49 protein-coding genes and 1 pseudogene (2 of these 50 running past the window's edge) are annotated in these 56,232 nt (G+C 71.7%); 24 read left to right on the forward strand and 26 right to left on the reverse strand.

The features are described from left to right. Positions 1-627, forward strand: the 3' portion of a protein-coding gene (locus ABZZ38_RS02885) for a cobalt-precorrin-5B (C(1))-methyltransferase (RefSeq protein WP_356735020.1). The gene continues 495 nt to the left of window position 1, outside the view; the window shows 627 of its 1,122 coding nt (coding positions 496-1,122); its start codon lies off the left edge, out of view; its stop codon occupies positions 625-627. A 113-nt stretch (positions 628-740) separates the two neighbouring features. Here the strand turns inward: ABZZ38_RS02885 and cobM are convergent, their stop codons facing one another. The 3 genes from cobM to ABZZ38_RS02900 form a co-directional block, all read right to left on the reverse strand. After that, positions 741-1,490 carry a precorrin-4 C(11)-methyltransferase gene (gene cobM / locus ABZZ38_RS02890; protein ID WP_356735022.1) on the reverse strand — a complete coding sequence of 250 codons (750 nt, stop codon included), beginning with the start codon at positions 1,488-1,490 and terminating at the stop codon, positions 741-743. A gap of 1 nt (position 1,491) precedes the next feature. After that, positions 1,492-2,733 (reverse strand): precorrin-6y C5,15-methyltransferase (decarboxylating) subunit CbiE, encoded by a 1,242-nt coding sequence (gene cbiE / locus ABZZ38_RS02895; protein ID WP_356735024.1) that lies wholly within the window; start codon positions 2,731-2,733, stop codon positions 1,492-1,494. A gap of 145 nt (positions 2,734-2,878) precedes the next feature. Next, the gene (locus ABZZ38_RS02900) at positions 2,879-3,292 is read right to left on the reverse strand and encodes a hypothetical protein (protein WP_356735026.1); all 414 of its coding nucleotides are present in this window, start codon (positions 3,290-3,292) and stop codon (positions 2,879-2,881) included. A 448-nt stretch (positions 3,293-3,740) separates the two neighbouring features. Between ABZZ38_RS02900 and ABZZ38_RS02905 the strand changes: the two genes are divergently transcribed. The 4 genes from ABZZ38_RS02905 to ABZZ38_RS02920 all read left to right on the forward strand — a co-directional run bounded on the left by ABZZ38_RS02905 (position 3,741) and on the right by ABZZ38_RS02920 (position 8,615). Continuing rightward, positions 3,741-3,968 (forward strand): DUF2630 family protein, encoded by a 228-nt coding sequence (locus ABZZ38_RS02905; protein ID WP_356735028.1) that lies wholly within the window; start codon positions 3,741-3,743, stop codon positions 3,966-3,968. Positions 3,969-4,075: 107 nt separating this feature from the next. Continuing rightward, a complete protein-coding gene (locus tag ABZZ38_RS02910; RefSeq protein WP_356735279.1) occupies positions 4,076-6,001 on the forward strand; it encodes an FUSC family protein in 1,926 nt (641 codons plus the stop codon). A gap of 143 nt (positions 6,002-6,144) precedes the next feature. Continuing rightward, positions 6,145-7,623, forward strand: coding sequence for an APC family permease (locus ABZZ38_RS02915; protein WP_356735030.1), 1,479 nt, complete (start codon positions 6,145-6,147; stop codon positions 7,621-7,623). Continuing rightward, positions 7,623-8,615 (forward strand): hypothetical protein, encoded by a 993-nt coding sequence (locus ABZZ38_RS02920; protein WP_356735032.1) that lies wholly within the window; start codon positions 7,623-7,625, stop codon positions 8,613-8,615. The genes ABZZ38_RS02915 and ABZZ38_RS02920 overlap by 1 nt, the downstream gene beginning before the upstream one ends. A gap of 55 nt (positions 8,616-8,670) precedes the next feature. Here the strand turns inward: ABZZ38_RS02920 and ABZZ38_RS02925 are convergent, their stop codons facing one another. Beyond that, positions 8,671-10,731 (reverse strand): PhoX family phosphatase, encoded by a 2,061-nt coding sequence (locus ABZZ38_RS02925; RefSeq protein ID WP_356735034.1) that lies wholly within the window; start codon positions 10,729-10,731, stop codon positions 8,671-8,673. A gap of 235 nt (positions 10,732-10,966) precedes the next feature. On the opposite strand from ABZZ38_RS02925, the gene ABZZ38_RS02930 reads away from it, so the two are divergent. After that, the gene (locus ABZZ38_RS02930; protein WP_356735036.1) at positions 10,967-12,811 is read left to right on the forward strand and encodes a VWA domain-containing protein; all 1,845 of its coding nucleotides are present in this window, start codon (positions 10,967-10,969) and stop codon (positions 12,809-12,811) included. A 136-nt stretch (positions 12,812-12,947) separates the two neighbouring features. Next, positions 12,948-14,564, forward strand: a complete 1,617-nt coding sequence (metG, locus tag ABZZ38_RS02935) for a methionine--tRNA ligase (RefSeq protein WP_356735038.1) — start codon at positions 12,948-12,950, stop codon at positions 14,562-14,564. A 138-nt stretch (positions 14,565-14,702) separates the two neighbouring features. Here the strand turns inward: metG and ABZZ38_RS02940 are convergent, their stop codons facing one another. Further along, the gene (locus tag ABZZ38_RS02940) at positions 14,703-15,590 is read right to left on the reverse strand and encodes a DUF2268 domain-containing putative Zn-dependent protease (protein WP_356735040.1); all 888 of its coding nucleotides are present in this window, start codon (positions 15,588-15,590) and stop codon (positions 14,703-14,705) included. Between the two features lie 35 nt (positions 15,591-15,625). Beyond that, positions 15,626-16,615 (reverse strand): ScbA/BarX family gamma-butyrolactone biosynthesis protein, encoded by a 990-nt coding sequence (locus tag ABZZ38_RS02945; RefSeq protein WP_356735042.1) that lies wholly within the window; start codon positions 16,613-16,615, stop codon positions 15,626-15,628. A 506-nt stretch (positions 16,616-17,121) separates the two neighbouring features. Between ABZZ38_RS02945 and ABZZ38_RS02950 the strand changes: the two genes are divergently transcribed. Continuing rightward, entirely contained in the window at positions 17,122-17,805 is a 684-nt protein-coding gene (locus tag ABZZ38_RS02950) for a response regulator transcription factor (RefSeq protein ID WP_356735281.1), read from the forward strand. A gap of 82 nt (positions 17,806-17,887) precedes the next feature. Then, positions 17,888-18,604, forward strand: a complete 717-nt coding sequence (locus tag ABZZ38_RS02955; protein ID WP_356735044.1) for a ScbR family autoregulator-binding transcription factor — start codon at positions 17,888-17,890, stop codon at positions 18,602-18,604. A 59-nt stretch (positions 18,605-18,663) separates the two neighbouring features. Here the strand turns inward: ABZZ38_RS02955 and ABZZ38_RS02960 are convergent, their stop codons facing one another. Beyond that, complete coding sequence (locus tag ABZZ38_RS02960; protein WP_356735046.1) at positions 18,664-19,038, reverse strand: metalloregulator ArsR/SmtB family transcription factor; 375 nt, start codon at positions 19,036-19,038, stop codon at positions 18,664-18,666. A gap of 204 nt (positions 19,039-19,242) precedes the next feature. Between ABZZ38_RS02960 and ABZZ38_RS02965 the strand changes: the two genes are divergently transcribed. The 3 genes from ABZZ38_RS02965 (at position 19,243) to ABZZ38_RS02975 (ending at position 26,178) form a co-directional block, all read left to right on the forward strand. Further along, complete coding sequence (locus ABZZ38_RS02965) at positions 19,243-20,451, forward strand: MFS transporter (protein WP_356735048.1); 1,209 nt, start codon at positions 19,243-19,245, stop codon at positions 20,449-20,451. Positions 20,452-20,879: 428 nt separating this feature from the next. Further along, positions 20,880-24,602 carry an ACP S-malonyltransferase gene (locus ABZZ38_RS02970; protein ID WP_356735050.1) on the forward strand — a complete coding sequence of 1,241 codons (3,723 nt, stop codon included), beginning with the start codon at positions 20,880-20,882 and terminating at the stop codon, positions 24,600-24,602. Positions 24,603-24,684: 82 nt separating this feature from the next. Next, positions 24,685-26,178: a hypothetical protein gene (locus ABZZ38_RS02975; RefSeq protein ID WP_356735052.1), complete on the forward strand. Its 1,494-nt coding sequence runs from the start codon at positions 24,685-24,687 to the stop codon at positions 26,176-26,178. A gap of 141 nt (positions 26,179-26,319) precedes the next feature. On the opposite strand, the gene aspS is transcribed toward ABZZ38_RS02975, so the two are convergent. Further along, entirely contained in the window at positions 26,320-28,086 is a 1,767-nt protein-coding gene (aspS, locus tag ABZZ38_RS02980; RefSeq protein WP_356735054.1) for an aspartate--tRNA ligase, read from the reverse strand. Positions 28,087-28,210: 124 nt separating this feature from the next. On the opposite strand from aspS, the gene ABZZ38_RS02985 reads away from it, so the two are divergent. Next, complete coding sequence (locus ABZZ38_RS02985; protein WP_356735056.1) at positions 28,211-30,355, forward strand: SpoIIE family protein phosphatase; 2,145 nt, start codon at positions 28,211-28,213, stop codon at positions 30,353-30,355. Here ABZZ38_RS02985 and ABZZ38_RS02990 read toward each other — a convergent pair. From ABZZ38_RS02990 to ABZZ38_RS03005, 4 genes are all read right to left on the reverse strand, one after another. Further along, positions 30,295-31,374, reverse strand: coding sequence for an AI-2E family transporter (locus ABZZ38_RS02990; protein WP_356735058.1), 1,080 nt, complete (start codon positions 31,372-31,374; stop codon positions 30,295-30,297). The genes ABZZ38_RS02985 and ABZZ38_RS02990 overlap by 61 nt on opposite strands. Before the next feature lie 289 nt (positions 31,375-31,663). Next, positions 31,664-32,644, reverse strand: coding sequence for a pirin family protein (locus ABZZ38_RS02995; RefSeq protein ID WP_356735060.1), 981 nt, complete (start codon positions 32,642-32,644; stop codon positions 31,664-31,666). A gap of 242 nt (positions 32,645-32,886) precedes the next feature. Then, positions 32,887-33,375, reverse strand: coding sequence for a GNAT family N-acetyltransferase (locus ABZZ38_RS03000; RefSeq protein ID WP_356735062.1), 489 nt, complete (start codon positions 33,373-33,375; stop codon positions 32,887-32,889). Between the two features lie 57 nt (positions 33,376-33,432). Then, positions 33,433-33,882: an SseB family protein gene (locus ABZZ38_RS03005; RefSeq protein WP_356735064.1), complete on the reverse strand. Its 450-nt coding sequence runs from the start codon at positions 33,880-33,882 to the stop codon at positions 33,433-33,435. A gap of 170 nt (positions 33,883-34,052) precedes the next feature. Here ABZZ38_RS03005 and ABZZ38_RS03010 point away from each other — a divergent pair, with 170 nt between their 5' ends. Next, positions 34,053-34,577, forward strand: coding sequence for a hypothetical protein (locus ABZZ38_RS03010; protein ID WP_356735066.1), 525 nt, complete (start codon positions 34,053-34,055; stop codon positions 34,575-34,577). A gap of 234 nt (positions 34,578-34,811) precedes the next feature. Here the strand turns inward: ABZZ38_RS03010 and ABZZ38_RS03015 are convergent, their stop codons facing one another. Next, positions 34,812-35,105, reverse strand: a complete 294-nt coding sequence (locus ABZZ38_RS03015) for a DUF397 domain-containing protein (RefSeq protein WP_356735068.1) — start codon at positions 35,103-35,105, stop codon at positions 34,812-34,814. Then, positions 35,056-35,937 carry a helix-turn-helix transcriptional regulator gene (locus ABZZ38_RS03020; RefSeq protein WP_356735283.1) on the reverse strand — a complete coding sequence of 294 codons (882 nt, stop codon included), beginning with the start codon at positions 35,935-35,937 and terminating at the stop codon, positions 35,056-35,058. Before ABZZ38_RS03020 ends, ABZZ38_RS03015 begins: the two co-directional genes overlap by 50 nt. Positions 35,938-36,051: 114 nt before the next feature. Between ABZZ38_RS03020 and ABZZ38_RS03025 the strand changes: the two genes are divergently transcribed. From ABZZ38_RS03025 to ABZZ38_RS03035, 3 genes are all read left to right on the forward strand, one after another. Continuing rightward, complete coding sequence (locus ABZZ38_RS03025; RefSeq protein WP_356735070.1) at positions 36,052-36,243, forward strand: hypothetical protein; 192 nt, start codon at positions 36,052-36,054, stop codon at positions 36,241-36,243. Beyond that, positions 36,240-36,707, forward strand: coding sequence for an ATP-binding protein (locus ABZZ38_RS03030; protein WP_356735072.1), 468 nt, complete (start codon positions 36,240-36,242; stop codon positions 36,705-36,707). Before ABZZ38_RS03025 ends, ABZZ38_RS03030 begins: the two co-directional genes overlap by 4 nt. 277 nt (positions 36,708-36,984) lie before the next feature. Continuing rightward, positions 36,985-38,811, forward strand: a complete 1,827-nt coding sequence (locus ABZZ38_RS03035; protein ID WP_356735074.1) for an acyl-CoA dehydrogenase — start codon at positions 36,985-36,987, stop codon at positions 38,809-38,811. A gap of 100 nt (positions 38,812-38,911) precedes the next feature. On the opposite strand, the gene ABZZ38_RS03040 is transcribed toward ABZZ38_RS03035, so the two are convergent. Further along, on the reverse strand, positions 38,912-39,475 hold the full coding sequence (locus ABZZ38_RS03040) for a DUF6083 domain-containing protein (RefSeq protein WP_356735285.1): 564 nt from the start codon (positions 39,473-39,475) through the stop codon (positions 38,912-38,914). Between the two features lie 112 nt (positions 39,476-39,587). Here ABZZ38_RS03040 and ABZZ38_RS03045 point away from each other — a divergent pair, with 112 nt between their 5' ends. Together ABZZ38_RS03045 and ABZZ38_RS03050 are read left to right on the forward strand one after the other, a co-directional pair. Continuing rightward, entirely contained in the window at positions 39,588-40,883 is a 1,296-nt protein-coding gene (locus tag ABZZ38_RS03045; protein WP_356735076.1) for a M18 family aminopeptidase, read from the forward strand. A 75-nt stretch (positions 40,884-40,958) separates the two neighbouring features. Next, a complete protein-coding gene (locus tag ABZZ38_RS03050) occupies positions 40,959-41,186 on the forward strand; it encodes a DUF6458 family protein (RefSeq protein ID WP_356735078.1) in 228 nt (75 codons plus the stop codon). 12 nt (positions 41,187-41,198) lie between these two features. On the opposite strand, the gene ABZZ38_RS03055 is transcribed toward ABZZ38_RS03050, so the two are convergent. The 4 genes and pseudogenes from ABZZ38_RS03055 to ABZZ38_RS03070 all read right to left on the reverse strand — a co-directional run. Beyond that, positions 41,199-43,034 carry an NHL domain-containing thioredoxin family protein gene (locus ABZZ38_RS03055; protein WP_356735080.1) on the reverse strand — a complete coding sequence of 612 codons (1,836 nt, stop codon included), beginning with the start codon at positions 43,032-43,034 and terminating at the stop codon, positions 41,199-41,201. A gap of 66 nt (positions 43,035-43,100) precedes the next feature. After that, positions 43,101-43,907: a zinc ribbon domain-containing protein gene (locus ABZZ38_RS03060; protein WP_356735287.1), complete on the reverse strand. Its 807-nt coding sequence runs from the start codon at positions 43,905-43,907 to the stop codon at positions 43,101-43,103. 41 nt (positions 43,908-43,948) lie between these two features. Beyond that, positions 43,949-44,323 (reverse strand): recombinase family protein, encoded by a 375-nt coding sequence (locus tag ABZZ38_RS03065; RefSeq protein WP_356735289.1) that lies wholly within the window; start codon positions 44,321-44,323, stop codon positions 43,949-43,951. Positions 44,324-44,342: 19 nt separating this feature from the next. After that, positions 44,343-44,723 (reverse strand): annotated as a pseudogene (locus ABZZ38_RS03070) (recombinase family protein); the annotation flags it as partial. Positions 44,724-44,901: 178 nt separating this feature from the next. Between ABZZ38_RS03070 and ABZZ38_RS03075 the strand changes: the two are divergent. Further along, on the forward strand, positions 44,902-45,390 hold the full coding sequence (locus ABZZ38_RS03075) for an LURP-one-related family protein (RefSeq protein ID WP_356735082.1): 489 nt from the start codon (positions 44,902-44,904) through the stop codon (positions 45,388-45,390). Between the two features lie 96 nt (positions 45,391-45,486). Here ABZZ38_RS03075 and ABZZ38_RS03080 read toward each other — a convergent pair whose 3' ends face one another. Beyond that, positions 45,487-46,278, reverse strand: coding sequence for a carbon-nitrogen family hydrolase (locus tag ABZZ38_RS03080; RefSeq protein WP_356735084.1), 792 nt, complete (start codon positions 46,276-46,278; stop codon positions 45,487-45,489). A 137-nt stretch (positions 46,279-46,415) separates the two neighbouring features. Between ABZZ38_RS03080 and ABZZ38_RS03085 the strand changes: the two genes are divergently transcribed. Beyond that, positions 46,416-47,240: a maleylpyruvate isomerase family mycothiol-dependent enzyme gene (locus ABZZ38_RS03085; RefSeq protein ID WP_356735086.1), complete on the forward strand. Its 825-nt coding sequence runs from the start codon at positions 46,416-46,418 to the stop codon at positions 47,238-47,240. A gap of 130 nt (positions 47,241-47,370) precedes the next feature. Here ABZZ38_RS03085 and ABZZ38_RS03090 read toward each other — a convergent pair whose 3' ends face one another. The 5 genes from ABZZ38_RS03090 to pdhA all read right to left on the reverse strand — a co-directional run bounded on the left by ABZZ38_RS03090 (position 47,371) and on the right by pdhA (position 53,044). Next, positions 47,371-48,672 (reverse strand): MFS transporter, encoded by a 1,302-nt coding sequence (locus ABZZ38_RS03090; RefSeq protein WP_356735088.1) that lies wholly within the window; start codon positions 48,670-48,672, stop codon positions 47,371-47,373. Further along, the gene (locus tag ABZZ38_RS03095; RefSeq protein ID WP_356735090.1) at positions 48,669-49,310 is read right to left on the reverse strand and encodes a GntR family transcriptional regulator; all 642 of its coding nucleotides are present in this window, start codon (positions 49,308-49,310) and stop codon (positions 48,669-48,671) included. The genes ABZZ38_RS03090 and ABZZ38_RS03095 overlap by 4 nt, the downstream gene beginning before the upstream one ends. Positions 49,311-49,387: 77 nt before the next feature. Next, a complete protein-coding gene (locus ABZZ38_RS03100) occupies positions 49,388-50,884 on the reverse strand; it encodes a dihydrolipoamide acetyltransferase family protein (protein WP_356735091.1) in 1,497 nt (498 codons plus the stop codon). 13 nt (positions 50,885-50,897) lie between these two features. Further along, positions 50,898-51,878: an alpha-ketoacid dehydrogenase subunit beta gene (locus tag ABZZ38_RS03105; protein WP_356735093.1), complete on the reverse strand. Its 981-nt coding sequence runs from the start codon at positions 51,876-51,878 to the stop codon at positions 50,898-50,900. A 2-nt stretch (positions 51,879-51,880) separates the two neighbouring features. After that, a complete protein-coding gene (gene pdhA, locus ABZZ38_RS03110) occupies positions 51,881-53,044 on the reverse strand; it encodes a pyruvate dehydrogenase (acetyl-transferring) E1 component subunit alpha (RefSeq protein WP_356735095.1) in 1,164 nt (387 codons plus the stop codon). Between the two features lie 353 nt (positions 53,045-53,397). Between pdhA and ABZZ38_RS03115 the strand changes: the two genes are divergently transcribed. The 3 genes from ABZZ38_RS03115 (at position 53,398) to ABZZ38_RS03125 (ending at position 55,686) form a co-directional block, all read left to right on the forward strand. Beyond that, positions 53,398-54,057 carry a response regulator transcription factor gene (locus ABZZ38_RS03115; RefSeq protein WP_356735097.1) on the forward strand — a complete coding sequence of 220 codons (660 nt, stop codon included), beginning with the start codon at positions 53,398-53,400 and terminating at the stop codon, positions 54,055-54,057. A 198-nt stretch (positions 54,058-54,255) separates the two neighbouring features. Continuing rightward, positions 54,256-54,657, forward strand: a complete 402-nt coding sequence (locus tag ABZZ38_RS03120) for a pyridoxamine 5'-phosphate oxidase family protein (protein ID WP_356735099.1) — start codon at positions 54,256-54,258, stop codon at positions 54,655-54,657. Between the two features lie 15 nt (positions 54,658-54,672). Continuing rightward, a complete protein-coding gene (locus ABZZ38_RS03125) occupies positions 54,673-55,686 on the forward strand; it encodes a phosphotransferase (RefSeq protein WP_356735101.1) in 1,014 nt (337 codons plus the stop codon). Between the two features lie 35 nt (positions 55,687-55,721). On the opposite strand, the gene ABZZ38_RS03130 is transcribed toward ABZZ38_RS03125, so the two are convergent. Continuing rightward, a protein-coding gene (locus ABZZ38_RS03130) for a protein kinase (RefSeq protein ID WP_356735103.1) crosses the window boundary here: on the reverse strand, positions 55,722-56,232 show its 3' end. Its footprint extends 1,268 nt past the window's final position; only the last 511 of its 1,779 coding nucleotides appear in the window; its start codon lies beyond the right edge, outside the window; its stop codon occupies positions 55,722-55,724.

A 56,232-nucleotide genomic window follows, 5' to 3' on the forward strand; every position in this document is an offset into this window, starting at 1 on the left:
CTGGCCCGCTCCACGTGGAACCCGCGCCTGGGGATCCTCGGCGGGCTGTCGATCCTCGGGACGACCGGCATCGTCGTGCCGTACTCGTGCTCCGCCTGGATCGACTCCATCCGGCGCGGGGTCGACGTGGCGCGGGCGGCGGGGCGCACCCATGTCGCGGGGTGCACCGGCTCGACGTCCGAGAAGACGGTCGTCTCGCTGTACGGGCTGCCCGAGGACGCCCTGCTCGACATGGGCGACTTCGCGGGCGCGGTGCTCAAGTACGTCCGCAGGCATCCGGTCGAGCGGCTCACGATCTGCGGCGGCTTCGCCAAGCTGTCGAAGCTGGCCGCCGGGCACCTGGACCTGCACTCGGCGCGCTCCCAGGTCGACAAGGGCTTCCTGGCCGGGCTCGCCCGTGCGGGCGGCGCGGACGAGGCGCTGGCGGCGGAGGTGGCCGGCGCCAACACGGGCCTCGCGGCGCTGCAGTTGTGCGCCGCGCGCGGTGTGCCGCTGGGTGACGTGGTCGCCCGGGCGGCCCGCGATCAGGCCCTCGCCGTGCTGCGCGGCGCGCCGGTGGCCGTCGACGTGGTCTGCGTGGACCGGGCGGGGACGGTCGTGGGGCGCAGCGGCGTGGAAGGACCCTGACGGCCCTGGCATCGGCCTTCCGACCGAGGACGCGATGGCCGTACGGCCCTGACGGCGGTTACGGCGCTTCGTAGGCCGGTCAGGGCCGCCGAGGTCTGCGCGGCCGACCGCGGTCAGCAGGTGTGGCGGTCGCGCTCCGGCGAGTACAGGTGGCTGTCCCTGAACTGCGTCGCGCCCAGCGTGCGGCCCACCAGGATCACCGCCGTGCGTGTGATGCCCGCCTCCTTGGTCGCCGCGGCGATGTCGGCGAGGGTGCCGCGCAGGATGACCTCGTCGGGGCGGCTGGCCATGGCGACCACGGCGGCCGGGCAGTCCGCGCCGTAATGCGGGGTGAGCTCCGCGACGACGCGGTCGACGTACCGGGCCGCCAGGTGCAGCACCAGCAGGGCGCCGCTGCGGCCCAGGGTCTTGAGGTCCTCACCTTCCGGCATGGGCGTGGCCTGCTCGGCGATCCTGGTCAGGATGACCGTCTGGCCCACGGTCGGCACGGTGAGCTCCCGCTTGAGGGCGGCGGCGGCGGCGGCGAACGCCGGGACGCCCGGCACGACCTCGTACGGGATGCCGGCCGCGTCCAGCCGCCGCATCTGCTCGGCGACGGCGCTGAAGACCGACGGGTCACCCGAGTGGAGGCGGGCGACGTCGTGGCCCTCCTCGTGGGCGCGGACCACCTCCGCCGTGATGGCGTCGAGGTCGAGGCGGGCGGTGTCGACGAGCCTGGCCCCGGGCGGGCACTCGGCGAGCAGTTCGCGCGGGACGAGCGACCCCGCGTACAGGCACACCCGGCAGGAGGCGAGGGTGCGCGCGCCCCGCACGGTGATCAGGTCGGCGGCGCCGGGGCCCGCACCGATGAAGTAGACGGTCATCTCAGCCTGCCTGGGGTTTCGTTACGGACCATTGGGTGACCGGCATGGCCTGGCGCCAGCCGGTGAAACCGCCCACCGGGACGGCGTGCGCGACCGCGAGCCGGACGAGCTCGCCGCCGTACCGCCGGTAGCGGTCGGCGAGCAGCGCCTCCGATTCGAGGGTCACGGTGTTGGCGACCAGCCGCCCACCGGGCCGCAGGGCGTCCCAGCACGCGTCGAGCAGCCCCGGCGCGGTCAGCCCGCCGCCGATGAACACCGCGTCGGGCGTGTCCAGTCCGGTGAGCCCGGCGGGGGCGGCGCCGGTCACCACGCGCAGGCCGGGGACGCCGAGCGCGGCGGCGTTGCGGGTGATCCGGGCGGCGCGCTCGGCGGAGCGCTCCACCGCGATCGCCCGGCACGAGCGGTGCGTACGCATCCACTCGATGCCGATCGACCCCGACCCGCCGCCGACGTCCCACAGCAGTTCGCCCGGCGCGGGCGCGAGCGCGGCGAGCGTCGCGGCGCGCACATGCCGCTTGGTCAGCTGGCCGTCGTTCTCGTACGCCTCGTCCGGCAGCCCGGGTACGGCGCCGAGCCGCGGCGCGTCCGGCTCACGTACGCACCGGACCGCCACGACGTTGAGCGGGTCGCCGGGCGGGTGCGGCCAGTCGTCGGCGGTACCGGTCAGCACCCGCTCGCGCTCACCGGACCCGAGCTGCTCCAGGACGTGCAGCCGGCTCGGCCCGAAGCCGCGGTCCCGCAGCAGGCCCGCGACCTCGCCGGGCGTCGCCGCGCCCGCGCTGAGCACCAGCAGCCGCCGCCCGTCGTGCAGCGCGGCGGTCAGGGACGCGAGGGGCCGCCCGACGAGCGTGACGGTCTCGGTGTCCTCCTGCGGCCAGCCGAGGCGGGCGCAGGCGTACGAGACGGAGGACGGGTGCGGCAGGACGCGCAGCCCTTCGGGACCGACCGTCTCGGCGAGGGCGCGGCCGATGCCGTAGAACATGGGGTCCCCGCTGGCCAGTACGGCGATGCGGCGCCCCGCGTGGGCGGAGAGCAGCACGGGGACGGCGGGGCGCAGGGGTGAGGGCCAGGCGACGCGTTCGGCGCCGCACTCCCCCGCCGGGAGGAGGGCGAGCTGACGGTCACCGCCGATGACGACCTCGGCGGCCCGCAGGGCGTCGCGGGCCTCCTCGGCGAGCCCGGCCCACCCGTCCGCGCCGATGCCGACGACGGCCACGGGACCTGGGGGTATGCGGCTGCTCACGGCCCCGAACCCTACCGGGTGGGGTGCCGGCGGCTCCTCCCGGGCGGTTGTTCCCCCGACCCCGCCCCTTCCCGCAACCGGGGGCTACGCCCCCGGCCGCGCCCGGGGGGCGGCACGAACCGCGCCCGCCCCGCCCCGCCCCGCGTCACTCGTGGGTGTAGAAGACGTAGAACGCCACCGCCCCCACGCCCGCCCCCACCGCCAGGGACACCGCCGTCGCGGTCAGGACGCTGGTGCCGCTCAGGCTGTACAGCCAGCCGATCGCGACGCCGGCCAGCGCTCCGTAGGCCGCCGCCCGCAGTTCGCGGGGCAGGGCGTGCTGGACACGGCCCAGTGCGTAGCAGAGGGCGCCGAACACCACGCCGCTGACGACGCCGAGCAGCGCCTGACCGGCCGTGATCGTGGCGCCGTCGCGTTCGATGTTCTGGGCGTAGAAGCCGAAGAGGACGGCCAGCACGGCGGGCAGCGCCCACGCCGTGCGGCTCCGTCCGCGAGTGCGTCCGGGAGCGCGCCGCGCCGTGCGACGGTGCCGACCGGGCAGTGTGGCGTGAGCGGACATGAGGTGCTCCCTTCCCCTCGCCTCCTCCCAGGGCACACCCGCCGCCCCGCCCCGGCAACCGGAGCGGGGGCGGGAAGCCACAGGGGGCCGGGGCGAAAGGCACGGGAGGCCGGGAGGCGCGGGCCGCGAAGGCGCGGACAGCCGCGTGCCGCGTGCCGGAATCCCGGGGCGCCCCGCCGCCGCGCCGGTACCGCCGCCGCGCCGGTACCGCCACTGCGCCTGGGCCGCCGGGCGTTGCTCGGCGCGCCGCAGGACCACGCCCCCTTCCGCGCCGCTCGACGCCGGCGTTCCGCACGACGGCGCCCCACGACGGCGCTCCGCACGACGGCGCCCGGCTCGCGGGGTAGGCCCGCGGTCCCAGGCCCCTGCCGCGCACCGACCACCGACCACCGGGTGCCGGACCGAAGTCGACCTGCACACCTGGCCGTAATCCGGGAAGGTGACGAGCATGGACAACGAGCAGATCCTGGACCACATCGGCGCGCTCGTCCGCGAGGAGCGCGCGTTGCGTGACCGCAGCGGCGGGCTCACCGGTGACGAGCAGGGGCGGTTGCGGTCCCTGGAGGCCCAGCTCGACCAGTGCTGGGACCTGCTGCGGCAGCGGCGGGCGAAGGAGGAGTTCGGCGAGAACCCGGATACGGCGACGGTCCGCCCGCCCGGTGACGAGGCGTACTGAACCGCCCGGCGCGTCCGATCCGCCCCGCTTTGAACAGCCCCAGCCCCGCCCCCGGCCCGGGCCCCGCCGCCCGCAGGACCGTACGGCTCGCGCCACCCGAGTGGCTGATGCGCGGCCTGCGTCCGCAGTCCGCGCCCATCCCCCGGGCCGCCGTCGCCCGCGCCGGTGTCGCGCTCGCCGCGCCCCTGGCGGTCGGCCTCGCCGTCGATCAGCCGCTGTACGGCGCGCTGGTGTCCATGGGCGCCCTGTCCGGGGTCATCGGCGACACCGCCGACGCGTACCGGATGCGAATCCTCAACATCGCGGTCCCGCAGCTCTTCGGCGCCCTCGGCGTCGCCCTCGGCACGCTCGTGTACGGCGAGGGCTGGGTGGCCGTCGCCGCGCTCACGCTGATCGCGCTGGTGTCGGGCATGATCTCGTCGATCGGCGCGGTCGCCTCCGTCTCCGGTCTGCTGCTGCTCCTCAACGCAGTCGTCGGCGCCGGCCTGCCGATGCCCGGCCCGTGGTGGAAGGCACCGCTGCTGCTGACCCTCGGCGGCGCCGTCGTCCTCGCCCTCACCCTGCTCGGCTGGCCGCTGCGCGGCGGCCTGCCCGAACGGGCGGCGGTGGCGGCCACGTACCGGGCGGTCGCCGAGCTGCTCGCGGCGGCGGGCACGGCGGAGTACGACGACAAGCGCGCGGCGGTCACCCGGTCGCTGAACACCGCCTACGACCTGGTGCTCGCCCGCCGCGCCCGCGACCACGGCCGCAAGCCCACGCTCGTGCGGCAGCTCGCGCAGCTCAACGCCCTCATCCCCGTCCTGGAGGCTGCACCGGCCGCCCATCTGCGCGGCCGGCCGCTGCCCGCGGCGATCCCGGCGGCGGTCCGGTCCCTCGCGGCGGCGATCGAGACGGCCCGCCCCGCCCCCGTGGAGGACGGCGACGGCCTTCCCCCGCCCGCCACCCCCTCCGAACGGGCCGTCGACCACGCCCTGCGCCACGCCGCCACCGTCGTCCACGCCGCCACCGTCGTCCACGGCGCCGAACCCGACCCGGGCGACGTCGACGACCGGCTCGGCCGCCCCGCCGCCCTGCGCGTCCGCGCCCGCCACGCCGTCCGTGGCGCGCTGCTGTCCGAGGCGTCCTGGCGCTACGGGCTGCGTCTGGCGCTGTGCATCGGCATCGCCCAGTCCCTCGTGTCGCTGATCGCGGTGCCCCGCTCGTACTGGGTCGCCCTCACCGTCACCTTCGTCCTCAAGCCCGACTTCGGGTCGGTCTTCTCGCGCGCCGTGCTGCGCGCGCTCGGCACCGCGGGCGGGCTGCTCGTCGCGGCGGTCGTGCTGGCGGAGGTGGAGCGCGGCTGGTGGGACGTGCCGGTGATGGTGGTCCTCGCCGCGCTGATCCCCGCCTTCTCCGCGAAGGGCTACGCGTACCAGACCGCGGCCATCACCCCGGTGATCCTGCTCCTGTCGGACTGGCTGAACCAGCAGGGCTTCGGCCTGGTCCTGCCGCGCCTGTACGACTCACTCATCGGCTGCGCGATCACGCTGGTCGCGGGCTATCTGCTGTGGCCGGAGAGCTGGCACACCCGGATCGGCGCCCGGCTCGCGGACACGGTCGCCGACACCGCCCGCTACGTGGCGATCGCCTTCGGCCCGGACGTGGAGCGGGACGACCGGACCGCGCGCGTACGGGCCAGGCGGCGGCTGTACCGGGACCTGTCGGCGCTGCGCACCGAATTCCAGCGGGCCCTCACCGAGCCGCCGCCCACCGGGTCGCGGGCGGCGGCCTGGTGGCCGCTGGTGGTCGCCGTCGAGCGGATCGTGGACGCGACGACGGCGGCCCGGGTGCGGGTCGACCACGGGGCCCCGCCGCCCGCGCCCTCCGAGGTGGCCGACGTCGAGCGTCAACTGCGGGAGCTGGCAGCCGGGTTGCGTACGAGTCACGTCCTGGTGGCGGTCCGGGCCGAGTTGGAGGGCGACGAGCGGGGCGTCCTCGCACCGCTGCGCCAGGAGGTGCGGGCGGCCCGCGCCATCGCCTCCCCGCAGCCCTGACCTGAGCGCCTCGCGGGGGCGGAGCCCATCCTTCCGGGTGCCGTCCCCCACCGGCCCCGCCCCTACTACGATGCGCACGATCCACGCGTGCAGAACCGCTCCTGATCTACCGCCATATGCCGTGCCATCCAAGGACATTCGCCATGCGCACCAGCACTCCCAAGGGGCTCCAGCCCAATGTCCTCGGTACGTTCGACACGGTCGTGATGGCCGTCGCCGGCAGCGCTCCCGCGTACTCGCTGGCCGCCACCACCGCCTTCCTCACCGGCGCCGTCGGTTTCGCCGCGCCCGCCGCGCTGCTCTACTGCGCGATCCCCATGCTCGGCATCGTCCTGGCGTTCAGCCGCCTGGGCCGGATCGACGTCAACGCGGGCGCCGGGTACTCGTGGGTGGGCCGCACCCTCCATCCCTTCCTCGGGTTCCTGTCCGGCTGGGCGCTGGTGGTCGCGGCAACGATCTTCATGGTGGCCGGCTCGCTGCCGGCCGGTCAGCTGACGCTGTCGCTGATCGCCCCTTCGCTCGCCGACGAGACCGGGCCGGCCACCGCCGTCGGCGCCGGCTGGTTCCTCGTGATGCTGCTGGTGGTGCTGGGCGGCGCCCGGCTCACCGTACGGGCCCAACTGATCATGACGGGCGTCGAGTTGCTCATCCTGCTGCTGTTCGTGCTCGGCGCGCTGATGCACCGGGGCTCGGCCGCCGCCTTCGACTGGTCGTGGTTCGGCTTCGGGCACTTCGACGGGGTGTCAGGCTTCGCGTCCGGCGCGCTGATCGCCGCCTTCTGCTACTGGGGCTGGGACGTCACCAGCAACCTCAGCGAGGAGACCCGGGACAGCCGCCGCACCGCCGGGCTCGCGGCGCTCATCGGCGTCGGGGTCGTCTTCCTCCTCTTCGAGGCGTTCACCGTCTCCGTCAACGTCATCCTCTCCAGCGGTGCGATCACGGCGGGCGGCGCACACGTCCTGGCGCTGCTCGGGGACACGATCTGGCCCGGCGCGGGCGGCCGGCTGATGGTCCTGGCGGTGGTGCTGTCGACCGTCGCGACGCTGGAGACCACGCTGATCCAGGTGACGCGTTCGCTGTTCGCGATGGGCCGGGACCGTACGATGCCGGCCGCCCTGGGCACGGTGCACCGCCGCTGGAACACCCCCTGGGTGGCGATCGCGGTCGTCGGGGCGGTGGCGCTGGCGCTGTTCGTCGCGGCGACGACGCTCGGCTCGGTGGGCGACATCCTGGGCAAGGCGGTCCACGCGATGGGCCTGCAGATCGCGTTCTACTACGGACTGGCGGGCGTCGCGGCCGTCGTGGCGTACCGGCGCACGCTGCTCGCCTCCGTGCGGGACTTCCTCCTGGGCGGGGTGTGGCCGCTGTTCGGCGCGGCCTTCATGTTCTGGGTGTTCGTCGAGGCGCTGGGCGAGCTGAGCGACACCTCGGTCGCCATCGGGCTCGGCGGGCTGGCCGCCGGCGTCGTACCGATGCTCTGGTACTGGCGCCGGGGCAGCGCCTACTACCGCCCGGCACGGCTGGACGCGGCACAGGCCCTGGCGGCGGCGGAACCGTACGCCGTCCCGAGGCAGCGGCGGGGTGGCGCCGGCTCCGGCGAGCCGCTGGCGACGGACTTCTGATGGCACCGGGCCACCGCCGCCCCCGGCGCGGGCGCTCCTCCCGCTCCGGGCCGGTCTTCGATCCGGACCACGGCGACCGCGCACTCACCGAGGCGCGGCACGACCTCGTCATCGGCCGCTGGCAGGGCGTACGCGACCTGCTCGCCGCGACGGGCGACCACTGGCCGCGCCGCACGCACCGGCTGCGGCTGCTGGCCCACGCGGCGGCCGACAGCTCGATCGTCGAGGCGTGGCGGGCGGCCGAGCCCGACCACCCGGACGCGGCCGTGCTGCGTGCCGCCACCGAGGTCGTCCGGGTCTTCGACGCGGCCATCGCGGCCGGGCGCGGCGCGGTGGTGGACCGGGCGCGGCTCGACGGCACCGTCCTGGCCTGCCTGACCGCGGCGGACGCCCGGCCCGCCGACCCCATGCCGTGGGTGTCGCTGCTGACGGTGGCCCGGCTGTACGAGGGCGGTGTGGGGCGCCGGGAACTGCGCGGCTGGTGGGACGAGCTGCGACGGCGTGACCCGCACAACCTGGAGGGCCATGTGCAGCTGCTGCGGTACTGGTCGGCGCGGTGGCACGGCACGCACGGCGCGATGTACGACGTCGCGCGGGACGTGGCGGGGGCGGCGCCGCCGGGGTCGCCGCTGCCGGTGCTGGTGCAGATCGCGCGGGTGGAGGAGTACCGGCACATCGCGGAGGGTGCGCGCGGGCAGGGGCCGGTGCGCGGCTTCGACCAGCACTGGAAGCACGAGCTGGCGGTGACGGAGGTGCGGCGCACCCGGGAGCGGTGGATCGGCGGGCGCACCCCCGGCCGGCCCGTCGACCCGGAGGAGGTCGAGCCGCTCAACTACCTGACGCACGCGGCCTGTCACGCGGGCCTGCCGGAGGTCTACGGGGAGTTGTTCGAACTGCTCGGGGGCAGGGCGTCCTGGGTGCCGTGGTCGTACACGGGCGATCCGCCGGAGCAGTTCACGAGGTGGCGCGGAACGCCCCGCGCCACCTCATGACCTCATGGCCTCATGGCCTGCTGGCCTCATGGCCTGGTGACCTGATGGCGCGGTGCTAGGCGCCGATGTGGCGGCCGTCCTCGCGGTAGACGGCGACGACGGACGGGCGGACGATCCGGCCGGGTCCGTCGGGCCAGCTGGACGCGGGCTTCTCGACGGACGCCCCGTCGACCTCGCCCGGGTGCTGTACGGCGACGAGGACGCGGCGGTCCTGGATGATCGGACCGCACGTCTCGGCGCCGGTCGGCACGGTCAGGAACTGCTTGAGCTCACCGCGCCGCTCGCCCTGCGTGGCCACGGCGAACAGGCCGTCGTGGGAGCCGAGCTGGTTGCCGTCGGTGGAGATCCACAGATTGCCGTACGGGTCGAAGGCGACGTTGTCGGGGCAGGAGATGGGGCTGACCTTCTCCTTGGGGTAGCCCGCGAAGTACGTGGCCGGGTCCTCCGGGTCACCCGCGACGAGGAACAGCCGCCACGCGAAGCCGTCGGAGGCAGGGTCGTCCCAGTGCTCGGCGAGCTCCAGGACGTGGCCGTGCTTGTTGGCGTTGCGCGGGTTGGCCTCGTCGGCGCCGGCCTTGCCGGCGGCGCCGCGATCCTTGTTGTTGGTCAGCGCGACGTACACGCGGCCGGTGCGCGGCGACGGCTCGACGTCCTCGGGGCGGTCCATCTTCGTCGCGCCGACCTTGTCACCGGCGAGCCGGGTGAAGACGTACACCTCCTCGGCGGTCATGCCGGGCACGTGGGAGGTGTTCCCGGTGGCGAGCGGGATCCAGTGGCCACTGCCGTCGAACTCCCCGTCGTTCGGCAGCTTGCCGGTGCCGTCGATGTCCTGAGGGCTGTCGCCCGTGAGCTTGGCGACGTACAGCGTGCCCTCGTCGAGGAGCGTCAGGTTGTGCTCGCGGGCGCGCCGCGAGGTCCCCTTCATCATCCGCTTGCTCGACACGAACTTGTAGAAGTAGTCGAACCGCTCGTCGTCGCCCATGTAGACGACGGGCCGGCCGTCGGCGGTCAGCCGCGGCTGTGCGGCCTCGTGCTTGAAGCGACCGAGCGCGGTGCGCTTGCGGGGAGTGGAGTCCGGGTCGTACGGGTCGAGCTCGACGACCCAGCCGAAGCGGTGCGACTCGTTGGGCTCCTGCCTGACGTCGAAGCGCTTGTCGAACCGCTCCCACTTGCGCTCGGTGGCGCCGGTGCCGATGCCGTACCGCTTGTCGGTGGCGGACGAGCCGTTGGCGAAGTACTGGTTGAAGTTCTCCTCGCCGTGCAGGGTGGTGCCCCACGGGGTGGTGCCGCCGGCGCAGTTGTTGAGGGTGCCGTGGACCTTGCGGCCGGTCGGGTCGGCGCTGGTGCGCAGCAGCGCGCCGCCCGCCGCCGGGCCGGTGAGCTCGAACTCGCTGGTGGCGGTGAGGCGCCGGTTGAGCGGGTGCCGTGTGACGGGCGTCAACCGGCCGGAGCGGTGCTCCTCCTGGACGACGACCACGGACAGGCCGTGGGCGGCCCAGGCGATCTCGACCTGCTCGCGGGTGGGGTTCTCGGGGTCGTACCCCTTGAACATCAGGATCTCGTCGGTGTACTCGTGGTTCGCGACCAGCACCTGACGCCCGCGTTCGCCCTTGAGCGGCAGCAGGGACAGGAAGTCGTTGTTGTACCCGAACTGCCCGGCCTGCGCCGCCGCGGTCTGCTTGTCCGCGTCGAAGGCGGGCGCACCGCGCAGAATCGGTTCGCCCCAGCGGATGACGATGCTCTGGGCGTACCCGTCGGGGACCGTGACCTTGTCGTCCGTGTTGGGCGCGACGGGGCTGAAGCGAAGCCCCCGGGCGCCGCCGGCCGTGGCACCGGTGTGCGGGGTGGTGCCGGTGCGCGGGGTGGCGGCGACGGCCGTTCCGTCGCTTCCCCCGACGACGACTCCGCCCGCCGTCGCGGCGACGGTCACGGCAGCGGCGGCGCGCATCATGGAGCGGCGCGACAGCGCACCGGCGATGACATCGCCGACGTACTCGTTCTCGCTGGTGTTCGGCACCTCGTGGAAGCAGGCGTCGCCGCAGCGGTAGCGGCAGGTGAGGGCGGACCGGCCGCCCCCGTGCGAGTTGGTGCTCAGCAGCGGCAGCAGTCTGCGCACTTGGTCCTCCTGTTGCGATGTTCGTCCGGCGGTGACGTTAGGTGCGCATATGACCGGGGTGGCGGCGAGAAGGTGAACGATGCATGAATCCGGGAGGTCCGGGACGACGTTGACGCGATTGCCCCTTACCTTTTGGCGCCACACGGGGCGGCTAACCTTACGTGTCCAGCCTGGCCAGGGATGATTCCCGCAGTACGGACATACACGGCACCCCAACATGCGAAAGGCCTCGCCCATGGGCATTCGGAGCTTGCTGCGCAAGGTGTTTGGACGCGACCGTGCGGAGCGGAACGAGTCGGCGGCAGCCCCCTCCGTCCCGCCCCAGACGGAACGCTCGGTGCCCCCGGCGACGGTTCCGTCCCCGGCAGCGCCGTCCGCCGCGGAACAGGCGTCGGCCGCGGAACACTCGTCCCCCGCGGAGGCGTCCGTCACGGAGTCGACCTCCGCGAAGTCGTCCCCCTCGAAGTCCTCCTCCGCGAAGTCCTCCTCCGCGGAACAGGCGGCCGCGGAGCTGGTGGCCGCCGCGTTCGACACCCCCCGCCCCCGCCGCACCACGGTCCCGGCGGCCCGCGACGCCTCCCCGCCGACGGGCTCGGACCCCGTCGTGAAGGCGGCGGAGCCCGCGGAGGCGGCAGAGGCCGCCGAGGCCGCCGCCCCCGCCGCCGAGTCGGCCGCCGCCCCCCAGGTGGAGGACCCCACCGAGGCGTCCCCGTCGGACCCCAAGCCCGACCCGGAGCCGGAGCCGGAGCCCGCCACCGCCGAGGCGACGGAGCCGACCGCCCCCGCCGACGCGCAGGAGCCGCAGCCCGAAGCCGCCGCCGAGTCGGCCACCCTCGCCGATGCCGAGGAGCCGCAGGCCGAGCCCGCCACCGCCGAGGCGACGGAGCCGACCGCCCCCGCCGACGCCGAGGAGCCGGAGCCGGAGCCCGCCACCGCCGAGGCGACGGAGCCGACCGCCCCCGCCGACGCGCAGGAGCCGCAGCCCGAAGCCGCAGCCGAGTCCGCCACCCTCGCCGATGCCGAGGAGCCGCAGGCCGAGCCCGCCACCGAATCGGGCACCCCCGCCGAGTCGGCCACCCCCGCCCACGCCGAGGAACCGCAGGCCGGAGAGGCTCCGTCCGAGGAGCCGCAGGCCGAAGCCGCCGTGGCGACCACCGCACAGGCGGAGGACGAGCCGGCTGACAAGCCGCACGCCGAGGAACCGCAGCCCAAGGAGCCGGCAGCCGCCGCCCCGAAGCCGGAGGAGCCCCGAACCGAGGAGCCCCGGTCCGAGGAGCCCCAGACCGAGGAGCCCCGGTCCGGGGAACCCCAGACCGAGGAGCCCCAGACCGAGGAGCCGGCAGCCGCCGCCCCGAAGCCGGAGGAGACCGGGGCGGCCCCCGCCTCCGCGACCCCCGGGGACGGCAAGCCCGCCGTCCCGCTCGCCCGGGTCAAGGCGCGGGCGCCCGAGGGCGGGGTGGTCGTCGAGGCGTACAAGGCGGCCGGGGCCGCGCTCAAGAAGCGCGGGCTCACCGGTGCGCGGGCGACCGTGTACCTGGTGCTCGACCGGTCCGGGTCGATGCGTCCGTACTACAAGGACGGCAGCGCCCAGCACCTCGCGGAGCAGGCCCTCGCGCTGGCCGCGCACCTGGATGAGGACGCCACCGTGCCCGTCGTCTTCTTCTCCACCGAGATCGACGGCACCGGCGAGGTGACTCTCGACGACGTGGACGGCAGGATCGAGGCTCTGCACAGCGCCCTCGGCCGCATGGGCCGGACCAACTACGACCGGGCCGTCAGCGAGGTGCTGGACCGGCACGAGAAGTCCGGCGCGGCCGACCGGCCCGCGCTCGTGCTGTTCCAGACGGACGGCGCGCCCGAGTCGAAGACGGCCGCCACCCAGGCGCTGGCCGACGCCGCCGCGCGCCACGGCGCCATCCGCTGGCAGTTCGTGGCGTTCGGCGACGAGGAGTCCAAGGCGTTCGACTACCTCCGCAAGCTGGACGCGCCGAACGCCGGTTTCTTCCACGCCGGCCCCACGCCGCGCGACGTCCCGCACGCCACCTTCTACCGCGAGGTCCTCGCGGACTGGTCGGTCTGACCGCCCCGGGGTCACCACCCGGGATCACCCGGGGGCACTCAGGGCCGTCCCTCGACCGCCGGGGGGCGGCCCCGCGCCGTCTCCCCACCTGAAACGAAGGTGAGGACCGCTTCCGGGGGCGGATAGGATTTCGACCATGGCGGCCACTGGATCCGAGAAGCAGGGGGACGAAGGCGTGAAGGCTTTCTACGTATCGACCCCCATTTACTACGTCAACGACGCTCCTCACCTGGGCCACGCCTACACGACCGTCGCAGGCGACGTGCTCACCCGCTGGCACCGTCAGCGCGGCGAGAAGGTGTGGTACCTCACCGGCACGGACGAGCACGGTCAGAAGATCATGCGCACTGCCGACGCGAACGGGGTCACCCCGCAGGAGTGGTGCGACAAGCTCGTCGAGGAGGCGTGGAAGCCCCTCTGGGAGCACCTGAACATCGCGAACGACGACTTCATCCGCACCACGGAGAAGCGGCACACGGACCGTGTGCAGGAGTTCGTGCAGGACCTGTACGACAAGGGCGAGATCTACAAGGGCGGGTACGAAGGCCCGTACTGCGTGGGCTGCGAGGAGTACAAGCTCCCCGGTGACCTCATCGAGGCGGAGGACGGCACGAAACTGTGCCCGGTCCACAAGAAGCCGGTGGAGATCCTCAAGGAGGAGAACTACTTCTTCAAGCTGAGCGAGTACGGCCCGAAGCTCATCGAGTTCTACGAGTCGAACCCGGGCTTCATCCAGCCGGAGTCGGCCCGCAACGAGGTCGTGAACTTCGTCCGGCAGGGACTCGAGGACCTGTCGATCTCGCGCTCGACCTTCGACTGGGGCGTTCCGGTCCCGTGGGACGACAAGCACGTCATCTACGTGTGGATCGACGCGCTCCTGAACTACGCGACGGCCGTCGGCTACGGCTCCGACCAGGCGAAGTTCGACGAGACGTTCCCGGCGAACGTGCACCTCATCGGCAAGGACATCCTGCGTTTCCACGCGATCATCTGGCCGGCGATGCTGATGGCGCAGGGCCTTCCGGTGCCGGGCAAGGTCGCGGCCAACGGCTGGCTGATGGTCGGCGGCGAGAAGATGTCGAAGTCGAACCTGACCGGCATCAAGCCGCAGGACCTGACCTCGCACTTCGGTGTGGACGGGTACCGCTGGTACTTCCTGCGGGCGATCGCGTTCGGCCAGGACGGCTCGTTCTCGTGGGAGGACTTCTCCGCCCGCTACACCTCCGAGCTCGCCAACGACTACGGCAACCTCGCCTCGCGCGTGGCGGCGATGGTCGGCAAGTACTTCGACGGCTCCCTGCCCTCCGCCACCGCGTCCGGCCCCGCCGAGCAGGCCGTCCAGGACGGCCTGGCGAAGGCGGTCGCGGAGGCCGACCGGAAGATCGGCGAGGAGCTGGACTTCCAGGGCGGCATCCTGGCGATCTTCGACTTCGTGAAGCAGGTCAACGGCTACATCACGGAGCAGGAGCCGTGGAAGGTCGCGAAGGACACCTCCGAGGAGGGCCGGGCCCGGCTGGCGACGATCCTCTACACCGCGGCGGAGTCCCTGCGCGCGGTGGCGGTCCTGCTGAACCCGGTCATGCCCGAGACGTCCCAGAAGCTGTGGGAGTCCCTGGGCGCGGCCCCGGCCCTGGGCGCCCTTGCCGACCAGCGCGTCCAGGACGCCGCCACGTGGGGCCGTCTCCCCGCGGGCGCGACCGTCACGAAGGGCGCGGTGCTGTTCCCGCGCCTGGAGGAGCCGAAGAAGGACTAGGGAGCAGGGGGTGTTCGGGCCGCGTACGGGACGTACGCGGCCCGGCCCCCGCCCGTCGTACGACCGTGCGCCCCGCTCCGCCTCTCCGTGAGGCGGGCCGGGGCGCACCCCCTTGCGTCGCTGCCCGGCCGGGCGGCGTCACGCGCTGGTCGGCACGCCCGCGTTCCTGAGGATGTCGCGGGCCGACAGTGTCGTGCTCTCGGCGGCGGTGAGGCCGGTGGCCGCGCGGTGGGCGTCGACGATGCGGAGGCCGACCGCGTAGCCGGCGAAGTCCGGCAGCCCGAGGGGCTGGTGCCCCATGCGCTGCGCGGTGGCGTCGCCGTACACGTACGGGGGCAGGTTCCGCATCCCGGCCACGTCGATCCCGGCCGTGACCTTCTCGTAGGCGTGGTCCAGTTCCTCGGCGGACAGGGTCGTCGCCCAGGGCCCCATGGCGCGCTCGCCCGCCAGTTCCCGTACGAACGCCTCGGCCAGCCCCTCGGCGACGACCTGCTCGCCGACCGTGACCGTCATCGGGTCCCAGGTCACGTTGGCGTAGCGCACGTTGTGGTGGAGCTCGTGCGCCGCAGCGTAGCCGATCTTCGCCAAGCTGGTCGGGGTGGGCCACATCGTCAGGTGGAGCGCACCGGGGATACCGCCCATGCCGAAGTAGCCGGCGTTGCGGACCGTCAGGAGATCGTCGTCGGGGTCTCCGAGCACCAGGACGACGTGCACGGTCTCGGCGGTCCTGGCTCCGGGCACCGCTCCGCTCAGTCGCTCCCACCCGTCGGTGAGGCAGCTCTCGATCCGGTCCCACACCCCCGCGTCCCGCATCCGTGTCAGGGCTGCCGGGTATCGCGGGTCGTCACGATCGATCCGGAAGCCGCTGCCCATCCGGTGCATCCGGACCAGGTCCATATCACCCACCGCGGACATCGCGCTCCGCAGCGGGCTGAGCATGTCCCTCAGGGCGTCGGGCCGTTCCTCCAGCGGGCGCCGAAGGAGATCGAGCATGGCGGACGCCGTGTCATGAACGATGATCTTCATGACCCGGGACCGTAGGTCCTCCCGTCGCGTGAGGGTCAAGCCGTCCGTGCGGCCGGACGTCGCAGGACCAGATCGACGGCGAACACGCGCTCTCCCCACTGGGTTCCGTGCACATGGGCGCGGAGGTCCTCGTCCGCCTCGGTGGGTTCGACACGGGCCTGTATCCAGCACGGCGCGTCGAGCTCGGCATAGCGGGTGAACGTGCTGTCGAGGCCGACGAGGAGGGCGTCGGGCTGCCGGGTCGCGGCGCGGGCCGCCTGCCGGGCCGCCTCGATCAGCACCATGCCGGGGACGTGGTCGACCGGGTGGTCGGAGAGGACCGGGTGGTCGGTGTCGACGCGAAGCTCCCAGCGGGTGCCCCGGTTCGCCGCCGGAGCGGCGAGCAGGACGTGCTGCCGGTCCGTGTGACCGACCTCGGCGGGGTCGATCGGCTCCGGCAGGGCGCGTCCCGTCCTGGTGGGGCGCTCGCCGCGCAGCCGCCGGTGGACGGCGGGGCTGGTGCAGCTGAAGCGCGCGCCGCCGGTCGCCACGGGCAGTCCGTCGCGCCGGACGGTGAGGTCGTAGCGCATGCCGGCGAGGGACCGGCCCCGGCGGACGATGTCGTGGCACACCGCGTGCAACTCGACATCGGTCGGGGTGGAACCGGTGGCGAACGCGGAAGCGGTGGCGGTGAACGACAGATCCCACATCAGGAACTGATGGCCGAACGGCACGTCGTACTCGGCGTGGGCCAGCAGTATCCCGGCCTGCCGGATCGACTCGACCAGGAGCAGCGGGTCCTGGTGCCCGCCGGCCGGGGCGAAGAGCGCGTGGCTCCGTGGCCATTGGGCCCGGACGACGAAGGAGTCCGACAGACCGGCTGAAGCGGTGGTGGCGGCCTGAGCGCTGGTGTCGGCTTCCCAGCCGGTGAGGAGCACCTCCGCCACGGAGGCGCGGTGGACGTATCCGCGCGGGACCGTGGTGGTGAGCAGTGACCTTGTCACCGAGGCGGCGTCCATCCCGGGGGCTTGCACTGTGCTCGGCATCCGCGGCACTCCTGCCTGTCTGTGGACAGGGGTCGACCGGGCCGCGCGCCCGGACCCCCCGTCGCTTGGAACGCGTGCAGCCTCAAAGATACAGGCCGACCTGTCTGTTTTCTGAGTAAAACCTTTCTCAAGCGTCGCAAGGCGTACGGTGCGGACCCTGCTTACGGCCACCTTTTACGGCCCGCCCCCTACGGCAGTGGGGTCCCACGTAGCCATAACGGTGCCGATATGTCACTGCCCCTCGGCTGTTACCAGGGCTTATCCCCCACTCCGGGCGGTCGGCATCGACGGACCCACGCTCCGACGGAAGTACATTGACAATCCGACAGCCTTGCCTGATACGGTCCCTCACCGTGAGCGCACAACAGTTCGCTGTGGCGTGACTCAGGAGGGGGAAGATGAATCAGCAGGTCGTGGACGCAGAGAGACCGCCCATCGAGCAGCGGGGCCCGCGGCCCGCGCTCGTCCCACCCGGCGGTTTCCCGCCACAGACCGCGGCGGACCCGATGGGGGCCGGCAGCGGGCAGGCGCTACGCGTGCTCGTCGTCGAGAACGAGGCCCGGACCGCGGACACCCTGGTGCAGGAGCTGCGCCGCCACGGCTACCTGGCCAGGAGCGTGGCCACCGGCGCCAAGGCGCTCCAGGCGCACCACAGCGTCGATCTGATCCTGCTCGATCTCGACCTTCCGGATCTGGACGGACTGGAGGTGTGCCGACGGATCCGGGCGGTCGGTGACGTCCCCGTCATCACCGTGACCACGCGCGGAGCCGAACTCGACTGCGTGCTCGGGCTCCAGGCCGGGTCGGACGACTACGTCGTCAAGCCGTACGGCCTCCGGGAACTGCTCGCCCGCATGGAGGCGGTGATGCGCCGGGCCCGTCCGCGGCGGCCGGTGGCGCGGGTCCTCACCCACGGGCCGCTGCGCATGGACGCGGGGAGCCGCGAACTCCTGCTGGCGGGCCGGCGGGTGGAGTTGACCCCGAAGGAGTTCGACCTGTTGTACCTGCTCGCCTCCCAACCCGGCACCACACTCTCCCGCCGCCAGCTGATGCGTCAGGTGTGGGACGACGACTGGTCGCACCGGGGGCGGACCATCGACACCCACGTCAGCAGCCTCCGGGGCAAGCTCGGGTCGAGCAACTGGATCGTCACGGTGCGCGGGGTGGGGTTTCGCCTCGGGCACCCGTGACGGACGGGGGTTCCGGGCGGCGGCCCGCGCAGGGCGGCTTACAATGCAGACAGGTTTGTTTGTTTCTGATACGAGGACAGGGATGGCTCAGCAGGAGCGAGGCATCAGGTCGAAACGCTCGATCCTGGAGGCCGCCGCGGACGTGTTCGGCGAGCGCGGCTATGACGCGGCGAGCACGAACGAGATCCTCGCCAGGGCGGGTCTCACCCGGGGCGCCCTGTATCACCACTTCCCATCGAAGGAAGCGATCGCGGCCGCGCTGGTGGAGGCGCAGAGCGAGGCCCTGCTGGTGCCCGACCAGCCGGTGAAACTGCAGGCCGTCATCGACCTCACCCTGGGATTCGCGGGCCGGCTCCAGTACGACAAGGTCCTGCGGGCCAGCGTCCGGCTGGTCGTCGAGCAGTCGTCCTTCTCGACCCCGGCGCAGACGCCCTACAACCAGGCCGTGACGGTGATAGAGGAGCTGCTGCTCCAGGCCGACCGGCAGGGCGAGCTCCTGCCGGGGACGGATCTGCCGGAGGTCGCCTCCACCCTTGTCGGCTCGTTCACCGGCCTCCAGGTGATGTCGCAGGCCTACAGCAATCGGCGGGACCTGCCGGCCCGGGTCTCCGCGCTGTGGCGGCTGATCCTGCCGGGCCTGGCAGCCCCGGGCATGCTCCCGCGGCTGCGCACGACCGCGTTGCCCGAGCACGTGGACGCCGCGGCCGCCGGCGTGGCGGCCGTGGACGTCGGGGCCCGCGGTGCGGAGTCCGTCGGCCCCCGGGCGCCCGCGGCGACGGCGGATGCCGGCTGTCCGTAGACAACCGGCATCGGTGAACCGTCGGGTCCGGGACCGCGGGGGCGCTCCGGCCCGCGGGTTCAGGCCGCGGCGATCGCCGCGAGTTCGACGCTTCCGATGCCTCCTCTCATCTCCTCGATGAGCCAGGCGATGCGCTCTTCGTCGCGCCGGTAATGGGTCCATTTCCCGACGCGCGTGGAGCGTACGAGCCCGGCGCGTTCGAGCATGGCCATGTAGGCGGAGACGGTGGACTGCGCGAGTCCGGTCTTGGCCTGGATATGGCTGACGCAGACACCGACCTTGCGCGGATCGGTGACGGCCGGATTGACGGGGAAGTGGTCCTCGGGCTCACGCAGCCACTGGAGTACTTGGAGCCGCACGGGGTGGGCGAGCGCCTTGAGCGGTTCGATCAAGGGCGTGAGCTCGCCTGTTGTGGGCGTGTCGTGTGTCGTCATGGGCCTTCCCGAACGGGTGTGGAGCCGATTTCGATTCATCGATGATAGTCGATACGTTACGCCATCGTCGGCTTCGCGACCCTGGGCCGACCGATGGGCGGAACCACTTGACACGACGTATCGAGGTTCTGCGATACTTCGATAAGTCGCTGTTCCGCACGGCACGGTCCCGTACCGCATGCCATTGCAACGGAGGGTTTTCACATGCCTATTGGGCTCATCGCCCTGGCACTCGGGGGCTTCGGCATCGGCCTCACGGAGTTCGGGATCGTAGGTCTGCTGCCGGACGTGGCGGGTGACTTCGGCGTCACGGAGTCGGTCGCCGGGTACCTGATCTCCGGGTACGCGCTGAGCGTCGCGATCGGCGCGCTCGGGCTGACGGCGGCGATCGCCCGCTTCGACCGCAAGAAGGTCCTCGTCGCCCTGATGCTGCTGTTCATCGCGGGCAACCTGATCTCCGCGATCGCCCCCACGTACTCGCTGCTCATGGTCGGCCGGGTCGTCGCGGCCCTGTGCCACGGAGCGTTCTTCAGCATCGGCGCCGTCGTCGCCTCCGACATGGTCGCGGAGAACAAGAAGGGCAGCGCCATCGCTCTGATGTTCGGCGGTCTGACCGCCGCCAACGTCCTGGGCGTGCCGCTGGGCACCTTCCTCGGCCAGCAGCTCGGCTGGCGCTCCACCTTCTGGGCCATCACGGTCATCGGTGTCATCACGCTGATCGGCATCCAGGTCCTGGTGCCGCGGACCACCGCGGCGGCGCAGACCAACCTGCGCAGCGAACTCGCCGTCTTCCGCCGCGGCCAGGTCTGGGTCTCCATCGCGCTGAGCATCCTCGCCTTCGGCGGTGTCATCGGCGGCTACACCTACATCGCCTTCACGCTCACCGAGGTCAGCGGCTTCTCCACCAGCGCCGTGCCGTGGCTGCTCGTCCTGTTCGGCGTCGGTACGTTCATCGGCAACTTCGTCGGCGGCAAGGCGGCCGACAAGTCCGTGAACACCGCCCTGATCAGCATCATGGCCGTCCTCGCCGTGGTCATGGGCGCCTTCGCCCTCACGGCGGAGAGCAAGGTCGCGACGGTCATCATGCTGCTGCTGATGGGCACCATCGGCCTCGCGACCGCCCCCGGCCTCCAGGTGCGGACCATGAAGCACGCCCAGGACGCGCCCACCATGGCCTCCGGCGCCAACATCGCGGCCTTCAACGTCGGCAACGCCCTCGGCGCCTGGCTCGGCGGGCTCGCCCTCGCCGCCGGCTACGGCTTCGTCTCGCCGCTGTGGGTCGGTGCCGGACTCGCCCTCGCCGGACTCGTCGTCGTGACGGCCGGTTCCCTGGGCGGCCGGTCCAAGGCGGCCGTGACCGCTCCGGCCGGCGTCGTACCGCGCACGGACAAGGTCGAGGTCGGCGTCGGCTGAAGGCGCTGACGAACAGCACACAGATAATTCAAGAATTCAGGGCCGAGGAACCGGAAGGTTCCTCGGCCCTGAATTTTTTGCTGCTCGGGAGCGGCACTCACAAAGGTCAGGAAATAAGAAGCCGGTACGCCGGAGCACCCAAGCCGACCAGCAGCTTTGACACTTCTCTGACCTTCTCCAGACAGTCCTCTAAAACTTTCATGAATTGCCCTGCCAAGGCATGACAAAGCCTGAACCGGAATCCGTTGAAACGGGCTGGGCGGTCGGACAGAATTTTCTTGCCACCCGATGGAAACGTCGGACGTATTCCCGGACACGTTGCTCAGAAACGTGATTCCCCGCGCCCGAAGACGCGCGCGTGACGCACCTCGACGGAACGAAGGTGCGCCTTCAGTCTCCGCACCCACCAACCCGAGAGGGCGATGCCCGTGTCCCGCTCCCTGCCCCACGCCGTCCCGGCTCCGGCCACCACCGACCGGCCCGGACTCGTCGAGGACGTCCTCAGCACCAAGGACCGCGTACGCGTCGCCGGGTTCTTCCCCGGCCTCGGAAGCCGGGCCTTCTACCAGGGCCTCGGCCGGTCCCTCCTCGACTCCGGCGTCCCGGAGATCACCCGCGTCTACCGGGACGCCGCCCGCGCCCTCGGTTTCCCCACCCGCCCCGACCTGCTCCTCATGGCCTCCGAGAACCTTCCGCCGGGGAAGCTGGAGCGGCAGGGCTTCATCGGGGCGGCCCTGCTGGTGCACAGCCTGGCGCTTGACGCGTACCTGCGGGACCGGGTCGAGAGGAACGGGACGCCCGTCCGCTTCGTCGCCTACACCGGCGAGAGCTTCGGCGTCCTGACGGCCGCGGTGGCGAGCGGGTCCCTGTCCGTCGCCGACGGCGTCAGGATCGCCCAGGCGTTCACGCCGCTGATGCTCCTGGCCGCCGGCGCCCGCAGCAGCGACGAGGCGTTCGCCCGGGGCATCGCCTGCTACCTGCCCGAGTCCGCCCGGGAGACGTCGCTGGTGCCGGGGCCCTCCCACGTCGTCGGCGTGAAGGCGCAGAGCCCGGCGGCGCTCGCGGCGGTCCTGGACGCGCTCCGCGCGTCGTACCCGCCCGCGGACGTGGAGCTGCACAAGGCCTACTCGCCGACGCAGGCGAACCTCTACGTCCGCGCCGGCGCCAAGGCCGGGTTCGACCGGTTCCTGACCGCGTTCCCCCACGTGACCACCCAGGAGCTGAAGGACCCGACCGTCTTCCTGGCCCACTCCGCACGGATGCGGCCCGCCCGTCAGGGCCTGGAGCGGTTCCTCGACATCAACCGGATCCGCTTCGGCACGCCCCGCGTCCCGGTGGTGTCCAACCACGACATGTCCCTGCTCACCACCGCGGACGACGTCCGCCAGGGGGTCCTCGCCATGACCGACCGGGTCATGGCGTCGCAGGACACCTGCGAGGTCCTCAACACCCTCGACGCCGACATGGTGCTGGAGCTGGGGCTGGGCAACAAGTCCGTCCAACTGCTGAAGGACAACAACGTCGCCGCCCCCGTCATGGGCTACACGGGGAGCCGCGAGGACACCGACAGGTTCCTGCGCGCCGTCACCGTGATGGACGGCCTGATGGCCCGGCTGGAGCACCTGTACGCCACCGGAGACCGGCTGGAGGCGGGGGACCACGACGCCCTCCGGGACCTGTTCCGCCTCGCCGCCGAGAGCGACTTCTGCGACGACTACTTCTCCCGGACGCTCGGACGCGTCATCACCGCCGAGATGCTGCGCCCCGACCGGGAGGGGTCGCCCGCGTTCCACGAGCTCCTCGAAATCTTCCAGCACACGCGCAACCACCGGGAACACATCGCCGTCGAGCGGGGTGAGCTGGTCACCAGAGCGCGGCTGAAGAAGAGGATCACCGGCGAGGACCCCGCGCTGCTGGGCCACGCCTACATCGAGCTGAAGGTGATCGACCACGCCGGCGACGCCGTGACGAGGACGGTCGACACCCGCCGCCCGGAGGTCGTCGTCTTCCACTTCGACAAACTGGCCCACCTCGACGACGACGACGTGGCCCGCGGGATCCAGTCGCTGCTGGACACCCAGCCGACGGCGCTCCAGGCGTACCGGCAACTCCTCGACGGCCTGCGCCTCGCCGGCGCCGGCGTGCCCCGGGCGGGATACCGCGTCGTCTACCAGTACCTGCTGTTCCACACCCTCGCGCAGCACCGGCCCGCGCTGTTCGCGCAGAGCGACTCCTATCTCGAAGGCGGTGACACGCTGGGCTGGCTGGTCGCCCTGGCCGTCTCCGGGGCGCTCTCCCCGGCCGACGCCGTCACCCTGTACGCGACGCGCTCGCGGGAGGACGCCGTCGAGCGGATGCTGAACGGCCTCACCCGGGCCCGGACTCCCCTGGTGTCGCCGGAGGGTGTGCCGGTCCAGTCCAGGAAGGACCTCCAGGACGCCACCCGCGCCGTGCTCCGGGGGACCGCCCTCACCACCGAGGTGCGGCGGATCCACCTCAACGGCAACTGCCAGATCATCGCGGTCGGTTCGGACCTGGACGAGAGCGGCGTCGACGCCGGTCCGTGCGCCACGCACGTCGTGCGGGTCACGGAGCCGGCCGAGGCCTGGAAGAAGCGTCTCAACCCCGCCCTGGACGCGGTCGAGTACGCGTGTGTCCTCGCCCTGACCGACGAGAACCGCCGCGTCCTCGACAACGCCCGGAGCCGCCGGGTCCTCTCCAGCACGGTCTACGCGTACATCGACATCGACGAGTCGGTCGTCGGCTTCGGCAAGGGCGGCAGCGAGTCCATGACGATCTTCGTGAGGAAGGAGGGCGAGGACCACATCACGGTCCGCAAGATCCTGAGCGAAGCGCTCACGACCGCGCGGTGGAACCCGGACGGGGACGGCGTGATGCTCCCGCCGTTCACGAAGGCCAGGAAGCAGGCCGAGTTCCTCCAGGCCCTGCCCGCATCGGTGCGCGGCTACTTCCCCGAGGTCTTCACCGTCCTGGAGCGGGAGGTGCCCATCCCGTCCCATCTGCGACGGGGCGACCGGACGGTCGACAGGGAGGTCATCTACGAGATGAGCTACGTCGCGGGAGAAGAGGTCAGCCGGTTCGTCGAGAAGCAGGGACCCCCGCCGCCGGTGGTCGCCCGGCTCTACGAACAGATCATCCGCGTGCTCAACGAGCGGGTGCACAGCGTGGAGCGCGTCCCGGCGCCGGGCGAGACGCTGGACGTCTCGTACTTCAGGAAGATCGAGGACCGCCTGGACCTGTGCCGCCGCACAGCGCCCCGCACCTTCCACGAGCACCTTCTCGACACCGAGCGGATCGTCGTCAACGGCGTCCCCTACCTCAACTCACCGGCCCTGCTGAAGCGGTTCCGGGAGGCCCCGGAGTTCGCGCGCGTCCTCGAGCCGGCCTTCCACTCGCTCGTCATGGGCGACACGAACACCGAGAACATAAAGATCACCAACAGTGAGCCGCTGCTGCACGCCCAGCGGGTGATCGAGTCGGGGGCGGCTCAGCAGGACATCGACGCGGCGCTGGAGGCCATCACCGCCCGGTCGCTGGGGATCAAGTTCCTCGATCCGCGGGCCATCGGCTTCAAGAGCGACGGCAGGGACACCCGTGACGACCCGATGTACGACAACAAGCCCTGGCACAACTCCATCGGCCACTACGACGAGATCCACTTCGAGCAGTTCACCATGACCGTCGACACCGGTGCCGGCAGGACCCCGCGCGTCGACATCGCGTTCCGGGACGGCAACCCGTACCGGAAGGCGTACCGGGTGCGGGACGTGACCGCCCACGGGGGCACGGTCGACACCGCCGCGCCGCAGGGGATGGAGGACTACTTCGCCCCCGTGATGACCGCCGCGCTCGGGCTGGACGACCCGGACTCGGCCTATCGGAGGGACGATCCGTACTGGCTGATCCGGTTCGTGTTCATGATGGGGCAGCACTTCACCGCCATGCCGCCGTTCCACTTCCAGAAGGAGCTGGACGGCACGCTCCTGGACACCTACCAGACGCAGTGCAGGCCGGTGGCGATCTACTGCGAAGGCATCAAGTGGCTCAACTGGGCGCTGCAGATGCTGGAGGGCACCAGGACCGAGTTCCTCGGCCTCGACGTGCCGCCGCTGCCGCACCTGCCGCGCTGACGGCTTTTTCCCCCCGGCCCCCGGGCAGCTGTCCTGCCCGGGGGCCGGTCCCCGAACTCCCGCTCCATGGAAGGACTCCGCGATGACCTCCGCTTCGTACCCCGTCCCGGTGGACGGCCTGCACCACCTGTCGAACGAGACCCGCGTGATCGCCACCCCGTGGAGCCGCATGGTGCGCGGCATAGGCCTGGGCCAATACCCCATCGCCTACGACCCCGAGGGCGCCGCGCGGATCCGCCACGCGTTCGACCTGCTCGCCGCGAAGGGGGTCGAGGAGAACGCCTACGCACGGTTCTCCCGGCTGCTCGCGGACTTCGTCCTCGATGTCGGCGATCCCGCCCGCCCGCTGCGCCGCGCCGACCTCGAACAGCGCCTCGGCCCGATCCTGGACGCCGTGCGGGCCGGGGAGAACCCGTACTTCCGGCTCATGGCCGGCTGCATCCTCATGGACGCCTTCGCCAAGCTGGAACTGGACACAACCCTGCTGGTCAACGCCGGGACGGACTTCCCGGCGGAGATGCTGGCCGTCGCCGACACGATCGAGCCGGACCGGATCAAGGACGAGAACGCCGGCCGGCACGGCCACTACGAGAAGCTGTCCGCGTACTCCGCGGTCTTCCTCGCCCTGGGCCAACTCGGCCTGGAGGACCGGCTTGTGTCCGGGCGGCGCAACCACGTCCGTGAGGCGCTGGGCCTGCTGGAGAGGATCCCGGCCCCGTTCTTCCGGGGGCGCGGCGGCGCCATGCTCCTGTCGGTGGTCTCGCTGCTGGGATTCGGTCGGTTCATCCACGGCGAGGGCCGGGACCACCTGAAGGAGGTCCTCTCCTACCTGGACCGCGCCGACGAGCTGAACAGCCCCCCGGCGTTCCCCCAGCCCATGTCGGAGAGCTTCACGAAGATCTATCCGCTCCTGACCATGCTGAACGCCATCGCCATGAGCGGCCGGCCGGAGGAGTACCTCACCTACGGCCGGGACCGGCTGGCGGAGGCGAAGGAGCTGCTGGCTCGCATCACCCCGGTGGAACGCACCCACATGGGCCTGTACTACATCATCGCCCTGCACAACCTCGGCCGGCTGGACGAGGAGGTCCCGGACCTGAACGCCCTCGTGGAGGACATCGTGGGCCAGTGGGTGCACATCGACCCGGGAGCGAACTACTTCCTCAACGGGATCTCGTACGCGTACATCCTCCAGACGGCCATGCTCACCGGCCGCACGGACCTGATCGGCGACAAGACCCTCGATCGCCTGGTGGACGGCTTCCCCGACCTGGACCGCACGGACGACGACCGGGTCAACCGCCCCTATCCCTTCGCCTACACGCTGAACGTACTGGCGGAACTGGGCTCCTCCCACCTCCTGTTCGAGCCCAGGGACGCCTACGACGGCTCCACGCCCATCGCCTGGGTCATCGACCGGCTCTCCGAGGGGGGCAGGGACGAACACCGCCTGTACATGCTGCACCACGCCCTCGTCAGCCACGCCCTGCGCATGCGGGGCCCGGAGCGGGGAGAGACACCGCTGTTCAGGGACTTCCCCATGCGGAACCGGAGCCTCGCGGGCCGGCCGGCGTAACCCCGGTGGTCGTGCGTGTCCAGTCGGCCAAACCGAACGCGAACCAGAACCGGAACCGGAACCCGAACCGGAACGCGAGCATGCGAAAGGCCCCGGGACCGTGTGCGCGTGCGCACGGTCCCGGGGCCCCTCGCGTGCGGCTTACTTGTCCGCCACCGGCTTGCGGAGCTGGATGTTCAGCTCCTTCAGGCGGGACTCGTCCAGCTCCGTCGGCGCGCCCATCATCAGGTCCTGGGCGTTGCCGTTGAGCGGGAAGGCGATCGTCTCGCGGATGTTCGGCTCGTCGGCGAGGAGCATGACGATGCGGTCCACGCCCGGGGCGATGCCACCGTGCGGCGGGGCGCCGAAGCGGAGGGCGCGGAGCATGCCCGCGAACTCGTGCTCGACGGTGTCGCGGTCGTAGCCCGCGATCTCGAAGGCCTTCAGCATGATCTCGGGCTCGTGGTTCCGGATGGCGCCGGACGACAGCTCCACGCCGTTGCAGACGATGTCGTACTGCCAGGCCAGGACGTCCAGCGGGTCCTTCTCCTCCAGGTCCTTCATGCCGCCCTGCGGCATGGAGAACGGGTTGTGGGAGAAGTCGATCTTTCCGGTCTCCTCGTCCTTCTCGTACATCGGGAAGTCGACGATCCAGCAGAAGCGGAAGACGTTCTCCTCGAACTGGCCGGCGCGCTTGGCGGCCTCGACACGGACCGCGCCCATGATCTTGGAGACCTCGTCGAACTCGCCCGCGCCGAAGAAGACGGCGTGGCCGGGCTTGAGGCCGAGGCGGTCGACGAGCGTCTTGACGTCGTCCTCGGTGAGGAACTTGGCGATCGGGCCGGTGAAGGTCATGTCCTCGCCGACGCGGATCCACGCCAGGCCCTTCGCGCCGTGCTCGACCGCGTAGTCGCCGAGGCCGTCGAAGAACTTGCGGGTCTGCGACGCGACGTCCGGCACCGGCAGGGCGCGCACGTGCTTGCCCGCGAACGCCTTGAACTCGGAGTCGGCGAAGACGTCCGTGATGTCGACGAGCTCCAGCCGGGCGCGCAGGTCCGGCTTGTCGGAGCCGTACTTCAGCATCGCCTCGCGGAACGGGATCCGCGGGAAGGGGGAGGTGACGTGGCGACCGCCGCCGAACTCCTCGAACAGCTCGGTCATGAGCTTCTCGATCGGCTGGAAGACGTCCTCCTGCTCGACGAAGCTCATCTCGACGTCGAGCTGGTAGAACTCGCCCGGAGAGCGGTCGGCGCGGGCGTCCTCGTCGCGGAAGCAGGGCGCGATCTGGAAGTACCGGTCGAAGCCGGAGATCATCAGCAGCTGCTTGAACTGCTGCGGCGCCTGCGGCAGCGCGTAGAACTTGCCCGGGTTCAGGCGGGAGGGGACGACGAAGTCACGGGCGCCCTCGGGGGAGGTCGCGGTGAGGATCGGGGTCGCCATCTCGTTGAAGCCGAGGGCCACCATCTTGGAGCGGATGGCGGCGATGACGGCCGAGCGCAGCATGATGTTGCGGTGCATGCGCTCGCGGCGCAGGTCGAGGAAGCGGTACTCCAGGCGCCGCTCCTCGTTGACGCCGTCGTCGGTGTTGATCGTGAACGGCAGCGGGCCGGACGCGCCGAGGACCTCCACCTCGGACACCTCGACCTCGATCTCACCGGTGGGCAGATCGGGGTTGATGTTCTCGGCGCCACGGGAGACGACCGTGCCGTCGACGCGGACGACGGACTCCTTGGTCTGCTTGTCGAGCGCCTCGTACGCCGCGGTGCCGGGCCGGGCGACCAGCTGCGTGATGCCGTAGTGGTCGCGCAGATCGATGAAGAGGATGCCGCCCAGGTCGCGCCGATTGTGCAGCCAGCCGCTCAGCCGGACGCCGGTGCCGACGTCAGAGGCGCGGAGCTCGCCGCAGGTGTGGGACCTGTACCGATGCATCGTCGTTCATCCAGTCTTCGGGATAGGGGTGCAACTCGACCTGTCAAGGGTACCGGCCGCGCCAAGGGGGGCTCCCAAGATCGCACGGTGGCGGCCCGTCGGCTCCTCTTCTTAGAGTGGTCCAATGCGTACCGAGGACGTCCTGGCCGCCATCGCGACCGGCCTGTGGCGCTGGGACAACGCGACCGGAATCGTCACGCTCGACGCGGAGGCGGCCCGGCTCCTCGGTCTGCCCGCCGAGCCGGTGGAGCTGACGGAGGGCGCCGTGCGCTCCCGCTTCCACCCCGTCGACTGGAACGAGATCGACGGCGTCGTCAACCTCGCCGTCGCCGAGGGCACGCTCGCCGAGGCCCGGCTGCGGATCATGGACGGGAGCGGCCGGGTGATCCGTACCGTACGCAGCCGCTCCAAGCCCCTGCTGAACGGCACCGACTACTGCCTCGTCGGCACCCTCCAGGAGGTCGCCGAGCCGCAGCCGGGCACGGCCGCCCGGACGCCCGTCACCGGTGACTGGCGCCGCTCGCGGGAGGCGTTCCTGCTGGACGCGGGCCGGGCGCTGGCGGAGGCGCGGTCGACGGCGGAGGTGCTGCGGGTGGCGGCGTCGCTGTCGATGCCCGGGTTCTCGCCGGACGGCCTGGCGGTCTTCGGCGTCGCGGGGGACCGGCTGACGATCATCGGGCACCACGGGCACAACCCGGGTGACGACGGGCCGTTCACGGAGATGCCACTGGACACCGACTATCCGGCGGCGGAGGTGGTACGGACGGGGCGGGCGATCTACCTGCCGTCGCCGGCGGAGTACCGTGCCCGCTTCCCGACGACCTGGCCGTTGGCAGAACGCTTCGGCAGGGAGTCCTGGGCCTTCCTCCCCCTGATCGTCGCGGGCCGGACGATGGGCGCCTGGATGGCGGCGTTCAAGCACCGGGTCGCCTTCACACCCGACGAGCGGTCGGTGCTGACGACCGTGGCGCGGATGCTCGCCCAGGCGCTGGCGCGCGCCGGGGTCGCGGAGTCGGAGCGCGAGCTGTCGCTGGGGCTCCAGCGCACGATGATGCCGGTGCTCGGCCCGGCCATCCCCGGCATGGAGGTGGCCGCGCGGTACGTGCCGACGGGCGGCGGGCTCCAGGTCGGTGGCGACTGGTACGACATGATCCAGCTGCCCGGGGGCACCTCCCGTGCCGGTGGCCACGAGGGAGGGCGTTTCGCGCTGGTGATCGGCGACGTCCAGGGGCATGACGTGCGGGCGGCCGGGCTGATGGGCCAGCTGAGGATCGCGCTGCGCGCGTACGCCTCCGAGGGCCACCGCCCGGACGCGGTGCTGTCGCGGGCGTCGCGCTTCCTGTACGGCATCACGGACGGCGCGGAGGGCGATCCCGGCGCCACGCGGTTCGCGACCTGTCTGTACGTGGAGGTCGACCCGGCCACGGGCACGCTGGACATCGCGCGGGCCGGCCACCCGGACCCGGCGATCCGGATGGCCGACGGCACGGTGGTGCTGCGGCCGACCGAGGGCGGGCTGCCGCTGGGCATCGTCCCGGACACCGACTATCCGACGACGCGGCTGACGCTGGAGCCCGGCGAGACGCTGATGGTCTGCACGGACGGACTGCTGGAGACCGGCGGGCACGATCTGGAGACGGGCTGGACCCGGATCCGCAAACTGCTCGAAGCGCACGACCCCGCCGATGCGCTGGAGGTGCTGGCCGACAGCCTGGTCCAGGCCGTCCACGGGCCCGGCTCGCACCACACCACGGGCCCGCTGGTCGACCGCCGCGAGGACGACATCGCGGTGCTGCTGCTCTCCCGGACGAACGGCATGGCGCACCGGCGGACGGGCCGCCGCACCGCGCTGACCATCGCGCAGGCCGAGCCGGAGCGGATCGCGGCGGCCCGGCGGCAGCTGCGGGAGCTGCTGCACGACTGGGCGGACGAGGAGCAGGCCGACGCGGCGGTCCTGATGCTCTCCGAGATGCTCACGAACGTCCTGGTGCACACCGACGGCAACGCGCTGCTCGTCGCCGAGGCGACCGGCGAGCACGGCACGCGCCGGCTGCGCGTGGAGGTCGCGGACGGCAGCGACGAGCTGCCGCACAAGCGGCGGCCGGGCGAGATGGCGTCGTCGGGGCGCGGGCTGCTGCTGATGGAGATGCTGGCGCACGCGTGGGGCGTGGACCCGCGGGGCGAGGGCAAGTCGATCTGGTTCGAGCTCTACGAGGATGCGGCGGGCGGGCCCGGGGAGCTCGGCGGGGTGGCGCCCCCGCCCGCGTAACGCGTCCGCAGCTCGCCCATCACGCCGAACGCGGCGGCCGTGAGCGGCACGGCCAGCAGCATCCCGAGGATCCCCGCCACGGAGGCGCCCGCCGTGATCGCCAGCATGACGACGGCGGGGTGCATCTGGACCGTACGGGACTGGATCAGCGGCTGCAGGACGTGCCCTTCGAGGAGTTGTACGGCGAGGACGACGCCGATCGCCCAGAGCCCGATGACGACGCCGCGGTCGGCGAGGGCGACGAGGATCGCCACGGCGCCGGAGATGAAGGCGCCGAGGTAGGGGATGTAGGCGCCGACGAAGACGAGCGCGCCGAGCCCGACGGCGCCGGGGACGCGCAGGATCAGCATTCCGGCGGTGATGAGGACGGCGTCGATGAGCGCGATGAACGTCGTCCCCCGCATGAAGCCCTCCACGGCCCCGAAGGCGCGGCGGGCCATGGCCTCGACCTGGTCGGCGCTGTCGCGCGGGACGGAGGAGCGCAGGGCACGCAGGGCGCGGGCCGAGTCGCGGAGGAAGAAGAAGACGAGGAGCAGGGCGAGGACGGCCATGGCGATCATCTCGCCGACCACGCTGAGCCCGCTGATCACCCCGGACGCGGCCGTTCCGCCGAACTTGCCGAGCAGCTCCCTCGCGTTGGCGGCGAGGTCGTCGAGCGAGGTACCGGCGGCGCCGAAGTGCCGGGCGAGGCTCGTGGCGGCCCGCCGGAGCGAGGTGATGATCTGGTCGCCGGTGTCGATGAGCGCGGCGACCACGATGTACGTGGCTCCGCCGACGACGGCGACGACGGCGGTGCAGGTGAGGCCGGCGGCGAGCGACCTGTTGACCTTCATGGCGACGAGCCGCCGGTACAGCGGCCCGAGCAGCGCCGTACCGAGCAGGGCGAGCAGCACGGGCGTGACGGCCGTCCGGAACCTGACGCAGAGCCAGACGCCGATGGCGGCGACACCCGTCACGAGCAGGACGACGACGCACCAGGCGGCGAGGCGGCGGACGGGCTCGGGGAGCAGCGTGTGCACGCCCTCAGCGGATCACGGCGGGCCGGGGTCCGCCCGTGGACGGACCCCGGCCGGGTGACGAACCGTCAGCCGGCCTGCGCCACGCGCCCGCGTAGGCTCCGACGAGCCCGAGCCCGAGGCCTGGGCCGGGGCCGAGCACGAGACAGGCGACGGCGGCCCGGTGCGGGCCTCGACCTGCTGGAAAACCGGGGTGTGCCACTGCGCTGCCGTGCGGGCCGGTGCCGCGCACGCCGGCGTGCTGGATGCCGGGGCGCCGCACTCGGTCGTCCCGCATGCCGGTGCCTTGGACTCAGTTGTCCCGCATGCCGCCGTCCTGCATGCCGTGGACGGCCGGGATCCGTCCGAGCCGCCCGGCCTGGAAGTCCTCGAAGGCCTCCCGGAGCTCCTCCTGGGTGTTCATGACGAACGGCCCGTAGTGCGCCATGGGCTCCCGGATCGGCTGTCCGCCGAGGAGGACGACCTCCAGGTCGGGGCTGTTCGCGTCCTGCCTCTCGTCCGCGCGGACGGTCAGCGAGCCTCCGTCGCCGAACACGGCGGTCCGGCCCGTGTGGACGGGCCGCCGCTCCCCGCCGACGGAGCCGCGGCCGGCCAGTACGTACACGAGGCCGTTGAAGTCCGACCGCCAGGGCAGCGTGACCTCGGCACCGGGGCGGAGCGTGGCGTGGACCATGGTGATGGGCGTGTGCGTGATGCCGGGACCCTGGTGACCGTCGAGCTCACCGGCGATCACGCGCAGCAGGGCGCCGCCGTCGGGGGAGGTCAGGAGCTGGACCTGGCCGCCGCGGATGTCCTGGTAGCGGGGGTCCTTCATCTTGTCCTTGGCGGGCAGGTTCACCCACAGCTGGAGGCCGTGGAAGAGCCCGCCGGACATGACGAGCCGCTCCGGCGGCGCCTCGATGTGCAGCAGCCCGGACCCGGCGGTCATCCACTGGGTGTCGCCGTTGGTGATGGTGCCGCCGCCACCGTTGCTGTCCTGGTGGACGAAGGTCCCGTCGATCAGGTACGTGACGGTCTCGAAGCCGCGGTGGGGGTGCCACGGGGTGCCCTTCGGCTCTCCCGGCCGGTACTCCACCTCCCCCATCTGGTCCATCATGATGAACGGGTCGAGGTACCGGTAGTTGATCCCGGCGAACGCGCGGCGCACCGGAAAGCCCTCCCCCTCGAAACCGCTGGGCGCGGTGGTCACGGCCAGCACCGGTCGCGGCACGGCACCGGCGTGCGCGGCGACACGCGGCAGCGTGAGCGGGTTCTCGATGGTTACGGCGGGCATGGCAGGTCCTCCTCGGGGGCGGGCTGCGTCCAGATTAGTTGAAGACTGAACTTCTTGCTATCGGAACACGCCCCGGTGTCCCGCCATTCCCAGTCCCACGCTGCCCTGTCCGGAAACCGCGCGCCGTCCGCGCCCCGGCCCCGCCGTCCGCACCCCGGCTTCGCCGTCCCCGCAACGCACCGGAGCCCGGCCGTGGGCCCCTACGGGCTCCGGGAGGCCGGGCTCCGCGCCACTCCCCTCGCTCAGGAGCCGGACAGCAGCTCCAGCTCCCCCACCACCTGGTCCCCGCTCTTCTCCCCGGTCGGCCGGAAACCGAGCCGCAGATAGAACTCCTCGGGCCCGTCCTCGCCCTGCCCCCAGGTCACCGTGGCCCGCGTGCCGCCGCGCCTGCGGATCTCCTCGCACACCGCGTCCACGGCGAACCGCCCGTAACCCATCCCCTGCTCACCGGCGGCTATGGCCAGCCGCCAGAGCCCGGACCGGGGCCGGTCGTCCGGGTCCTCCGGGTCCTCCGGGTTGAAGCGGACGTCGAAGAAGGCCATCACGAAGCCCACCAGCCGGTCACCGTCGAAGATCAGCCGTGGCCAGGCGACCTCGGGCTGCGCGTACGCCTCGGCCAGCGACCGCGCGACCGGGGCGACGAACCGCTCCTGCGTGGGATGGACCGCGATGCGGCAGGCGTCGAGGACGTTGTCGGGGGTCACCTTTTCCAGGCGGAGTCCGGTTGTCATGGACGGCACCCTAGGGACACCGATGTGCGGCGGTCGCCCGGATTTCCCGCCGTGCGGTCAGCCGTACATCCGCCGCATGGCGAAGTCGACCATCTGCTCGACGGCCTTCGCGTCGAAGACGATCCGGTGGTCGCCCTCCATGTCGAGGACGAAGCCGTACCCGGTGGGCAGCAGGTCGATCACCTCGGCGCCGGTGATCACGAAGTACTTGGACTCCTTGCCCGCGTACCGGCGCAGCTCCTTCAGCGAGGTGAACATCGGGATGACCGGCTGCTGGGTGTTGTGCAGCGCCAGGAAGCCCGGGTTGTCACCGCGCGGGCAGTACACCTTCGACGTCGCGAAGATCTGCTGGAAGTCCTCGGCGGACAGCGACCCGGTGGTGAACGCCCGCACGGCGTCCGCGAGCGACGGCGGCGACGGCTCCGGGTACAGCGGCGGCTGCTGCGCGTAGCCCTGCTGGGGTGCGTACTGCTGCTGGGCACCCGGGTTCTGGTCGTAGCCGTACATGGCCCCTAGCGTACTGAGTACGAGCCTGCCTCGTGGCTCCGCCCGCGTACCGGGACGGGCGGGCGGGCTCACCCCATGCGGCGGGGCGGCGGCGTCGCGCGCGGGCCGGGACCGCCCGCCATGGGCCGGACCGAGTCGTATGACCTGTCGCGGGGTGAGGAGAAGAACCGATGAGGCACACGCGCGCGGCAGGGAGGCGCCACACGGCCGGATCCGCGGCCGTCGCGGCGACTGCGCTGCTGCTCGCCGGCTGCACAGCCGGACATGGCGACCGCGTCGCCGACGAGGACCGGTACCCGCATTGGCAGAAGGAAGCAGGGGCGCCCGAGGCCGCCGCCTTCATGAAGGCGCAGGTTCCCCCCGGTGCTACCGAGGTGAGGGGCGCCGTGCGCGTACAGCCACAAGAGCGCGTCTACCTGTTGTCCTTCCTGACCGACCAGAAGACCGCCAGGTCCATAGCCGACGACCTGCGGCCCGAGCACCCTCTGGAGGCGCAGGACCTTTCCTCCTCGCTGAGCGGGGACGGTTTCCAGCACCTGGGCCTGACCCCGCCGCAGGAACTCAAGGGGGCTCGTTCGACGAGTGCGTGTCCTCCCTGCGTCGGTGACGCTCGGAGGAGTCACGTCCAGGCCGTCGAAATGCCTGTAGGAGACGGCATGGGCGATCGGGTACGGGTCTACCTGGCCGCGTACTGACTAGCGGCGCAAGAAGCCCACACGGCTCCTGTCGACGTGAGGTGGCGGTACGGCGTCCTGGCATTCACCCCGCTCGGGCGCGCGGAACGCCCGGTCGCAGCGGTCGCAGTGGGCCGGCCGCCTCGCCCCGGCGACCCTCAGCACGTTCGTCGCCGTCGCCCCTCCGCCAGGGGGCGCGGGACCTGATCGGCAGCATCGCGCACCAGGCGCGGCCATGCCCTCACTGCCGCTACGTCAGTCCGGCAGGCGGCCCTTCTTCACCGCCTCGACGAACGGCACCCATGCCCGGGCGGCGAGGACCAGGGCAGGGCCCTGGGGTGCCTTGGAGTCGCGGACGGGGACGACGCCGGGGATATTGTCGGCGACCTCGACGCACAGCCCTTCGTAGCCGTTGCTGTAGGTGCTCTTACGCCAGCGCGCGGCGCCGGAAAAGCCCTGAGCAACCTCGACGCACTCACCACCCGTGCCATTGCTGTGGCTACTTTTGCGCCAACATGCCGAGCTCAAGTCGATGTTGCTGGTCGCCATTTCGATAATCCTCCGCCGCAGCATCGATCATGGCCAGGGACGCCTCAGGCGGCAGTGCGACGGCCCTGAGCAGATCGTACGACTCACGGTACTGCTTCACGAGCGCTGGAAAGTCGATGAGTTGGCCACTGTGCAGGCTTTCCGTGTACACCACCGGAGGAGCGTCCGTGAACGTCATGACCCTGGTCATGCCCATCATGAACGGATGGGCAGCGGTCGTTTCCGGAACGATCTGCAAAATGGACCGGGTCGCCCTCACCACCTGCGCGATGTGCGTCAGCAACTCGGCCATGCCCCGGGGCGGGAGCACCCGGCGCCGGATCACGGACTCGTCCAGGATCGCCCAGAAGGCCGGAGGGTTCTCTGCCTCGAACAGCACAGCCCGCTCCACGCGGGCGGAGACCTTCACTTCGACGTCGTCATCCGTGGCTCGGGGCATCGCGGCCCGGATGAGCGCCCGTGCGTAAGGGGCTGTCTGTAGAAGCCCCGGAACGAGCATGGGCGCCCAGTCCTCGATCGACTCAGCGTACTGTTCCATCTCCGCCACGTCCGCGAAGTACTCCGCGTGCCCCGACTGCTTGGCCCTGCGCGCGTCTTCACAGCGGCGTTGGAAAAAGCCGTCCGTCTGGAGCCGTTCGTCCACGTGCCGGGCCAGATCCAGCGGCATACGGCGCTCGCCGCGCTCGATCTGGCTCAGGAACGGCACTCCTCGGAAGCTGCCCTCGGCGAGTTGTTCAAGGGTGAGACCGGCCGCCTCGCGCTTGTAGCGCAATTCGGCGCCGTAGAAGGAGGGGACGTTCGCCGACGCGTCGGGATCCTTGCGGGAGGGCACAACTACCACCGCCATTTGCCAGTCACCTTGCGTAACCCAAACCCCTTCCACGGTACGCGGCACGACGCCAGGCTGTGACCGGTTCGTCACAGCACGCACAGGAAGGCACTCCCCATGCCCGACCCCCACGACATCGAGGCCCAGGCCACCGTCCAGGAGCTGCGCGGTGCGCTCGCCGCGCATGACATCAAGCTGCCGTCCCTCGGGAGGGACTTCGGGACGCCACCCCTGGTCATCCTCGGGAACTGCAACATCGCCACCGCCCGCGCGCTCAGCGCCGTCCTGCGCAAGGCGGCCGGCCGGTGAAGCCGCTCACCGTCCGGTTCCTCGCCGTCCCGAAGGAGGTGGGCGAGCTGCGTCGCGCGCTGCGGGAGCACGTGGGGGCGCCCTGCGCGGACCTTCAGCTGTGCGTGAGCGAGCTGGTGGGCAACGTGATCGCCCACCTGGGAGAGGGCACCCCCGTCACCGTCCGGGTGTACGGGACCGGCGGGCGGGTCCGGGTCGAGGTCGGTGATCCGGACCCGAGGGCGTGGCCCCTGCTGCGCTCGGTGGGCGAGCGGGACGAGTCCGGGCGCGGGCTCGCGCTGGTGGAGGCGGTGTCCCTGCGGTGGGGCGTCCTCCACGGGCCGGGCAGCGGCAAGACCGTCTGGTGCGAGCTGCCCCAGGAAGCGGCCCAGGATGGTGCCCGGAGCGCGGCGGGCGCCAGGGGGCGGGAGACGGGGACGGCCCCGCACGACCCTGACCCGATGCCGTACGCCGTCCGTCGGTGAGCGGGGGAGCGGTGCCGCCCGTGAGACGAAGGGCGCGAAGGGCCTGAGGCGAGTGAGCCGAAGGGGCGCGGGTGTCGAAAAGGAGATCACGCGCAGGGCCCGAGGAACGAGGACCGAGCATGATCGACCGTCGACACACGCTCCAGCGCCCCGGAGGTGAACCGAGCCACAAAAAGACACCGGGCTTGCTCTTATTACCGGCGGGTAGCATCATCGTAGCTACTAGCTGGTACGTGTACGAGGGTCCTGCCTCCCCGAGCCTTACGGAGCCGTCGCCATGGGGCACTACAAGTCGAATCTCCGCGACATCGAGTTCAACCTCTTCGAGGTTCTCGGGCGCGACAAGGTGTACGGCACCGGTCCGTTCGAGGAGATGGACGTCGAGACGGCGAAGAGCGTGCTCGACGAGCTCTGCCGCCTCGCCGAGAACGAGTTCGCCGAGTCGTTCGCGGACGCCGACCGCAACCCGCCGGTCTTCGACCCGGAGACGAACACCGCGCCGATCCCGGAGAGCTTCAAGAAGTCCTACAAGGCCTTCATGGACTCCGAGTACTGGCGCCTCGGCCTGCCCGAGGAGATCGGTGGCACCACGTCGCCGCGTTCGCTGATCTGGGCGTACGCCGAGCTGATCCTGGGCTCGAACCCGGCCGTGTGGATGTACTCCTCCGGCCCGGCCTTCGCCGGCATCCTCTTCGAGGAGGGCAACGAGGCGCAGAAGAAGATCGCCGAGATCGCCGTCGAGAAGCAGTGGGGCTCCACCATGGTCCTCACCGAGCCGGACGCCGGTTCGGACGTGGGCGCCGGCCGTACCAAGGCCGTGCAGCAGGACGACGGCTCCTGGCACATCGAGGGCGTGAAGCGCTTCATCACGTCCGGTGAGCACGACATGTCGGAGAACATCCTCCACTACGTGCTGGCCCGCCCCGAGGGCCACGGCCCGGGCACCAAGGGCCTGTCGCTGTTCCTCGTGCCGAAGTACCACTTCGACTGGGAGACCGGCGAGCTGGGCGAGCGCAACGGCGTCTACGCGACGAACGTCGAGCACAAGATGGGCCTGAAGGCGTCCAACACGTGCGAGATGACGTTCGGCGACAAGCACCCCGCCAAGGGCTGGCTGATCGGCGACAAGCACGACGGCATCCGCCAGATGTTCCGCATCATCGAGTTCGCCCGCATGATGGTCGGCACGAAGGCGATCGCCACCCTGTCGACGGGCTACCTGAACGCGCTGGAGTACGCCAAGGAGCGCGTGCAGGGCCCCGACCTGGCGAACTTCATGGACAAGACCGCGCCGAAGGTCACCATCACGCACCACCCCGACGTGCGCCGCTCGCTCATGACGCAGAAGGCGTACGCGGAGGGCATGCGCGCCCTCGTCATGTACACCGCCGCGATCCAGGACGAGATCCAGGTCAAGGAGGCGGCGGGCGAGGACGCCAAGGCGCTGATCGGCCTGAACGACCTGCTCCTGCCGATCGTGAAGGGCTACGGCTCCGAGAAGTCCTACGAGCAGCTCGCGCAGTCGCTCCAGACCTTCGGTGGCTCCGGGTACCTCCAGGAGTACCCGATCGAGCAGTACATCCGTGACGCCAAGATCGACACCCTCTACGAGGGCACCACGGCGATCCAGGGCCAGGACTTCTTCTTCCGGAAGATCGTCCGTGACCAGGGCGCCTCGCTGAACGCGCTGGCCGAGGAGATCAAGAAGTTCCTGGCGGTCGGCACCGGCGGCGAGGAGCTCGCCCCGGCGCGCGACGCGCTCGCCAAGGCGGCCGTCGACCTGGAGGGGATCGTCGGCGCGATGCTGACCGACCTCACCGCCACCGGCGAGGACGTCAAGAACATCTACAAGGTCGGGCTCAACACCACCCGCCTGCTGATGGCGTCCGGTGACGTGGTCGTCGGCTACCTGCTGCTGCGCGGCGCCGCCGTGGCGGCCGAGAAGCTGGAGACGGCGTCCGCGAAGGACCGCGCCTTCTACCAGGGCAAGATCGCCGCCGCGAAGTTCTTCGCCGCGAACATCCTGCCCGGCGTCTCCACCGAGCGCGCCATCGCCGAGGGCATCGACAACTCCCTCATGGAGCTGGACGAGGCCGCGTTCTAGTCCCAGTACGCGGTTTGGTCCCAGGGCGGTCCGCTCCCCGAGGTTCCCGGGGGCGGGCCGCCCTTCTTCCATGCCCGGACGACCCCGGGCCTCGCCCCGGTCACTCCGGGCGGCCGGCGCAGACGAAGAAGTGGGTCACCCGGCACATGTCCGTCGGCGCCGCCCCGCGCAGGTGGACCGCCGTGCCGTCCCCCGCCACGTACCACCGCTCACCGCGCGGCACCCGCGCCGTCGGGCGCCCGCCCGGCTCCAGGGCCACCCACCGGCCGTTCACCGTGCGGTACCAGCGGGCCTGCGCGCCGCAGTGACGGCACGTCATGGGGGAGCCGGTGCGCTGCGCGGGGGGCTGCGTGCGCGGTGCGGGCGCCACCGGTGCGGCGGGCGCCGCCGGTGCGGCGGGCGCCGCCGGTGCGGCACGCGCCACGGGGGCCCTCGGGGCGGTACGCCCCTCCGGCGCCGCCGGTATCGCGGCGCGCAGCGCCGCCGCCGTCACCGGCAGGATGTCCCCGAGACGCACCGGGTCCCGGTCGGGGGTCCCCGTGGCCGCGGTCGTGCAGGCGCCGCACAGCACCATCAGGAGCCGGGCGTTCCACTCGGCGTCGGGCGCCTCGCACGCGGCGCAGACGGGCGCGGCATGCGCGGCGGACGCGGCGTGCGTGGTCATCGTGGTCACCGGGGCACCTCCGAAGTCACGATCGGCGGACTGGTTCCGATCGTCGCAGCCACCACTGACAATCGGCCGGGCCCGGCCCCGACGCCCGCCGTAAGGTGAGGGCATGAGCAGCTCTCCCGCCCGCTTCGACCGCGGCCACACCGACGACCTCATGACCTTCCTGGCGGCCTCCCCGTCGCCGTACCACGCCGTCGCCAACACGGCGGAACGGCTGGAGAAGGCCGGCTTCGAACAGGTCGAGGAAACCGCCGCCTGGGACGGGACCGCCGGCGGCAAGTACGTGATCCGCGGCGGCGCGATCATCGCCTGGTACGTCCCCAAGGACGCCGCCCCGCACACCCCGTTCCGGATCATCGGCGCCCACACCGACTCACCCAACCTGCGCGTCAAGCCCCGCCCCGACACCGGGGCGCACGGCTGGCGGCAGGTCGCCGTGGAGCTGTACGGCGGGACGCTCCTCAACACCTGGCTCGACCGCGACCTGGGCCTGGCCGGCCGGCTGACCCTGCGCGACGGCAGCCACGTCCTGGCGAACGTGGACCGGCCGCTGCTGCGCGTGCCGCAGCTCGCCATCCACATGGACCGGCAGGTCAACGAGGGCCTGAAGCTGGACCGGCAGCGCCACATGCAGCCGATCTGGGGCCTGGGTGACGACGTCCGCGAGGGCGACCTGATCCGCTTCGTCGCCGAAGAGGCGGGCGTGGCCGCCGACGACGTGGCCGGCTGGGACCTGATGGTGCACGCCCTGGAAGCCCCCGCCTACCTCGGGCGGGACCGGGAGCTGCTGGCCGGTCCGCGCATGGACAACCTGCTGTCCGTGCACGCGGGCGTGGCCGCCCTCGCCGCCGTCACGGCCGGCGCGCCCCTCACGCACATCCCGGTCCTCGCGGCGTTCGACCACGAGGAGAACGGCTCCGAGTCCGACACCGGCGCCCAGGGACCCCTCCTCGGCACGGTGCTGGAGCGGTCGGTGTTCGCGCGGGGCGGCGGTTACGAGGACAGGGCCCGCGCCTTCGCCGGGACGGTGTGCCTGTCGTCCGACACCGGGCACGCCGTGCACCCCAACTACGCGGAGCGCCACGACCCGACGCACCACCCGCGCGCCAACGGCGGGCCCATGCTCAAGGTGAACGTCAACCAGCGGTACGCGACGGACGGCAGCGGCCGGGCCGTCTTCGCGGCGGCCTGCGAGAAGGCGGGCGTGCCGTGGCAGACGTTCGTCTCCAACAACGACATGCCGTGCGGCACGACGATCGGCCCGATCACCGCCGCCCGGCACGGAATTCGGACGGTGGACATCGGCGTGGCGATCCTGTCAATGCACAGCGCCCGGGAGTTGTGCGGCGCGGCCGACCCGTATCTGCTGGCGAACGCGCTCACGGCGTTCCTGACGGACTGACACCTCCCGTTCCGCGTAGGCGTTCCGGCTCCGGGTACCCGGAACGCCTACGAAGTTGACGAGGAGGCGTACATCATGGGTCTGGGTGGCTGCATCATCCTCATCGGGGTGGGTGCGATTCTCACCTTCGCGACCGATTGGGAAGCCAAGGGCGTCAACCTCGATCTGGTGGGGTTGATCCTGATGGCGGTCGGCATCATCGGAGTCGCGGCGTTCACCAGCATCTACCGGCGCCGCAGGGCGGTCGTCCCGACGGTCGCGCCGACCGTCGTGGACCCGGGCGACGACCGGCGCGTGCTCTGAGGCGCCCCCTGATCAGCTGTCGAGTCCGGCGAGGATCAGGGGCAGCCGCGAGACCCCCTGCTCCGTGACCTTCACCGGCACGCCCCAGTCCTGCTGGTGGACGTGGCAGGCCGGGTACTCGTTGGCCGGGTCGTCGTCGCAGGACGCGGCCATCGCCGAGACGTGGAGGACGCCCTCGGTGACGTCCGGACCCAGCGTCAGCTCCCGGGACAGGTCCGTGCCGGTGCCCTCGCCGGACGCCAGCAGACCGGGCGGCGTGGACGAGACGAGGAGCCGCGTGGACGGTCCGTACCGCTCGTCCAGCTTCTGTCCGGTCGGCGCCCGGAAGATGACGTCCAGCCGCAGCGTGCCGGGGGCGATCTCGGTCGCCTCGCGCCGCGTGCGGTGGGCGACGGCATCGACCTGGACGGCCTCTTCCGGGAGCCGCAGCCGCGTCAGACGGTGCCGGGCCGACTCGACGACCACGATGTCGTCGCCGACGAGTACGGCGTCGCTCGGCTCGCGCAGATCCGTGGCCAGCGTCGTGACCTCGCCCGTGGCCGGGTCGTAGCGGCGCAGGGCGTGGTTGTACGTGTCGGAGACCGCGACCGACCCGTCGGGCAGGGCGGTGACGCCCAGCGGGTGCTGGAGCAGCGCCTGCGCGGCCTCGCCGTCGCGGTGGCCGAAGTCGAACAGGCCGGTGCCGACGGCCGTGTGCACGGCCCCCTCGGCGTCGATCCAGCGCAGCGCGCTCGTCTCGGAGTCGGCGATCCACATGCGGTCGCCGGCCGGGGCGAGCCCGGACGGCTGCGCGAACCACGCCGCGTCGGCGGACCCGTCGACCAGGCCCTCATTGGTGGTGCCGGCGGCGACGGACACCGTCCCCCGCTCCGGGTCGTAGGCCCACAGCTGGTGGACGCCCGCCATGGCGATCCACACCCTGCCCTGCCACCAGGCGACGTCCCACGGCGACGACAGCGCCACCTCGCGGGCGGCGCCGCACGTCGGGGACCCCTGCCACCACTGCGCGCCGGTTCCGGCGAGGGTGCTCACCTCACCGGTGGCCAGGTCCAGTTGGCGCAGGGCGTGGTTCACCGTGTCGGCGACGACGACCCTGCCCCCGGGCAGCAGGGCGAGGCCCTGGGGCTCGTTGAAGCGGGCCTCCTCCGCCGTGCCGTCGGCCAGGCCCCGCTCGCCGGAGCCGTAGCGGCGTACGACGCTCTCGCCGTCGGCCGCGAGCTCGACCAGCTGGTGGCGGGTGGTGTCCGAGACGAGGAGGTGGCCGCTCTCCAGCAGGAGCGCCTTGCCGGGGAAGCGCAGGTGCGTGGCCTCGGGCTCGGGCGGGACGTACGGCCCGTCGCCGCGCCGCAGGGTGCCCTTGGCCTCGTGCTCGGCCTCCAGCTCCTCCACGAGCGTCTCGATGGCCTTGGCGTGCCCCTCGCCCGCGTGCTGCGCGACGACGTACCCCTCGGGGTCGATGACGACGAGCGTCGGCCACGCCCGCACGGCGTACTGCTTCCAGGTGGCGAGCTCGGGGTCGTCGAGGACCGGGTGGTGCACGCCGTACCGCTCGACGGCGTCGACGACGGCCCGGTGGTCGGCCTCGTGCACGAACTTCGGGGAGTGCACGCCGATGATCACCACCGTGTCCCGGTGCTTCTCCTCCAGCTCCCGCAGCTCGTCCAGGACGTGCAGGCAGTTGATGCAGCAGAACGTCCAAAAATCAACGACAACGCACTTACCTCGCAGGTCGGCGAGGGTGAGCTCTTTGCCTCCGGTGTTGAGCCAGCCGCCCTTGCCGATCAGCTCGGGGGCACGGACACGGGCACGGCGGGGCGCGGGGGTGGGCGCCGGGGCAGCATCGTTCATGTTTCAAGCTTGCCATTGACCCATGAACATCGGATCACGGCCGCACGACGCCGTCGGCCCGCCCAGCTACGGCATCCGCTCCACCACGGCGACCTCCGATTCTTCCGTCACTTCGTCACCCGCTGCCTCCGCCCCAGCCCCATCTCTCGTCGCCCAGACGATCCGGCAGCGCTCGTCACCGTCGAACCTCACGCCCACCCTCCCCCGCTGGACTTCCACTCGATCGATTGCGAGGCTTGGGCGCTCACGCCTTCCGGCTGCATCGTCGGCTTCCCAGGCTTCACGCAGCAGGCCCGCGTCCAGGAGCGGAGAGATGTCCACGGAAGGGGCCGGCATCCGCAGTAGGTCCGCGCGCAGCCCCTCGATCCGGGTACGAAGTCGTCCGGCGAGCCGGTTGTACCGGTCGATCGCTTCTGCGCCGGTGAACTCGCCACGGACGTACCTGGCCTCCTCCAGGTCCGCCAGACGGGCCCCTTGGTCCGCGATCTCCGCCTCGATCGCGTCCCGCTTCGCGAAAACCTCCGGGTCCTCCCTCTTCACCCGGCGGTCGGCGATCACGGTGAGCAGCGGGTCCTGGGGCTCCAGGGACGGCAGGCGTGGGAGGAACGCCCGGGTCACGTATGCGTCGATGCTCTCCACCCGGGCCGAGACGCCGGAGCATCCTCGCCCCATCCGGTGGCTGGAGCACTGGTACGACGTGCCGGCCTTGCTCATACGGGCCCCGCAGAGTCCACAACGTGCTATCCCGGTGAGCAGTGACTTCCCCTGCTTGTGGCCGTGCCGCTTCCCCGCCGGAGGAAACGTGCGCGCTTCGAGCCGGCGGAGGATGAGCTCGCGCTCCCCGACCGTGATGATCCCCTCGCCGATGCTCACGGTTTCGAGGGTCGCCGGATCCCGGTAGGGAGAGACCCGGTTCATGTACTTGCGTGTCCCGTCCGGCTGCTCCTCGTACTCGGTCGCGGCATGAGACCGGCGAAGGCCGGTGAGCGAAGGAGTTGCATGACGCTCGACGAGTTCCTTTCGCCTCCGCGGGCCGACTCCACCCCATGCTCGTTCAGCAGCCGGGCGATGTGGACGAGCGCCTTCCCGGACAGCGCTTCGTCGGCGATCAGGCGGGCGTAGACGGCGCTCTCGGGGTCGTGGACGAGCTTCTTCGTCTCCGGGTCCACCAGGAGCCCGTAGGGCGGCTGCCCACCGATCCATTGCCCCCGTTGCCGCAGGTATCGCTTTGCGCTGCCGACGCGCATCCCGAGATCGCGCGACTCGTTGCGCGCGAGTTCCGCCAGCATCGCGATGGTGACGCGGGCGCTGTCGTTCCGCGTGTCGAGCCTCCATGACGGAGACCAGCCGTCCGCCGACCCGACCTATGTCGTCCAGCGCCTTGCCGACCTCTCCGACGCCCTTGCGGGACAGACGGTCGAGCTTCCAGACGACCGGAACGCCCACGACTCCGGCCGTGACGGCTGTGATCGCCGCGTCGAACCCCTTGCGGCTGACGTTCTTGTAGCCGGAACGTCCACGGTCGATGTGGACCTTGCGGACAGTCAGTCCGTTGCGCTCCGCCCGCGCCCGGCAGTCGGCTTCCTGGCGGTCGATCGCGGTCTTGCCTTCCCGGTCAGGGGACAGACGCAAGTACAGGTCGGCAGTGGTGTGTTGGTGCACGCTTCCACCCTGGCGACGAGTGCGCACATTGGTTCAGGAAACCCAGAAATCAACAACAACGCACTTACCTCGCAGGTCGGAGAGGGTGTACTGCTTGTCGCCTGTGTTGAGCCAGCCGCCCTTGCCGATCAGCTCGGGGGCCGAACGCGTGCACGTGTAGCCATGTCCCCATCCAACCGCACGCGACCGGGTACGCATTCCCGGCATGAAATACCTCGTACGCGACAAGATCTTCGCGATCGGTGACGACTACTGGATCGAGGACGAGCATGGGCGCCACGCCTTCCTCGTCGACGGCAAGGCGCTGCGGCTGCGCGACACCCTGGAGCTGAAGGACCCCGCCGGGCGGGTGCTGGTCACGCTGCGGGCGAAGATGCTCAGCCTGCGTGACGCGATGGTCATCGAGCGGGACGGGGAGCCGCTGGCCACGGTTCGCCGCAAGCGCCTGTCGCTGCTGCGCAACCACTACCGCGTCACCATGGCGGACGACAGCGGGACGGAGCTGGACGTCAGCGGCCGGATCCTGGACCGCGAGTTCGCCGTCGAGTACGACGGCCAACTGCTGGCCCACATTTCGCGGCGGTGGCTGCGGATGCGGGACACGTACGCCGTGGACGTGGTGCGGGAGGACGCGGACGCGCCACTGCTGATCGCGGTGGCGGTGTGTGTGATCCGCATGGCGGAACGGGAGTAGGAGGACCCCCGCGGGGGCCGCGGGGCGGGGCCCCCGCCCCAGGAGGATTCCCGGCGGCCCCTGGGGGCCCCGGGAGTCCTGGGGGGCCGTTGTGGGTCAGCGGGGCGCGGCCAGGCCCAGGAGGCGGTCCTTCAGGGCGGGGAACTGCTCCCGCGTCGTGCGGACCTTCTCCGGGTCCAGGTCCACCGTGAGGACCTCCTCCGCCGTGCCGGCCTCCGCCAGCACCTCTCCCCACGGGTCGACCACGATGCTGTGGCCCGCCTGCTCGACGCCCGCGTGGGTGCCGGTGGTGCCGCAGGCGAGGACGTACGCCTGGTTCTCGACGGCACGCGCGCGTGCCAGCAGCGTCCAGTGGTCCCGGCGGCGGGCCGGCCAGCCCGCCGGGATGACGAGCGCGAGCGCGCCGGCGTCGACCAGGCCCCGGAACAGCTCGGGGAAGCGCAGGTCGTAGCAGGTGGCGACGCCCAGGGGCAGGTCCGGCACCGGGACGGTCACGAGCGCGGAGCCCGCCGCCATCATCACCGCCTCGCCCTTGTCGAAGCCGAAGCGGTGGATCTTGCGGTAGGTGGCGGCCAGTTCACCGGACGGCGAGAAGACGAGGGAGGTGTTGTAGAGGAGCCCGTCGGGGGCGCGCTCCACGACGGAACCGGCGTGCAGCCAGACACCCGCGTCGGCCGCGGCCTTGGCCATCGCCTCGTACGTCGGGCCGTCGGGCCCCTCCGCCTCCGCCTCGAACGACTCGTACGCGAAGGCGCCGACCGGCCACAGTTCGGGGAGGACCACCAGGTCGGCACCGCGCTGTTCACGGACGAGGGACGCCACACGCACACGGCGGGCTTGGGATGATTCATCCGGATCCACCGCGATCTGGATCAGCGAGGCGCGCACACTACCACCGTCCTGGCACTTGAGTTGTCAACACGGGCCTACGATCGTCACACGAAAGCACTGCCGGGGTGCCTCAGGGCAGCGTAACTTAACTGCCACAGCACCCAGCCCGCGTACCAAACCGCCCGAGGGGTCCCGTGACCGTCCATCCCAGCCTCCAGACTTACGCCGACGCCTGGACCCACTCCATCGAAGCGATATCCGAGCTGGTGCAGCCACTCGTCGAAGGGGAGTGGAACCGCCCCACGCCCTGCCCCGGCTGGTCGGTGCGCGACATCGTGTCGCACATCATCGGCATGGAGTGCGAGATGCTGGGCGACCCGCGCCCGATCCACTCCCTCCCCCGCGATCTCTTCCATGTGCGCAGCGACTTCGCCCGCTACATGGAGATGCAGGTCGACGTGCGGCGCCACCACACCGCTCCGGAGATGACCGCCGAGCTGGAGTACGTCCTCATCCGCCGCGCGCGCCGGCTGCGCAACGAGAACCGCTCCCCCGACACCCTCATCCGCGCGCCGCTGGGCGCCGAGCAGTCCCTGGAAGTGGCCTACCGGATGCGGGCCTTCGACGTCTGGGTGCACGAGCAGGACCTGCGCACCGCGCTCGGCAGGCCCGGCAACCTCGACTCCCCCGGCGCGTACGTCGCCCGCGACAACTTCCTCCAGGTCCTGCCGAGGGTCGTCGCCAAGGACGCCGGCGCCCCGCCGAACACGGCGGTCGTCTTCGACGTGCACGGCCCGGTGGAGTTCCTGCGTACGGTGCGGGTCGACGCGGAGGGTCGCGGCACGATCGACGGCGCCCCGTCCCTCGGGCCCGCGGTGACCCTCAGCATGGACTGGGAGACGTACATGCGGCTGGCGTGCGGGCGCGTGCGGCCGGCGGCCGTCGCGGACCGGGTGAAGGCGGAGGGCGACCAGGAGTTGGCGGACGCGATCCTCGCCCACTTCGCCGTGACGCCGTAGCGGAGCCCGCACGGGGGTCCGGCACCGGAGTGCCGTAGCGGAGCCCGCGGGCCGTCCGGCACCGGGGTGCCGCAGCGCGGAGCCCGCAGGGGGCCGGGCACCGGAGTGCCGCAGTGGAGCCCGCAGGCGGTCACACCGGGACGTGCACAGCCTCCACCCTGCTCGCCACCAGCCGCTCCCGCTCCAGCCGCGCCGTGCGCGCCCGCAGCCGCAGGATCTGCGTGACGCCCAGCGCCTGGAGCACGAAGACCGACGAGAACGCGATCCGGTAGTCGTCGCCCGTCGCGTCCAGGAGCACGCCGATGGCCAGCAGGGTCGTCATCGAGGCGGTGAACCCGCCCATGTTGACGATCCCGGAGGCCGTGCCCTGCCGCTCCGGCGGGTTGGCGGGCCGGGCGAAGTCGAAGCCGATCATCGACGCCGGCCCGCACGCGCCGAGGACCACGCACAGGGTGGCCAGCAGCCACATCGGGGCCCGGCCCGGGTGGGCGAGGGTGGCCGCCCACAGGGCCGCCGTCGCCGCGACCGTGCCGAGCGCCAGTGGGGCGCGCGCCGCGTGGTGCCGGGCGATGATCTGGCCGTACGCGAGGCCGACGACCATGTTGGAGAGCACCACCAGCGTCAGCAGTTCACCCGCCGTGCCCCGGGACAGGTGCTGCGCCTCCACGAGGAACGGCATGCCCCACAGCAGCAGGAACACCATGGCCGGGAACTGGGTGGTGAAGTGCACCCACATCCCGAGCCGGGTGCCGGGCTCCCGCCAGGACTCCGCGATCTGGCGGCGTACGAACGCCGGTCCGGCGTGCGGCGCCGGGGCGGCCTCGGCCCCCTCCGGGTGGTCCTTGAGGAAGAGCAGCAGGGGGACGAGGACGACGACCCCGGCCGCGGCGCTGCCCGCGAACGTCGCCGTCCAGCCGAGCCCGTCCAGCATCCGCGCGATCACGATCGTCGAGACCAGGTTCCCCGCGACGCCGAAGAGCGCCGCCACCTGCGCGATCATCGGCCCGCGCCGGGCGGGGAACCAGCGACCGCCCAGCCGGAGCACGGAGATGAACGTCATGGCGTCACCGCAGCCGAGCAGCGCGCGGGCCGCCAGCGCCATGCCGTACGACGGGGAGAGCGCGAAGCCCAGCTGCCCGAGGGTGAACAGCACCACGCCCAGGGTGAGGACCTTCTTCGTCCCCAGCCGGTCGACCATCAGGCCGACGGGTATCTGCATGCCCGCGTACACGAGCAGCTGGAGTATGGAGAACGTCGACAGGGCGGAGGCGTTGACGCCGAAGCGGTCGGCGGCGTCGAGCCCGGCCACGCCCAGCGACGTACGGAAGATGACGGCGACGAGGTAGACGGACACGCCGACGCCCCAGACGAGCACGGCGCGCCGCCCTCCCGGCTCCGGGTTCGGGGTGCTCGCGGCACGGGGGGAGCTCACCGGTCATCACCCCGGACCAGCACCTTGACGCGGCTGACGTGCCGGTGCACGCACCGTGCGGCGCCCTCGGCGTCCCCGGCGCGGATCGCGTCGAGGATCTCGGCGTGCTCGGCGATGTTCTTGGCGACGCGGTCGGGGTGGGCCTCCATCACGGCCACGCCCATCCGCAGCTGCCGGTCCCGCATCTGGTCGTAGAGGCGGGAGAGGATCTCGTTGCCGGCGTTGCGCACGATCTCGGCGTGGAAGCAGCGGTCGGTGACGGCGACGGCCGCGAGGTCCCCTTCGCCGGCGCGCAGGCGCTGCTCCTCCAGGAGTTCCTCCAGCCGCCCGATGAGCCGCGCGGGCGCCGGTACGGCCTTGCGGACGGCGAACTCCTCGACGAGCAGCCGGGTTTCGACGACGTCCGTGATCTCCTGCGCGGACACGGCGAGGACGAGGGCGCCCTTTTTCGGGTAGAGCTTCAGCAGCCCTTCCATCTCCAGCTTGAGGAGAGCCTCGCGCACGGGGGTACGCGAGACCCCGACTGCCTCGGCGAGCTCGCCCTCGGTGAGGAGGGTCCCGCCCTGGTAGCGGCGGTTGAGGACCGCCTGCTTGACATGGGTGTAGACGCGGTCGGCGGCAGGAGGCGCGGAAGGCATGCGCACAGCATAGATACAACAGAGGTGCGAGAGAAAAGCCCGTCCGCGATACGGACGGGCTCCCTCCTCGTACGGTGTCACGCCCAGGTGATGAGCCTCTTCGGCTGCTCCAGGATCGCGGCGAGGTCCGCCAGCACCTTGGAACCGAGCTCGCCGTCGACCAGGCGGTGGTCGAACGACAGCGCCAGCGTGGTGACCTGACGGGGCTTCACCTTGCCCTTGTGGACCCACGGCTGGAGCTTGATCGCGCCGACCGCGAGGATCGCGGACTCGCCCGGGTTGAGGATCGGCGTACCGGTGTCGACGCCGAAGACGCCGACGTTGGTGATGGTCACCGTGCCGCCCTGCATGGCCGCGGGGGTGGTGCGGCCCTCGCGGGCGGTGGCGACCAGCTCGCCGAGCGCCTCCGCCAGCTGGGGCAGGGTCTTGGCGTGCGCGTCCTTGATGTTCGGCACGATCAGACCGCGCGGCGTGGCCGCCGCGATGCCCAGGTTGACGTAGTGCTTGACCACGATCTCCTGCGCGGCCTCGTCCCAGGAGGCGTTGATCTCCGGGTTGCGCTTGATCGCGACGAGCAGCGCCTTGGCGACGAGGAGCAGCGGGTTCACCCGGAGCCCGGCCATGTCCTTGTCGGACTTCAGCTCCTCGACCAGCTTCATCGTGCGGGTGACGTCGACCGTGACGAACTCGGTGACGTGCGGCGCGGTGAAGGCGGACCCGACCATCGCCTGGGCGGTGGCCTTGCGGACGCCCTTGATGGGGACGCGGGTCTCGCGGTCGGTCCCGGCGGGCGCGGCGGCCGGAGCCTGCGGCTGCCGGGGTTCCGGCTGCGCCTGCGGTGCCGGCCGCGGTGCCTGCTGTACGGGTACGGCGGCGGGGGCGGCGACCGACGCCGCGGCGATGGCCACCGCCGCGTGGACGTCGTCGCGGGTGATGATCCCGTCGGGCCCGGTCGGGGTGACCGTCGCGAGGTCGATGCCCAGGTCCTTGGCCAGCTTGCGCACGGGCGGCTTCGCGAGCGGGCGCGGGCCGGCCGGGGCGACCGCGGGGGCCCCCGTGCGGCCGTTCAGCTCGCCCTGGACCGCCGCGGCGGCGGGCGCCTGGACGGGCGCCGCACCGGTGGCCGCGCCGGTTGCCGGACCGGTGGCCGGCTTGCGCGGGCGCCGCTTCGTGGACGTCGCGGCCACCCCGTATCCGACGAGGACGGGCTGCCGCCCCTGGGGCTCGGCCTCCTCGGCGGCCGTCCCCGCGGTGTCCTTGGCGATGGGCTCCTCGGCCGCGGGCTGCGCGGTCTGCGGCTGCTCCTCCTGCGTACCGGGCGCGACGTCGACGGAGATGATCACCTCGCCGACGTCCACCGTCGTGCCCTCGGGGAAGCGCAGCTCGTGGACGACCCCGTCGTACGGGATCGGCAGCTCCACCGCCGCCTTCGCGGTCTCCACCTCGCAGACGACCTGCCCGTCCGTGACGGTGTCGCCGGGCTGGACGTACCACTTGAGGATCTCGGCCTCGGTGAGCCCCTCGCCCACGTCGGGCATCTTGAACTCACGGAATCGGGAAGACGCAGTAGTCATGGTCACGTCCTCCTCAGTACGCGAGCGAGCGGTCGACGGCGTCGAGCACCCGGTCCAGGCCCGGCAGGTACTCCTCTTCCAGCCGCGCCGGCGGGTACGGCGCGTGGTAGCCGCCGACCCGCAGGACGGGTGCCTCCAGGTGGTAGAAGCACCGCTCCGTGATGCGAGCGGCGATCTCGGCACCCGAGCCGTAGAAGACCGGCGCCTCGTGGACGACGACCAGCCGCCTCGTCCTCTCGACCGACGCCTGGATGGTGTCGAAGTCGATCGGGGACATCGAGCGCAGGTCGATGACCTCGACCGACCTGCCCTCCTCGGCCGCGACCGCGGCGGCCTCCAGGCAGACCTTCACCATCGGCCCGTACGCGGCCAGCGTCAGGTCGGACCCCTCGCGCACCGTGCGGGCGCGGTGCAGCTCGCCCGGGATCGCCTCGGTGTCGACCTCGCCCTTGTCCCAGTAGCGCCGCTTCGGCTCGAAGAAGATCACCGGGTCGTCGCTCTGGATGGCCTGCTGGAGCATCCAGTACGCGTCCGACGAGTTCGACGGCGAGACGACCTTCAACCCCGCGACGTGCGCGAACAGCGCCTCGGGGGACTCGCTGTGGTGCTCGACGGCGCCGATGCCGCCGCCGTACGGGATGCGGATGACGACCGGGAGCTTGATCTTGCCCAGGGCGCGCGCGTGCATCTTGGCGAGCTGCGTGACGATCTGGTCGTACGCGGGGAAGACGAAGCCGTCGAACTGGATCTCGACGACCGGCCGGTAGCCGCGCAGCGCGAGGCCGATCGCCGTGCCGACGATGCCGGACTCGGCGAGCGGGGTGTCGATGACCCGGTCCTCGCCGAAGTCCTTCTGCAGCCCGTCCGTCACACGGAACACGCCGCCCAGCTTGCCGACGTCCTCGCCCATGATGAGGACCTTGGGGTCGGTCTCGAGCGCGGTGCGCAGCGACTCGTTGAGCGCCTTGGCGAGCGGGAGTTTCTGTACAGCCATGATCACTTGACCTCGCCATCCACGAACGACGCCTGATACGCCGCGAACTGCGCGCGCTCCTCGTCGACGAGCGCGTGCCCGTCGGCGTACACATGGTCGAACATCGCCATGTGCTCGGGGTCCGGCATGGCCCGCACCGCCTCGCGGACGCGCTTGCCGAGCGTCTCCGACTCGGTCTCCAGCTCCTCGAAGTACGCGGCGTCCGCGTACCCCTGCTTCTCCAGGTAGGCGCGCAGCCGCAGGATCGGGTCCTTGGCCTCCCACGCCGCGCGCTCGTCGTCGTGGCGGTAGCGGGTCGGGTCGTCGGAGGTGGTGTGCGCGCCCATGCGGTACGTGAACGCCTCGACGAGCGTCGGCCCCTCGCCGCGGCGGGCCCGCTCCAGCGCCGACCGGGTCACGGCCAGACACGCGAGCACGTCGTTGCCGTCGACGCGGATGCCCGGGAAGCCGTAGCCCTGCGCGCGCTGGTAGAGCGGGACGCGGGTCTGGCGCTCGGTCGGCTCGCTGATGGCCCACTGGTTGTTCTGGCAGAAGAAGACGACCGGGGCGTTGTAGACCGCGGAGAAGGTGAACGATTCGGCGACATCGCCCTGGCTGGAGGCGCCGTCACCGAAATAGGCGATGACCGCGCTGTCCGCGCCGTCCTTGGCGACGCCCATGGCGTAGCCGGTGGCGTGCAGGGTCTGCGATCCGATGACGATCGTGTACAGGTGGAAATTGTTGGTGTTCGGGTCCCAGCCGCCGTGGTTCACGCCACGGAACATGCCGAGCAGATTCGTCGGATCGACCCCGCGGCACCAGGCGACACCGTGCTCGCGGTACGTCGGGAAGACGTAGTCGTCGTCGCGCAGCGCCCGGCCGGAACCGATCTGGGCGGCCTCCTGGCCGAGGAGCGAGGCCCACAGACCCAGCTCGCCCTGACGCTGGAGGGAGGTGGCCTCCGCGTCGAACCGACGGGTGAGGACCATGTCGCGGTACAGGCCGCGCAGCTCTTCGGGGCTGAGGTCGATGTCGTACTCGGGGTGCTGGACGCGCTCACCCTCGGGCGTCAGCAGCTGTACGAGCTGGGGCTCGGCGCTCTGGGCGCCCTCTGCCTTGGTTCCGCTCGCGCTGGTGCGCTTACTGCTGCGTCGCGGCTTGCGCGCGGCAGTGCCTTCCACGGTCACGTGCGTGCTCCTCCGTCTGTCCGGCCCCCGGGGTCCGCCGGGTGCTGGGGTCCCCCTCGCTCCTGTGAGCTCGGGGAAGCGGCTCCGCCTGTTTCCGTACGTGTGCACGGGGTGGGTGCCCTCGGCCGGGAACAGGCGTGACAGGTGCCCCGGCGAGCACCCTGTCAAAGGCACGTTACCCAGTGCGTCGCATAACTGCGAAACCCCATTTGACCTGCGATTTTGCTTGGATTTCCAAGTAAATCGAGAAAAGGTGGAACATCACTGGTCACAGCCTTGTGGGCCGCCGGAACACGGGCACGTTATCCCGCGAACCCCGGGCACGGGAAGAGTGAGTATGTGAGACTGATTCCGTGCGCGAAGACGGAAAAATCACGGTATTTCTGCTGGATGACCACGAAGTCGTGCGCCGGGGCGTGCATGAACTGCTCTCCGTCGAGGACGACATCGAGGTCGTCGGCGAGGCGGGCACGGCGGCGGACGCCCTGGTCAGGATCCCGGCCACCCGCCCGGACGTCGCGGTGCTGGACGTCCGGCTCCCCGACGGCAGCGGCGTCGAGGTCTGCCGTGAAATCCGTTCCCGCGACGATTCCGTCAAATGCCTGATGCTCACGTCGTACGCCGACGACGAGGCGCTTTTCGACGCGATCATGGCCGGTGCCTCCGGATACGTCCTCAAGGCCATCCGAGGCAGCGAACTCCTGGCGGCGGTCCGCGACGTCGCCGCCGGCAAGTCCCTTCTCGACCCGGACGCGACGGCCCGCGTCCTGGAACGGCTCCGCGACGGCAACACCCCGAAGGGCGACGACAGGCTCGCGTCGTTGACGGACCAGGAACGCAAGATCCTCGACCTCATCGGCGAGGGCCTGACGAACCGGGCGATCGGCGAGCGCCTGCACCTCGCGGAGAAGACGATCAAGAACTACGTCTCCAGCCTGCTGTCCAAGCTGGGCATGGAACGCCGCAGTCAGGCCGCCGCCTACGTGGCCCGCCTCCAGGCGGAACGCCGCTGAGGGAGCCGGCCGGCGCCTGACCCGGGACCCGGCCGGGAGGCGGAACCCGGGATCGGGCGGCCGGCGGCACCGTCGAGGGCGCGGCGTGGGGCCTTTGCCGCCGCACCCGACCGGGGAGCGTTTACGCGGGACCTACGTCCCGGGCCGCAGGGTCCCCGGACCCATGTGCCGGGCCGTGGACCACGGGAGGGTGGAGGCATGCCCTCCACCGACGAACCGCGGGCCATCGAGCTGCTCTGCCGCGTCCCCTACGGGCGCCTCGCCACGAGCATGCGCGCCATGCCGTTCGTCGCCCCCGCCCAGCACCTCGTGGGCGGCGACGGCGACGGCCGCGTCCTGCTCCGCATGCACCGCGGGCTCGGTTACCACCGCGCCTGCGACGGCGGCGTCGTCGCGTACGGCGCCGACAACTTCAACTCCGGCGCCGCCGTCCTGTGGTCCGTGCAGTTCACCGGCACCGCCCTCCTCGTCGAGCCCACGGACCGGGAGCGCGCGCTCTTCGGGCCGCCGCCGCGCCATGTCGACGGCGCCCCCTTCGAACCCGTGTACCTGCGCATTCGGCCGCGGTTCGTCTCCGTTCACTCCCAACACGCTGAGTGATCTAACATCTGCGGAGTGCCGCGCTCATCTGCATCCCCCGCCCCACCCCTGAGTGCGCTGCTGCGCCGCTACGACGACCCCGGCGAGCCGCTCTCCTGTGTCCCCGTCACGCAGGGCCTGCTCAACCGCGGCTACCGCCTCGCCACCACGCGCGGCGCCTACTTCCTCAAACAGCACCTGGACGCCCCGACCGCCGACCGGGCCACCATCGTCCGCCAGCACCGGGCCACCCAGCGCCTGCACGGCCTCGGCGTCCCGGTCGCCCCGCCGCTCCCCGACGCCGAGGGCCGTACCGTCGCGGAGATCGGCGGCCGGTGCTACGCCCTCCATCCGTGGGTCGACGGCCGCCACCGGGGCGGGGACCAGCTGACGACGGCCGGATCGCGGCGGCTCGGCGCGCTCCTCGGGCTCGTCCACACCTGCCTGGAGCAGGTCATGGAACCCCACCACGAGCACCGGCACGACAGCGCGGACCCGGACGAGACCTTCCGGCTCATCGACCGGCTGCTGGCCCTCTCGCGCGGGCGGCGCCCCCGGGACGCCTTCGACGAGCTGGCCGAGCACCGGCTGCTGGAGCGCCGCCGGCTCCTCGCGGACCACGCCCACCGCCGCCCCGCGCCGGCCGGCGCGGGCGGCTGGGTGCACGGCGACTTCCACCCCCTGAACCTGCTCTACCGGGGAGCCGAGCCCGCCGCGATCGTCGACTGGGACAGGCTGGGCGTGCAGCCGCGCGCGGAGGAGGCGGTACGGGCGGCCGTCATCTTCTTCGTCCAGCCCGCCGGGGAACTGGATCTGGCCAAGGTACGCGCGTACGCGCGCGCGTACCGGCGGGCGGCCCGCGCGGGCGCGGCCGAGCTGGCGGCGGCGGTGCACCGGGTGTGGTGGGAGCGGCTGAACGACTTCTGGATACTGCGCTGGCGCTACCAGTTGCACGACGGAAGGGCCGACCCGCAGTTTCCCGCGGCGTCGGCCCTGGCGGTGTGGTGGACGCGGGAGTACGAGGCGGTGTGCGAGGCGTTCACCGGCTGAGCGCCTCCCCGGTCGGGAGCGCTCGGGGGCCGGTGTCAGCCCGTGGTGCCGCCCTGGTCCGCGCCGCCCACGTCCGTACCGCCCTGGTCCGCGCCGCCCACGTCCGTACCGCCCTGGTCCGCGCCGCCCACATCGGTACCGCCCTGGTCCGCGCCGCCCACATCGGTACCGCCCTGGTCCGCGCCGCCCTGGTCGGCGCCGCCCTGGTTGCCCTCGGTCGTGCCTTCCGTGGTGCCCTGGTCGGTGCCCTCGGTCGTGCCCTGGTCGGTGCCCGTGCTGGTGCCGGGCTGCGACGGCGTGCCTCCGGACGGCGACGGGTTGTCCGGCTTCGGGTACCTCGGCGGGTCGTAGGACGGCGTGCGTTCGTTCCAGCCGCCGCTGCCGCCGGTCGAGCCGTCGGGCTCCTCGCTCCGCTGCGTCTTCTCGTCGCTCGGCGACGGGCTGACGGTGCTGTCCTGCTTGGACGGCGAGTTGGTGACGGACGGCTTCTTGTTGTTCTCGTTGTTGCCGGACGTGCCCGCCTTGTCGAGCGCGTACACGACGCCC

It is taken from the genome of Streptomyces sp. NPDC006368, from assembly GCF_040612535.1.
GTDB lineage: Bacteria > Actinomycetota > Actinomycetes > Streptomycetales > Streptomycetaceae > Streptomyces.

What these genes read in the sequence shown, in the direction of transcription:
- ABZZ38_RS03010 (WP_356735066.1), top strand. Translation starts at nt 34,053, where the DNA reads ATGAGGCACACGCGCGCGGCAGGGAGGCGCCACACGGCCGGATCCGCG.
- ABZZ38_RS02900 (WP_356735026.1), bottom strand. Translation starts at nt 3,292, where the DNA reads ATGTCCGCTCACGCCACACTGCCCGGTCGGCACCGTCGCACGGCGCGG.
- aspS (WP_356735054.1), bottom strand. Translation starts at nt 28,086, where the DNA reads ATGCATCGGTACAGGTCCCACACCTGCGGCGAGCTCCGCGCCTCTGAC.
- ABZZ38_RS02915 (WP_356735030.1), top strand. Translation starts at nt 6,145, where the DNA reads ATGCGCACCAGCACTCCCAAGGGGCTCCAGCCCAATGTCCTCGGTACG.
- ABZZ38_RS02965 (WP_356735048.1), top strand. Translation starts at nt 19,243, where the DNA reads ATGCCTATTGGGCTCATCGCCCTGGCACTCGGGGGCTTCGGCATCGGC.
- ABZZ38_RS03105 (WP_356735093.1), bottom strand. Translation starts at nt 51,878, where the DNA reads ATGGCTGTACAGAAACTCCCGCTCGCCAAGGCGCTCAACGAGTCGCTG.
- ABZZ38_RS02950 (WP_356735281.1), top strand. Translation starts at nt 17,122, where the DNA reads ATGGGGGCCGGCAGCGGGCAGGCGCTACGCGTGCTCGTCGTCGAGAAC.
- ABZZ38_RS03065 (WP_356735289.1), bottom strand. Translation starts at nt 44,323, where the DNA reads ATGCTGGCGGAACTCGCGCGCAACGAGTCGCGCGATCTCGGGATGCGC.
- ABZZ38_RS03045 (WP_356735076.1), top strand. Translation starts at nt 39,588, where the DNA reads ATGAGCAGCTCTCCCGCCCGCTTCGACCGCGGCCACACCGACGACCTC.
- ABZZ38_RS03075 (WP_356735082.1), top strand. Translation starts at nt 44,902, where the DNA reads ATGAAATACCTCGTACGCGACAAGATCTTCGCGATCGGTGACGACTAC.
- ABZZ38_RS02985 (WP_356735056.1), top strand. Translation starts at nt 28,211, where the DNA reads ATGCGTACCGAGGACGTCCTGGCCGCCATCGCGACCGGCCTGTGGCGC.
- ABZZ38_RS02920 (WP_356735032.1), top strand. Translation starts at nt 7,623, where the DNA reads ATGGCACCGGGCCACCGCCGCCCCCGGCGCGGGCGCTCCTCCCGCTCC.
- ABZZ38_RS03100 (WP_356735091.1), bottom strand. Translation starts at nt 50,884, where the DNA reads ATGACTACTGCGTCTTCCCGATTCCGTGAGTTCAAGATGCCCGACGTG.
- metG (WP_356735038.1), top strand. Translation starts at nt 12,948, where the DNA reads ATGGCGGCCACTGGATCCGAGAAGCAGGGGGACGAAGGCGTGAAGGCT.
- ABZZ38_RS02930 (WP_356735036.1), top strand. Translation starts at nt 10,967, where the DNA reads ATGGGCATTCGGAGCTTGCTGCGCAAGGTGTTTGGACGCGACCGTGCG.
- ABZZ38_RS03040 (WP_356735285.1), bottom strand. Translation starts at nt 39,475, where the DNA reads ATGACCACGCACGCCGCGTCCGCCGCGCATGCCGCGCCCGTCTGCGCC.
- ABZZ38_RS03055 (WP_356735080.1), bottom strand. Translation starts at nt 43,034, where the DNA reads ATGAACGATGCTGCCCCGGCGCCCACCCCCGCGCCCCGCCGTGCCCGT.
- ABZZ38_RS03120 (WP_356735099.1), top strand. Translation starts at nt 54,256, where the DNA reads ATGCCCTCCACCGACGAACCGCGGGCCATCGAGCTGCTCTGCCGCGTC.
- ABZZ38_RS02995 (WP_356735060.1), bottom strand. Translation starts at nt 32,644, where the DNA reads ATGCCCGCCGTAACCATCGAGAACCCGCTCACGCTGCCGCGTGTCGCC.
- ABZZ38_RS03025 (WP_356735070.1), top strand. Translation starts at nt 36,052, where the DNA reads ATGCCCGACCCCCACGACATCGAGGCCCAGGCCACCGTCCAGGAGCTG.
- ABZZ38_RS03050 (WP_356735078.1), top strand. Translation starts at nt 40,959, where the DNA reads ATGGGTCTGGGTGGCTGCATCATCCTCATCGGGGTGGGTGCGATTCTC.
- ABZZ38_RS02940 (WP_356735040.1), bottom strand. Translation starts at nt 15,590, where the DNA reads ATGAAGATCATCGTTCATGACACGGCGTCCGCCATGCTCGATCTCCTT.
- cobM (WP_356735022.1), bottom strand. Translation starts at nt 1,490, where the DNA reads ATGACCGTCTACTTCATCGGTGCGGGCCCCGGCGCCGCCGACCTGATC.
- ABZZ38_RS03095 (WP_356735090.1), bottom strand. Translation starts at nt 49,310, where the DNA reads ATGCCTTCCGCGCCTCCTGCCGCCGACCGCGTCTACACCCATGTCAAG.
- ABZZ38_RS02910 (WP_356735279.1), top strand. Translation starts at nt 4,076, where the DNA reads ATGCGCGGCCTGCGTCCGCAGTCCGCGCCCATCCCCCGGGCCGCCGTC.
- ABZZ38_RS02945 (WP_356735042.1), bottom strand. Translation starts at nt 16,615, where the DNA reads ATGCCGAGCACAGTGCAAGCCCCCGGGATGGACGCCGCCTCGGTGACA.
- ABZZ38_RS03015 (WP_356735068.1), bottom strand. Translation starts at nt 35,105, where the DNA reads ATGGCGACCAGCAACATCGACTTGAGCTCGGCATGTTGGCGCAAAAGT.
- ABZZ38_RS03005 (WP_356735064.1), bottom strand. Translation starts at nt 33,882, where the DNA reads ATGTACGGCTACGACCAGAACCCGGGTGCCCAGCAGCAGTACGCACCC.
- ABZZ38_RS02975 (WP_356735052.1), top strand. Translation starts at nt 24,685, where the DNA reads ATGACCTCCGCTTCGTACCCCGTCCCGGTGGACGGCCTGCACCACCTG.
- ABZZ38_RS02960 (WP_356735046.1), bottom strand. Translation starts at nt 19,038, where the DNA reads ATGACGACACACGACACGCCCACAACAGGCGAGCTCACGCCCTTGATC.
- ABZZ38_RS03035 (WP_356735074.1), top strand. Translation starts at nt 36,985, where the DNA reads ATGGGGCACTACAAGTCGAATCTCCGCGACATCGAGTTCAACCTCTTC.
- ABZZ38_RS02955 (WP_356735044.1), top strand. Translation starts at nt 17,888, where the DNA reads ATGGCTCAGCAGGAGCGAGGCATCAGGTCGAAACGCTCGATCCTGGAG.
- ABZZ38_RS02905 (WP_356735028.1), top strand. Translation starts at nt 3,741, where the DNA reads ATGGACAACGAGCAGATCCTGGACCACATCGGCGCGCTCGTCCGCGAG.
- ABZZ38_RS03000 (WP_356735062.1), bottom strand. Translation starts at nt 33,375, where the DNA reads ATGACAACCGGACTCCGCCTGGAAAAGGTGACCCCCGACAACGTCCTC.